Source organism: Actinoplanes sp. KI2 (assembly GCF_025630775.1).
GTDB lineage: Bacteria > Actinomycetota > Actinomycetes > Mycobacteriales > Micromonosporaceae > Actinoplanes.
This window is the reverse complement of sequence record NZ_JAOSZE010000067.1, coordinates 1-47,006: the sequence shown is the minus strand read 5'-3', so window position 1 is coordinate 47,006 and position 47,006 is coordinate 1. Positions and strand designations below refer to the sequence as shown.

Genomic DNA, 47,006 nt, shown 5'->3' with positions numbered 1-47,006 from the left:
CTAATAGCGGAGATGATTGCCGACGACGTGGCGCGCGCTACCCGGCTTGCCCTCGAGACCCTTGCGGCAGCGACCCACCTCGACTGGCAGCAGCCGGCCGGCAGCCTGGAATGGAGTTGCTGGGAGACGGTCGAACACATGAGTGACGACCTCTTCGCGTACGCGGCGCAGCTCGGTCCCGCGAACCCGTCGACGAGCACCCATGTCCCATTCGGCTGGCAGCGACGTCGAGCCGGTGGGCCGGCCCTGACCATCTTCGTGAACCCGGCCGAGGGGCCGTCGGCACTGCTGGAAGTCTTCGAAGCCTGCGGGGCGATGCTGGTGGCCATGATCGATGCCGCACCGGCGGACCGGCTGTCATTTCACGCGTACGGTCCGTCCGATCCCTCCGGCTTCGCCGCGATGGGTGTCGTCGAGATCTTGGTTCACATGCATGACGTGGCTGCGGGATTGGACCTGGCCTGGACCCCACCACCTGACCTGTGTTCCGGCGCGCTGCGCCGGTTGTTCCGCTCCGCGCCGTCGGGCAATGAACCGTGGCGGACGCTCCTGTGGGCGACCGGCCGCGCGGACCTTCCCGGTCTGTCAGCGCAGACGTCTTGGACATGGGACGGTGCTCCGCGCCCGTGACGCGGACCGGCCCAAGGTCAGGCGGGTGGCGCCAAGACTCGGTTCTGGCACACGAAGCGTGGAGGGCAGCATTCCGGTATCAACGGTCAAGTCATCGACCCAGGCCGAGCGGTCCAGTGAGCTGCCGAGGTCAGTGAGTTCGACCAGCTTGATCACGTCGATACGGAGCGTCATGCTGGCGAGGTGAGTGATGACTACATTCGGCTGATCCCCAGCGACAAGCAGTGGCAGCCGAAGCCCGAGGCAGCGGAAGCAGCAACAAGCTACGTGGCCCAACTGTTCTCTGGGCCCCAAGATGACGTCGAAGAGGTCGAGGCGGAGTTTTACGACCAGGTCACGCTGATCGACGCCGGCGAGAACACCACCAAGATCTCCTGCTTGAACTGCGGCGGTGACATCGCCGTGGACTGGTTCTTTGACCTGATCGAAGAGAAGGGCGAAGCCTTCGGCAACCTTGATTTTGAGGTGCCGTGCTGTGGAGCCGTCGTTGCTCTGGATTCGCTGCGATACGACTGGCCCGTCGGGTTTGCCCGCTTCGAGATATGCGCCATGAATCCGACCCGAGCGAAGTACGAACTCGACTCTGCCGAACTCGCCGAGGTGGCCAGACTTCTTCAACACCCCGTCACTCAGATTCTCGCGCACTACTGATCGGCAGAGGTCCTCGCCTGTTCAACGGGCAAGCAGCACTCGCTTGCGGAGCAGGTCGAAGCTGGCTCTGCCGTACATCTGCAGCATCTTGATCCGGTTGACGTTGCCTCCACCGGCCCCGAACTACGCGGCAGGGTCAGGCCCGCGGTGACAGCGTCCAAGTCGCTGGTCAGGCCGTTGGTGAAGCTGGCGATGCCGGGCAATCCAGCCTGTTGGGCCGCGGCGATCCATTCGCCGAGCCGGCCGCCGTGCAGGCCGGTCAGCATCTCGGCGAACGAGCGCACCAGGTCAGCAGCGGTGGCCAGGAGCCCGCTCACGCTGCGCACAGGCGATCAAGAAGCCACGCTGAGCGTGGATGCGCGCATCTGCCGAGGTGCGGGCCTGGGCATGGCGCGTTCCCCTCTCGGGTCAAGATGGGAGTATGGCTGAGACAGGCGGGGTCGCGAGGCCGCAACCGATGTATGTCGTCCTCCGCGAGGTCACCGACGGGTCGTGGCGTCTGGTCGGCGAGGTCGCTCGACGCCCGGGCTTGCCGGCTCGACGTGGCCGTGCGCGGGCCGCGGAAGACGCGTTGGGGCGTCCGCCGTTGGCAGGCGAACGACTTGCTGTCATTCCGCGGAGCGAGTGGCACGTCGGCCTCGATTGGTGAGCGGCGAGCCAGAACAAGAGGCGTCCGCATCCGCTGCGGACAAGGCGTGCCCGGTCTCAGGCGCCCGTCACCGTGCGTGAACGGCGGGACCACCCGGCGATGCGTGAGCGGGTCTCGCCGGGGTGGGGCCAACACTCGCGAATATCGAGGACGTCGCTCTGAACGGGAAGATCGCGTCTTTCGGGTCACCTTGTTAAGAGTTCTGAAACATTGACGACATTCGTTGCAGGACTTACCGTTCCAAGCACGAGAGAGCGCTCTCACAGTTGCGGGAGGCGTGATGGGACCGGTCGTTCGACGTACGGGATTGGCGGTTGTCGTGGTTGTCGCGGCCGGACTGGGAATGACGGCGCTCGGCGGCACGGCCGGCGCCGCCACCCTCGGTGCGGGCAGTTACACCGAGGCCCTGCCGGCCGGCGCGAGCCTGCCGACCGGCTGCGGAGACCTGTCCACGAACCCCCGCCAGTTCATGACCGCCGACGCGCCGGCCGGTCCGGTCCCGACCAACGACTGGTGGTCGTCGCTGGTCTACAAGAAGTACGACTGCGCCTACAGCGAGAACCTGCACGCGCACCCGACGAGCTACGACACCACCTCCGGTGGGCTGGGCTTCTCCTACAACACCACGCCGCAGATCAGTGGTTCGGCCACCGGGGTGGGCGAGTACCACTACATCTACCGGGAGGACTTCACCGCCGGGGTGGCCGGGCTGAACGCGCCGCGGACCCTGGTCGACTCCTGGACCGACTGGACCGTCACGCCGTACTGGAATGACGGCACCCGGACCATGAAGGCGACCATCGGCCACGGCCTGCCGTTCGCGTACTTCCAGATCACCGGCGGCAACGCCCAGATCACCGCGACGAGCACCCCGACCGTCTGGTCCAACAGCGGAGCGTGGATCGGCTACTCGGTCGCCGGCAAGGACTACGTCGCGTACGCACCGACCGGAGCCACCTGGTCGGTGAGCAACACCGTCATCACCTCCACGCTGAGCGGCAAGGACTACTTCTCCATCGCCGTGCTGCCCACCACGCCGGCCACCGGCACCGCCGACAAGATCGCCCTGGCCACCAGCTACGGCAGGTACGCGCACAACCATGTCACCGGCACCCGCGTGTCGTACGCGTACGACCAGCACACCAGCCGCGTCACCACCACGTACACGGTCACGACCACCGCGCGCGAGGGCTCCGGCGCCGGGACCGTCATCGGTCTCTATCCGCACCAGTGGCGGGCACTGACCGGTGCGACGCCCATCGCGCAGACCTACGTCACCGCCCGGGGAACGATGAAGAACCTCGTCGGCGCCTCGTCGTTCACCACGTCGGCGGTGTTCAACGGGGTGCTGCCCGAGGTGCCCGCGGTGGCCGACAGCACCGGGGCCGACCTGGCCACCCTCGACGGCTACCTCGACCAGGTCAAGAACAACCCGGTCAACGTGCTGGGGAACGACACCTACTGGACCGGCAAGGCCCTCGGTGCCGGTGCGCGGATCGCGGAGATCGCCGACCAGATCGGTCGCACCGACGTCCGCGACACCGCGCTGTCGGCGATCCGTGCCCAGCTGACCGAGTGGTTCACCGCGACGCCGGGCAAGACGGCGAAGCTGTTCTACTACGACCGGAACTGGGGCACGCTGATCGGCTACCCTGCGTCGTACGGTTCCGATACCGAGCTCAACGACCACCACTTCCACTACGGCTACTTCATCGCCGCCGCCGCGACGCTGGCCAAGTTCGACCCGTCCTGGGCGGCCGACTCCCGCTACGGCGGCATGGTGGACCTGCTGATCCGCGATGCCGACAACTACGACCGTGGCGACACCCGGTTCCCGTACCTGCGAGATTTCGACATCTACGCCGGGCACGACTGGGCGTCCGGGCACGGCGCGTTCTTCGCCGGCAACAACCAGGAGTCGTCGTCGGAGGGGATCAATTTCGCGAACGGGCTCATCCAGTGGGGACAGGCGACCGGCAACGCCGCGATCCGCGACGCCGGCATCTACCTGTGGACGACGCAGTCGGCCGCGATCAACGAGTACTGGTTCGACATCCACGACGAGAACTTCCCGTCGGCGTTCGGCCACGGCACGGTCGGCATGGTCTGGGGCGACGGCGGCGCGTACGCCACCTGGTTCGCCTCCGCACCGGAGCAGATCCACGGCATCAACACGCTGCCCATCACCGGCGGCCACTTCTACCTGGGCAACGACCCGGCGTACGTGCGGCGCAACTACGCCGAGATGGTCGCCAACGCCGGGCACGAGCCGGCGCTCTGGCAGGACATCGCCTGGCAGTACCTGGCGCTCGGCGACGGCGACGCGGCGCTGGCGAAGTTCCGGGCCAGCAGCGGCTACCCCCCTGAGGAAGGCGAGACCAGGGCGCACACGTTCCACTGGATCCGGAACCTGGCCGCGCTCGGGACGACCGACCTCACCGTCACCGCCGACCATCCGCTCTACCGCGTCTTCAGCAAGAACGGCGCCAAGACGTACGTCGCGTCCAACATCACGAATACGGCGCTCACCGTGACCTTCTCGGACGGCACCGTGCTGGACGTGCCGGCCGGCCGTACGGTCGCCGCCGGCGCGACGAGCTTCTCCGGTGGCAACGCCACCGGCGGCGGGATCACCCCGACGCCCACGTCCACCCCGACCCCCACCGCCTCCCCGACCCCGACCGCCTCCCCGACCGCGACACCGACCGCCTCCCCGACCGCGACACCGACGCCGACGACCTCCGGTCCGCCGGTCGGTGGTGGAGCGGTCCGGTATCTGCAGGCCGGCGGCGTACTGGCCGATGCGGCAGGTACGGCCGGCACCGCGACCGTGGCGGCGGCGTCGGGCGGCAACGACAACCAGCCGCACGCACCGATCACCTTCCTCGCGACCGGGCTGAACCTCGCGTACCGATCCGGCGCCGCGACCGCTTTCAGCATCTCGGTGGATGCGGGCACCTCGGTCGGCAACGCCACCCAGATCCGCGTCTCGTACGACCTGACCGGCGACGGCAGCTTCGACCGGGTCGAGACGTACCGCTACTTCGCCACCGACCCGATCCCCGGCTGGGAGCGATACACCGACGCTGTCGGCCAGGTCACCTCCACCGGAACCTTCGGCGACCTGGCGAACGGCACGGTCAAGGTGGAGATGTGGAGCGCCATCGGCTCCGCGTCGAGCACGGTGTCGCTGGGCACGCTGTCCACGGTGACGCTGCCGTACCAGTGAGTTCTCACGTTTTCATCGGGACCTGGGGCAGCACGGTCAGCGGCAGTGAGGTGCGGAACTGTCCCGGGGTCACCGGCTCGGCACGTTCCTTCCACGGGTCCCGATAGGCGCCGACCGCCGCGTCCATCCGAGCGTCCAGGTCGGCGGCGATGCCCTCGGCGTCCTCAACCACCACCGCCCGGATCTTCTCGATCCCGACCCGCGGCACCCACGCATAAGTACGCTCCAGCCAGTTCCCGTTCTCCCGGTAGTACTGCAGGAACCGCCCGGTCAGCGTGATCACTTCCTCAGGCGAGGACACGGTGGCCAGCAGATCACCCTTGCGGACATGCGCACCGGCCGCACCACCGACATAGATCTCCCATTTACCGCCGTCAACAGCAACAACACCCAGATCCTTGACGTACGCCTCGGCACAGTTCCGCGGGCAGCCAGTGACCGCAAGCTTCATCTTCCCCGGCCCCTCAATACCCTGGAACCGCTCCTCGATCGCAATCCCCAGAGCCGTCGAATCACCCACCCCGAACCGGCAGAAATCCGACCCCACACACGTCTTCACCGTGCGGAAACTCTTCGCGTACGCATACCCCGACGGCATATCCAACTCAGCCCAGATCTGCGGCAACTTCTCCTTCGGAATACCCAGCAGATCGATCCGCTGACCACCGGTCAACTTCACCATCGGCACCCCATGCCGCTCGGCCACCTCAGCAATCCGCCTCAGATCAGCCGGAGTGGTGACACCACCCTTCATCTGCGGCACCACCGAAAACGTGCCATCACGCTGAATGTTCGCGTGCACCCGATCATTGATGAACCGGGCATCCCGCTCGTCGACGTACTCCGCGCCCCACATCATCTTCAGCAGCGACGCCAAACCCATCTTGCTCTTCGCGTCCTCCTCACCACCCAGCTTCGCGAACACCGACGACACCGACTTCAGCTGATAGAGCCGGATCGCGTCCATCAACTCCGGCTTCGGCATCGGCACACCCGGCACGTAATACGACGCAGCCGGATCCTCCTCGACCTCACCACCCGCCGCCCACTCCACAATCCGCCGCACCAACGGCTTACAGGTGCCACAACCCTTCCCCGCCCGGGTCTTGTCCATGACACCGCCGACGGTCCTGCAGCCACTGTCCACACAGGCCTTGATTACGCCCTTCGCCACCCCATTGCAGTTACACACCTGCTCGTCGTCGGCCATCTCGGCCGGGCTCACCTCGCCGACCGGACCACCCAGGTCGAACAACAACCCGGCCCGCTCCTCCGGCAACGGCAACCCGCGATCGAACGCCTGCATCAGAAACGCGACCTTGCGGACATCGCCGACCAGCGTGGCGCCCACCAACCGGCCACCCCGGATGATCACGTTCTGGTAGACGCCCTTCGACGGCTCGGCGTACGTGACCTCCTCGTCGCCGGCGCGCTCGGGCCCGGTCAGGCCCATCGCGGCCACGTCGACGCCGGCCACCTTCAGCTTCGTGGCCACCTGCGAGCCGTGGTACTCGGCGTCCGGGTTCGTCCCGGTGAGATGGTCGGCGAGCACCTTGGCCTGCTCCCACAGCGGGGCGACCAGCCCGTACACCTCGCCGCGGTGCTGCGCGCACTCGCCCACCGCGTAGATGTCGTCCTCATCCAGCGCCCGCATCCGATCGTCGACGACGATGCCGCGCTCCACCACCAGACCGCTCGCCGCGGCCATCTCGGCGTTGGCGCGGATGCCGGTGGCTACCACCACGACATCGCACTCGATGGTGCGGCCGTCGGCGAGCTTGACCCCGGTGACCGCGTGCTTGCCGAGGATTTCGGTGGTCGACGCGCCGACCACCACGTCGAGGCCGAGCCGCGCTTCGAGGGTGGTCCGCAGCATCTCGCCGGCAACCCCGTTGAGCTGGGCATTCATCAGGTGGCCGGCGGAGTGGACGACGGTGACGCGCGGGAGGTGGGTCTGCAGGCCGCGGGCCGCCTCCAGGCCCAGCAGACCACCGCCGATGACCACGGCGTGCTGGTGTTCCCGCGCGTACCGGATCATCGCGCGGGTGTCGTCGAGCGTGCGGAACACGAAGACGCCCTGGTGGTAGCCGCGGCCCGGACGGCGGATGCCGGCGATCGGGGGTACGAACGCCCGGCTCCCGGTCGCGATGATCAGCTTGTCGTACGGCGTGACGGTGCCGTCGGCGGCATGGACGGTCCTGGCGAACCGGTCGATCCGATCGATCCGTGTCCCGACGCGCAGCGTGATGCCGTTCTCGGCGTACCAGGAAAGGTCGTTCAGGAAGATGCCGGACTCGTCCTCCACGCCCGCAAGCACATTGGACAGCATGATCCGGTTGTAGTTGCCGTAGGGTTCGTCGCCGAACATCGTGATGTCGAAGTCGCCGCCCCGGGCGAGGATCTCCTCCACCGTCCGGGCGCCGGCCATCCCGTTGCCGACGACCACCAGTCGTTGTCGCATCAGACCTCCACCAGGCCGAGGTCGACGATGACGGTGCCGGCCAGCCCCGCGGGCGCGGCGATCCACAGCTCCACCGTCGTGCCGGACAGCAGGTCCTCCACCACCCGGAGCGGCACGTGGACCTCGCCCTTCGCGCCGATCGGGAAGTAGCGCATCGGCTGGCCGTCCCGCACCAGCACGACGCAGACCAGTTCGGCGGTGGCGTTGCCGCCCCGGAAGTAGACCGCCTGAGCGGCCACCCCGCCGGGCACCACGTAGGACGGTCCGGCATCCAACGGCGCCGGCCGGTCCAGGCCCTTGCCCTCGAACGAGAAGACTCCTTGCAGGAAACGTGGGGTCGACTGCACGGCTAATCGGTTCCTTTCTCGTGTCGGGTGATCGCCACCGCGCACACCTTGAACGCGGGCATCCGGGAATGGGGATCGAGGGCCGGGTTGGTGAGCGCGTTCGCGCCCGGCCAGTGGAACGGGGCGAAGACGGTGTCCGGGCGGATCCCGTCGGACAGCCGGGCTCGCATCACCGCGGCCCCACGCCGGCTGCGCAGCTCGACCAGGTCACCGTCGGCGATGCCGTGCCGACGCGCGAGGTCCGGGTGAATCTCCGCGCGCGGCTCGGGGAGGGCCACGGTCAGCGCCTTCACCCGGCGGGTCTGGGTGCCGCTCTGGTAATGCTGCATGTTGCGGCCGGTGGTCAGGACGTACGGGAACTGCCGGTCGGGCAGCTCGGCCGGATCGCGATGCTCGACCCGGACGAACCTGGCCTTGCCCGACGGCGTGGGGAAGCCGTCGGCGAACAACCGCGGGGTGCCGGGATGATCCTCGGAGGGGCAGGGCCAGAAGACGCCGTTCTCGGCCTCGATGCGCTGCCAGGTGATCCCGGCGTAATCCGCGATCCCGCCGGCGCTGGCCCGGCGCAACTCGTCGAAGACGGCACGCGGGTCGCTCGAGAAGAACTCGCCCCGGCCCAGCCTGGCGGCCAGCTCCGCGAGCACCTCGAGATCGGTCCTGACGTCCGGCGGCGGGGGCAGCGCGCGCTTGCGTCGCAGCACCCGGCCCTCCAGGTTGGTCATCGTGCCCTCCTCCTCGGCCCATTGGGCGGTAGGAAGGACAACGTCGGCGAGCTCCGCGGTCTCCGAGCGGAAAATGTCCGAGACGACGAGAAAATCGAGGTCGCCCAGCCGATCGGCGACCCGGTTGCTGTGCGGTGCGCTGACCGCGATGTTGCTGGCCAGCACCAGCAGGACACGTACCCCGTCGGGGGTGCCGAGGCGATCGAGCATCTCGTACGCGGATCGGCCCGGCCCGGGCAGCTCGTCGGGGTCGATCCCCCACACCGCGGCGACGTGTGCCCGTGCGGCGGGGTCGTCGATCCTTCGATAGCCGGGTAGCTGGTCGGCCTTCTGGCCATGCTCCCGGCCGCCCTGTCCGTTGCCCTGGCCGGTGATCGTGCCGTATCCGGAGAACGGCCTGCCGACCAGCCCGAGGGCCAACGCCAGGTTCAGGTACGCCTGCGCCGTGTCCGTGCCGTTGCTGTGCTGTTCGGCGCCGCGCGCGGTAAGGATCATCGCCGGGCGCTCGGTGGCCAGCAGGCGCACGGTCTCCCGCATCTGTGCCTCCGGCACACCGGTGATCCGCTCGACCCGCTCCGGCCAGTAGGCATTGGTGGCCGCACGGACCGCCCCGAACCCGGTGGTCCGCTCCGCGACGTAGACCTCGTCGACGTAGCCCTCCCGGATGGCGATGTGCAGCAGGCCGTTGGCCAGCGCCAGATCGGTGCCGGGGAGCGGTTGCAGGTGGAGGTGCGCGCCGGCCGCGGTGGCCGTGCGGCGCGGGTCGACCACGATGTGCCGCGCCCCGGCCGCCCGGCCCGCGTCGAGATACTGCATCGACGGCGGCATCGCGTCCGCCGGGTTCGCTCCGACGATCAGCACGGAACGGGCGCGTGCCACGTCCTCGAGCGGGAACGGCAACCCGCGGTCCACGCCGAGCGATCGGTTCGCCGCGGTCGCCGCCGCCGACATGCAGAACCGGCCGTTGTAGTCGATCGAGGACGACCGCAGCGCCACCCGGACGAACTTGCCCAGCGCGTACGCCTTCTCGTTGGTCAGCCCGCCGCCGCCGAACGCTCCGACGCTGTCCGGCCCGTACGACTGCTGTGCCGCCTGGATCGCCTTGGTGGTCAGCGACAAGGCCTCGTCCCAGCCGGCTTCGCGCAGCGGGCTCCGCCGGTCGCCGGGCTCCTTGCGTACCAGCGGAGTGAGCAACCGATCCGGATGATCCAGCAGATCCGCCGCGGTGTAGCCCTTGGCGCACAGGCCGCCCCGGTTCACCGGGAAGTCGCGCGGCTCCAACCGCACCCGTGGCAAGCCCGGGGTCAGCGTCATGCCGCACTGCAGCGCGCAGTACGGGCAGTGAGTCTCGGTCGTCTTCACAACCCCGATGCTCGGCCGCGATTGTTTGATGTGTGCGCCGTCGCTGTTGCGGGGGTGTTCGGAACGGGTTAAGTCCGCACGCGGAAGGGGGCGAGGGTGGCGCGGACCAGCTCGCCCGCGCCCAGTCGTGGTCGAACTGGGCCAGCACCGCGAGGTGTTGTCGCAGCTGGATGATCGGCATGCGAGCCTGCCAGCCGCTGTCGAGCGAGGTCAGCTCCGCGTAGAGCGCGAAGAACCCCCGGGCCTCGGGCGGGGGCGAGGTGGTCCACAGTCGATGCTCGGCGAAGAACGCGAAGCCGTCGTCGTTCCAGGTGTTGATCTGCCGGCGGCGACCCAGCCAGTTGTCGCGGTGCCATCCGAAGCGGGGGTGGACCGTGCTCGTGTGCAGGTGGGCGAGCGCGTGCGCAAACTGCTCCCAGAAGGCCTCGGTCCGCGGTCGCGCCTGCAGTGCCGACAACACCAGAAGCTCCCGGTTTGCCAGGATCACGTCGGGTGTCGCCAGGCCGCCCTCGCGCAGGGCGGCCAGCCCGTCGGCCTCCGCGACGAAGACGTCATCATCGAGGGCGCCGGCGAACGCTTTGACGAAACACCAGTGGCGCGCCGTCCCGGCGGGTTGCGATGCCCGCGAGCGCGGCGAGCCCACCGGTCACCGGTTCCACCGCGACGACATCCCGCATCCCGGACCGATGGAGGCGCTCGAGCAGGACCGGCACGCCCATCATCGTCCTCCGTAGCGATCGCTCCCCGACCCGGCGTGGCGAGCCTAACGGAGAGGCGGGCACCGAGAATGGCGGCCGGACGATTCAGCGGGCGGCGGACCTCTGCGGCTCGGAGCCTGAACACTTTGCGGGTCGATCGGCAATGTCAGGTTGGAAGCGCGGAGTTTGCCGAGGAGGGCCATGGCTTCGGATGCGGACTTGATAGGCCGGTCGCTGGATGGCGATGTCGACGCCTTCGTGGAGGTGGTCGAGCGTCATGAGGTCGCGGTCGGTTCGTACCTCGCTCGTCGGGTGGGGCGCGATGCGGCCGAGGACCTGCTGGGCGAGGTTTGGGTTGCGGCGTTCGAGTCGCGGCGATCGTACGACCGGTCGTACGACGATGCGCGGCCGTGGCTGTACGGGGTGGCGTTGAACCGGCTGCGTCGCTACTGGCGGTCCCGGCCGGCCGAGGACCTGGTCGCGGACGTGGCGGACCTGGCAACCGGTTGGGATCCGTGGTCGGCGGTGGACCTCGGCGTGGACGCCCGGGCGGTACTCCGGTCGGCCCTGATGCGGCTCAAACCCGAGGAGCGGGAGGTCCTGAGGCTCGTCGCCTGGGAGGACCTGACGGCGGCCGACGCCGCGCGGGCGCTCGGTATGCCGGCCGGCACCGCCCGGCGGTTGTTGAGCCAGGCCAGGACGGCATTGCGGGACGCGCCGGGGGTGTCCGCGCTTCTGAGGGATCGCAACAGCGCGAAGGAGAGACACCGATGACCGACGAGCTGGATCTGATCGGTGAGTTGGGCAGCGCAGAACCACTGCGCCCGGAGGCGTACCAGCGGGCGCGGGCGGTGCTGCGGGCAGCGATGGCCGACCCCGCAACCGTGCGGTTGCTGGGCGCGATTTCAGCGGAGGACACCACTATGGAGACCACTTCCACCAGGGAAACGACAACCACGCCGGACCACCGATCGAGCCCGGCGATCCACCACCGTCGCGGGATCGGTGTCGCGGGCCGGTTCGGCATCGGTGCCGGGGTGGGGGTTGCCGCCGCAGCTGCGGTCGTCGCTCTGGTGCTCAACTCGTCGGCGACCGGGGGTGCGGTGGCCGGCAAGGATCCGTCGGCGCCGGTAGCGTCGGCCACCGTTGACGGGTCCGCCGACCGTGCGCCGCTGCTGACTCTGGCCGGATACATCAAGACGACCACGCCGTCGGCGGGCGACGCGTGGCTGGTGAAAGCGACCCAGGTCCACGGCACCAAGACGATGCAGGTCGTCTACACCCTGTACACCGACGGTCACGCGATCTACACGGGCAACAGCGTGCCGGACATCAAGCGTGCGATCACCCGCCACCAGGACCAGATGAAGGCCGGCGGCTACGCACCGCTCCTCCAGGCAGCCATCGCCGCGGCGGACAACAGCCCGGCCGACGGCCGGACCCGGATGCTCAAGGCAGCCAAGGACCCGCTGGTCGGCCTCGCCCCCGCGGCGCAGCAGGCGGAGTGGGACAAGCAGCAGGCGGCCGCCCAGGCGATCATCAAGCAGAAGGGCGGCAACGCCAAGCCGAAGCCGTACAGCCCGCAAGCCGTCCAGCGGCACTTCGACAACGCCCTGTGGACCTACAGCACCGAAGCGCTGTCCGCCGGCGACGGCAACACGCAGGTCCGGGTGGGCGTGCTGCGTCTGCTGTCCACCATCTCCGCGGTCAGCGTCAAGAACTCGACCACCAACGGCAAGGCCACCCTGACGATCACCGCGGGCCCCGCGGTCTTCGGCGGCCAGGGCACCGAGGTGCTGACCGTCGACGCCAAGACCGGCATGCTGGTCAAGGACGTGTCGACCGTGCCGGACCTGCCCGACGCCTACACGACGTACGAATCGTCCCGGGTGACGGCGGCCCGCCTCTAGGCCGGCAACTCCCGCCCTCCTGCGTCATCCGCAGACGGGGGCAACCGCCCGGCCACCGGTAACGGTGCGGGCCGCCCCGCCAGGCGGCCCGCACCGTCGTTTGTCGTCGGCCGGCTGGGCCGCGTGTGGAACGCCGTCACAGGTCCGATGGGGCGACCTGGTGAATTTGGTCTGACGTCAATGGAACTTGGGCGATCGTGCGGCCGCTTCCATCGGTGAACTCCACCTCGTAGGCCCGGTGCGGCTCCTCGAAAACATGCACGACCGCACCAATCGCTCCCGCGGCCAGGCCCTCCTCGGGTAGGTCGACAAGAAGTCGGACAGTGTCGTAAAGCTCCATGTTCCCCCCGCTACGGGAATGAGATGGTCACCAATCGTGGGGTCGTAGATCCGACGTCGAGTATCCAGGCCGTGCGCACAGTGATAGTGCCTCGGGGACCGGTCAGCGGCACGTCGACCGCCCACCGCTGACCGTACTGGTCAACTTTGCCCTTGATCGGCGTGCCGTTGAGTACGCCGTCCCGGATTTGCTGGTCGATCCGCACGGCGTCACCGGCGTCCAAACCCGTGGCGCTGTTGATGACGCGATATTTGTTGCCACCCACCGGATGGTCCGGGTTCATGGCGTAGGACGTGATCTTCCCGGAGTCGATCTCGACATCGGCGAAGTCGGGTGCGTTCGCCGGTGCTGAGGATTCGCCGACAGGTTCCCGGGACTGACCGCTACCCTCGCTCGGCCGCCCTGCTCGTGCGACCTTGGCGAGAGCGTCATGCGCCCGCGCCACGCTTCCGGGTTGCGGTATCGGGGTTCCGCCGCCGTCGTCTCCGTGACGGCCTGGCGGTTCTCCATCGTCACCGGCTCCGCCGCCGCGCGGCATCCTCGGCCGCCCGGTCATGGCGTCGACCGTTCAGCAACTCGCCCACACTCGCCGAAGCTAACATGCAACGTCCATCGATGCGTCCGGCGCTCGCCTCCACACCAGCACGACTACCCCAGCGGCAGGTCACGCGCCCCAGGCGCTCACGGTGCCGGCCGGGTGGTGGCAGAAAGGCGCCGCTGCGAATTCCACGGGGGAAGAACTCGCAACGGCGACAATCTATACGTTAATCGACCGTCGGCCACCTGTCCAATGCGCCCTTCGCGGAGTCGTGCCGGGCAGGCATGACCCGGCGGCGCAGGTAGCGTCTGCTGCCGGGGCGCCGCACCGGTAGCGCTGCGCCGGGTACTGCACGGGAGGAATCTGATGACCAAGGCTCTCGTGATCGGCGGCGGCGTCGCCGGTTGCGCCACCGCCATCGCGTTGCGGGCGGCGGGGTTCGAGCCCGTCGTGTACGAGGCGTATCCGGCCGGCGGGGACGATGCGGGCGCGTTCCTCACCGTGATGGGCAACGGCATGGCGGCACTGCGCTCCCTCGACGCGCACCGGCCGGTGATCGCCGGGTCGTACCCGGCCGCCGGCGTGCGGATCCACGATGCCGAGGGGCGGCTGCTGGAGACCCGCGGGATCGGCGATGCGGACGACGCGGGGCCGCGCACCCTGCTGCGGTCCACGCTGTACCGGGCGCTGCAGGGCGAGGCGGTGGCGCGCGGCGTGCGCATCGAGCACGGACGCCGGCTGGTCCGGGCCGGGATGATCGCCGGTGGTGGGGTGCGGGCGACCTTCGCCGACGGCGGTTCCGTGGCCGGCGACATCCTCGTCGGCGCGGACGGGATCCATTCGGCGACCCGCAGCCTGATCGACCCGGACGCCCCGCGCCCGCGCTACACCGGCCAGGCGGTGATCTACGGCTACGCGTCCGGCGCGCCGGCACCCACCGCCCCGGACGCGTACCACATGATCTTCGGAAGCCGGGGGTTCTTCGGCTACACGGCGGCACCCGACGGGCGTACCTGGTGGTTCGCGCGGATTCCCGGGCCGCAGGCGGGGCCGGAACAGTCCACGATCACGGCCGCGCAGTGGCGCGAGCGGGCGTTGCTGGCGTTCGGGGACGACGCGTCGCCGGCCGCCGCGGTGATCGGTGCGACCGGCGGCGATGTCACCGGGGGCGACTCGTACGACGTGCCGACCACGCCGGTCTGGCATCGCGGAGCCATGGTGCTCGCCGGTGATGCCGCGCACGCCGCATCGCCGGCGGCGGCCCAGGGCGCGTCGATGGCGTTGGAGGACGCGGTGACGCTGGCGCGCTGCCTCCGGGAGCAGGCGGACGCCGCCCGGGCCTTCGCCGCGTACGAGGCGATCCGCCGGGAGCCCACCGAACAGACCGTTGCGGCAAGCGCGCAGATGAGCCGGCGCACCCGCCCCGGGGACGAGGCCCCCGCGGGCTAGCTTTCGGCCGTTGATCAGAGCGTAGCGCCGGCATGGGCTGGACCAGATCGACGCACGTCTCCGTAGGTATTTGCAACATCGGCGAAAACTCTTCCAATCGATGCAAGTCGTTGCTAGCGTCTCGACCAATATGAACGCGGGATTACACCCGTGTCACGGGCTTTGCCGCACATCGTCCTGCGACGCATCGCCACCGAAGGTCGATGGAGGAGTCTTCCGTGTCCAGAAAGTGGCTTTCCGCCGTCCTCGCGGCCCTGGCCGCCATCCCCCTCGTCGTCACGCCGGCGTCGGCGGCGACCACGAACAGCGTCACCGTGTTCTACAAGCCGTCCTCGAGCTGGAGCACGGTGAACATCCACTACGCCCCGACCGGCGGCTCGTGGACCACCGTCCCGGGTGTCCCGATGACCGCGGTCACCGACTGCGCCGGCTGGTACCGCAAGGACATCGACCTGGGCAGCGCGACCGGGATGCAGACCACCTTCACCAACGGGTCGGGCACCTGGGACAACAACTCGGGCCGCAACTACAGCGTCGGCACCGGCGTCGTCACGATCACCGGCGGGGTGGTGACCTCGGCCGACCCGTGCACCGTCACGACGCCGCCGGCCGGGGACAACACGGCGACCGTCTTCTACGCCCAGGGCAGCCGGAACTGGGCGACGGTCTACCTGCACTACGCGCCGACCGGCGGGGCGTGGACGACCGTGCCGGGCGTGGCGATGAACGAGACGGCGTGCACCGGATGGGTGAAGAAGACCGTCGAGCTCGGGGCGGCCACGACCCTCGCGGCCACCTTCAACAACGGGTCCGGGAGCTGGGACAACAACAACGGCAAGAACTACGCGCTGAACGCGGGCACCTCGACGGTGAAGGACGGCGTGGTCACCGGCGACGCCACCGATCCGTGCAGCGCGGTGCCGGCCGACACCACCGCGCCGAGCACGCCGACCGGATTGACCGCGAGCGTCGACCACGTGACCGTCACGCTGGGTTGGACCGCGTCGACCGATGACCGGGGAGTGACCGGCTACCAGATCACCCGCAGTGGCGGCAGCGGCGGGACGGTCGTGCTGACCAGCGGGTACAACTCGTACATCGACGGCAGCCTGGCGGCGCAGACCTCGTACGGCTACACGGTGCGGGCGGTCGACGCGGCCGGAAACCTCTCCGCGGCGAGCGCCACCCGGACGGTGACGACCGGCGACGCTCCGCCCGCGGCGGCCGGCGGCGAGATGCTCGGCGGCGACCCCCGCAAGGAGAGCATCTATTTCGTGCTGACCGCGCGGTTCTACGACGGGGACACCTCGAACGACCGCGGCGGGAGCCAGGACATCTCGTCCGGGAACGCGGCGAACCACGACCCGATGTTCCGCGGCGATTTCAAGGGGCTGATCGACAAGCTCGACTACATCAAGGGGCTCGGATTCTCGGCCATCTGGATCACGCCGGTCGTGCTCAACCGGTCCGACTACGACTACCACGGCTACCACGGCTGGGATTTCTTCCGGGTGGACCCGCGGCTCGAATCGCCCGGCTCAACGTACCAGGATCTGATCGACAAGGCGCACGCCAAGGGCCTGAAGATCTTCCAGGACGTGGTCTACAACCATTCCTCGCGGTGGGGCGCGAACGGCCTCTTCGTGCCCAAGGTGTGGGGCGCCAAGGACGGCCAGTGGGACTGGATGTACAGCACGAAGGTCGACGGGCAGCAATACGACCCGCTGGCCGAGTTCCACGGCACCGACCCGACATTGACCGCCGCCCAGAACCAGCTCGCCCAGGGCCGCGCCTACAACGGCGACCTGTGGAGCACCACCGAGCCGACCGGCAACACCTGCCGGAACTGGGGCGTCGCGAACGGGACCTACAGCCCGCAGGGGTACGCCAATCACAACTGCCAATGGCCGTCGCCGACCTCGGGCATGTTCCCGTCGACGCTCTATCACCAGTGCTGGATCGGCAACTGGGAGGGCGAGGACTCCCGCTCCTGCTGGCTTGCGGACGACCTCGCCGACTTCAACACCGAGAATCCGGTCGTCCAGAAGTACCTGATCGACGCGTACAACAAATACATCGACATGGGCGTGGACGGGTTCCGGGTCGACACCGCCGTACACATTCCCCGGGTGACCTGGAACCGCCGGTTCCTGCCGGCGTTGCAACAACACCTGATTCAGAAGTACGGCGCGAGCAAGGCGCAGGACTTCTACGTCTTCGGTGAGGTCGGCGCCTTCGTCAACGACAAATGGAACCGCGGCTCGGTCAACCACTCGGCCCAGTTCTTCACCTGGAAGGAGCGCCGGACGTACGTCGACGACGACGTGCAGGCCGCCCTCGACCAGTACAACTACGAGGAGCAGCTGGGCACCGGGAACCAGCCGGTCAGCACCAACGCGTTCCTCAACGGCAACGCGTATCACGCGCCGGACCACAGCCAGTTCTCCGGCATGAACATCATCGACATGCGGATGCACATGAACTTCTCGGACGCCGGGAACGCGTTCCGCAACGGCAAGGACTCGGACGACTCGGTCAACGACGCCACCTACAACGCGGTCTATGTCGACTCGCACGACTACGGCCCGAACAAGTCGTCCACCCGCTACACCGGCGGCACCGACGCCTGGGCCGAGAACATGTCGCTGATGTGGACGTTCCGCGGCATCCCGACGCTCTACTACGGCTCGGAGATCGAGTTCCAGGCCGGCAAGCAGATCGACTGCGGCCCGTCCTGCCCCCTCGCAACCACGGGCCGTGCCTACTACGGCGACCACGTCGACGGCTCGGTGACGGCGTCCGACTACTCGGTGGTGAGCAGCGCGACCGGCGCGGTCGCCGGCACGCTCACCCAGCCGCTGGTCAAGCACGTGCAGCGGCTCAACCAGATCCGCCGGGCGATCCCCGCCCTGCAGATGGGCCAGTACTCGACCGACGGGGTCAGCGGCGACATCGCCTACAAGCGGCGCTACACGTCCGGGTCGGTGGACAGCTTCGCGCTGGTGACCGTCTCGACCGGTGCCACGTTCACCGGGATTCCGAACGGTACGTACACCGACGCCGTCACCGGTGACGTCAAGACCGTTACCAATGGCACGCTGACCGCCTCGGTCAGCGCGAAGGGCGACCTGCGGGTGTACGTGCTCGCGCTGCCCGGCAACCCCGCGCCCGGAAAGGTCGGGGCCGATGGGCCGTACCTTCGCTGACCTGCCGGAAGGGTCGGCGCCGCGGCCAGCGGCGCCGGCGTTCCTCCTCCCCCGCCCGCAGCCACGACCGTTCACCGTCGCACCGTCCATATCAGCGAGAAAAGTGGCCCCGCCGCACCCCGGCCAGGGCCCGTCCGGAGGTACCCGATGAGAACCCGCCGCTGGGCGATCCCCGGCGCCCTGGTCCTGCTCACCGCCGCGGTCACCGTGGCGATCGGCCGCCCGCACCAGGCCGACGCCAAGACCGACGCGAGCCCCGGGGCGCGCGATGTCATCGTCCACCTCTTCGAATGGCCCTGGGCGTCGGTGGCGTCCGAGTGCACGAACGTGCTGGGCCCCAAGGGCTTCGGCGCCGTGCAGGTGTCGCCGCCGCAGGAGCACGTGGTGCTGCCCGGCTCCGGCTACCCGTGGTGGCAGGACTACCAGCCGGTCAGCTACCAGCTGGTGTCCCGGCGCGGCGACCGGGCCGCGTTCGCGTCGATGGTCAAGACCTGCCACACGGCGGGCGTGAAGATCTACGTAGACGCGGTGATCAACCACATGGCCGGCGGCGCGTCCACCGGCACCGGCAGCGCCGGGTCGACCTACAGCCACTACTCGTACCCGGCGGTCCCGTACGGCACCAACGACTTCCACCACTGCGGGCGCAACGGCAACGACGACATCGTCAACTGGGCCGACCGCTGGGAGGTGCAGAACTGCGAGCTGGTCGACCTGTCCGACCTGGCGACCGAGTCGTCGTACGTCCGCGGCAAGATCGACGGGTACCTGAACGACCTGATCTCGCTGGGCGTCGACGGGTTCCGGGTGGACGCGGCCAAGCACATCCCGGCCGGTGACCTGCAGGCGATCTACGGCAAGCTCAGCGGCACGCCGTACATCTTCCAGGAGACGATCGAGGGCGGCGCCGGGGAGATCAGCCCGACCGAGTACACCGGGATCGGCGACGTGACCGAGTTCCGGTACGGCGACGTGGTCGGCAACGCGTTCCACGACGCCAACCTGTCCGGCCTGCAGAACCTGCCGAGCCAGATGCTGGTGGCGAGCGGGGACGCGGTCGCCTTCATCGACAACCATGACACCCAGCGCAACGGGCGAGCGAAACTGACCTACAAGGACGGGACCACGTACGCGCTTGCCGAGGCGTTCATGCTGGCCTATCCGTACGGGACGCCGTCGGTGATGAGCAGCTTCACGTTCAGCAACGCCGACGCCGGCCCGCCCGCCGCCTCCAACGGCACCACCACCGCGGTGAACTGCTCGTCCGGCTGGGCCTGCGAGCATCGCTGGCGCACCACCGAGAACATGGTCGGCTTCCACAACGCGGCGGCCGGCACGGCGGTGACGAACTGGTGGTCCAACGGCGGCGATCAAATTGCGTTCGGGCGCGGCTCCGCGGCGTACGCAATCTTCAACCGGGACGGCGCAACGCTCAGCCGGACCTTCACGACCGGCCTGCCCGCCGGCACCTACTGCGACGTCGCGCACGGCGACTACAGCGGCGGTACGTGCAGCGGACCGACCTACACGGTCAGCTCGTCGGGCACGCTGACCGCATCGGTGCCGGCGAACTCGATGCTGGCCCTGCACGTGAACGCCCGCACCTCGACGACCTCCTGCTCGACGGTCGCCGTGACGTTCGCCGTGAACGCCACCACGGTGTGGGGCGAGAACATCTACGTGCTCGGCAACCGCGCCGAGCTGAGCAACTGGAACACCAGCGGCGGCGTGGCCCTGTCCTCGGCGGCGTACCCGGTCTGGCAGGGCACGGTGAGCCTGCCGGCGAACACCACGGTCGAATACAAGTACGTGAAGAAGAACGGCTCCGCGGTGACCTGGGAATCGGGCGCGAACCGGGTCCTCACCACCGGCAGCGCCTGCACCCAGTCGACCGGCGACACCTGGCACTGAGCCGGTCACCGGCCCGCGATCCCCGGTCAGGATCGCGGGTCGGTGACCGCGCCGAGGAAGAGGATCGCGCCGGTCTCGGTGTCGGAGATGGTGAACGCGAACGGCCGGTCCACCCGGAACTCGAGCGGGTTCGCGCGGGCCGACATGGCCATGTTCCCGCCGGTGACCGCGGCGGCCTCGGTGCCCTGCTCGTCGACCTTGACATAGGTCTTGTGCACGACCGTGGTCAGCGCCGGATCGGCCGCCGACATGCTGCTGAAGCCGGTCGTCGGCAGGCCGAGCCGCTGCAGCGGTTTCAGCAGGCCGCCCGACCAGCGCAGCTCGAACTTCGGCAGCGTCACCTGCTCGATCTCCGTCTCGCCGAGGCGCCCGACCGCGGATCGCCACTTGGCCTCGTCGAGCCCCGCGAGCAGGCCGGAGAGGGAGCGGCCCCGGTCCGGCAGCATGATCTCCATGCCGTAGCGACCATGCTTGCCGTACGGCAGGCGCAGCATCCGGTAGCCGTCGAGCTGGGCGTAGCCGAGGGTCGTGTGGCCGAGCCACATCGTCGGCACGTCCACGGGCGCGCCGCCGCCGACCGCGAACGGCGCGGGCCGGGTGTTGCCGGCGTCGAACGGCGTCTGCCACCGGCCGAGGAAGTACACCGCGTTGAGCAGCACCACGGCCGACTGCGGGTCGGGCAGCCCCAGGTCGGAGGCGATGTGGTCGATCCGGCCGCCGGTGTTCTTCGAGGCCCAGTCGTCGATCGTCCGGACGATCTGCGGCGACGCCAGATCGTCCTGCTCGACCGTGGCGCCGAAGGTCCGGCGTACGAAATCTTGAAAGTCCTTCTGCAGCGGCGTACGAGGGCTCGCCCAGAGCGCGTCGGCGACCGACAGCTTCACCTCGTCGGTGTCGGCGAGCTCGCGCAGCAGGGCGCCCACGCGCACGTCGCGGCGCTCGCCGAGGTGCAGCACCTCGGCCATCCGGGTGGCCGTGTCACCGTCCGCGCCGGCCAGGACCATCGCGAGCAGCACGGCCACCGACAGCGGGGACGTGATCGTGTTCTGCTTCCCGTCGGCCAGCTGGCGGAACAGGTCGAACCCGAACGCGTCCACCGACCGCGCGACGGCCTGCGCATCGCCGGGTTGGAGGTCGCTGACCAGCTTCGCGTCGATCCGCCCGGCATCGCCCGGAACCGTCGACCCGCAGGCGCCGACCAACAGGGCGACCGCGAGGAGGGCTATCAGCTTTCTGTTCACGCCCCTTCGACGGGCCCGGAGCCCGCTTCGGTTCCGCTCGGTCTACGGCGAAGGTTTCCCTCGGTCGGCGGCGAAGGTTTCCCTCGGTCAGCGGCTCACCGTGTACGTGCTCGACCCGTCCTGGCCGCTCGCCGCCCGGTAGGCCGCGAGCCCCTGCCGCTCGACGCCGTTCCAGTAGTAGAGCTCGTGGCCGGCGGCGGCCCGCCCCTGATACGTGTTGTGGTCGAGGACCAGCCGGGCGTTCTTCGCGGCGCCCCCGGCCGGGGCGTCGCGGTAGAGCAGAACGGTCTGGCCCGGGTTGGTCGAGATGACCGTGTTGTGGGCGATCGTGGTGTCGTGCACGTAGTACTGCAGCAGCATCTCGGGCGAACCGTCGCGCAGGGTGTTGTTGCCGCGCAGCCAGTTCCCGGTCACCGTGACGTCGTACGCCTCGCCGCGGTCCTGGTCGTACCCGCCGACCGCCAGCCCGGTGTAGCGGCTGCCGGTCACCGCGTTACCGGTGACCCGGATGTCGTTCGTGCGGCCCTGCTTCCATTCCGAGGCGACCTCGATGCCGATGTCGGAGGCGTCCACCCGGTTGCCGGCAATGACGATCGAGCCGCCGCCGTCGACGTAGATGCCGTCCGCGCAATTGCACCAGGAGCCGTCCTCCCAGTACGCCGGATTGCCCTCGCTGATGATCCGGGACACCCAATTGCCGGCGATCAGCCCGTGCCGCGCCCGGTTGACGTCGGTGAATCGGGCCGGACCGGAAATGGTGTGCTCGAACCCGATCGCGTCGATGCCGATGTTGTTGTCGTCGTGAATGACGTTGCGCGTCACCGACCAGCCGTCGACGTTCCCGTTGAGCACCAACGACTCGCTCGCCCCGAGCACCAGATGGTCGAGCTCGTTGCCGCTGATCCGGACGTCCGAGATCGACCGCTGGGCGTTCGTGCCGTAGACCGCGATGCCGTGCGCGTTCATGTCGAAGCTGCCCAGCGTCCCGTTGTCGTTGCCGAGATGGTGGACGTGGTTGCCGAGCAGCCGGATTCCGTGTCCCGCGCCGGTCACGAAGATCCCGATCGGCACGGCGTCCAGCGAGGTCGTCCGGTACCCGGTGATGCCGAGCCCCGACACGGTGACATCGGAGCTGTTGCGGATCTCGACCATGCCGTTCTGCCCGTCCGGCACCGTCAGCCCCGTGCCGTCGAGCACGGCCCCCGGCGAGCCCACGATCGCGACATGGTCACGGCCGTTCAGCACGATCCGCTGTTTCGGGTACGCGCCGCGGGCGAGCCGCACGGTGCCGCCCGCCCGTCCGAGCCGATCGACCGCGGCCTGCGGCGTCCGCATCGGGGCGCGGGCCGTCCCGGCCGCGGAATCGGACCCGTGCGGCGAGACGAACAATGTCGTGTGACGATGCGCCTGAGCCCCGGACGCGGACAGGCCAAGAATGACGGTCGCGGCAATGGCGACGGCGGCGACGCGACGAACGGTCGACATGACGCGTACTATCGCGCGGCTTTCCCACCAGCGCAAACGCGCAAAACAGAATGCACATTTCGGCGGCCGGACCGCGCACTTCGCCAGTGCGCATTTCGGCGACCCGAACGCGCACTGTGGAGTGCACATTTCAGCGGCGCCCGGCCACGATCATCGCGCCCGGCCCGGGCGACGCGGGGTCGAGCGGCGCGGGGTCGAGCGGCGACCTCCGGGCATCGATGAGCCACGAAGTGTCGGCCACCCGCCCTATGATCCCGGAACGACCCGTCGCCACCTCCGAGGGGCTCCGATGATCAGAAGAGCATGGTCGCGCCGGGTGGGCTTCGGCGTGGTGACGATGGCGTACGCCGCGGCCGGGCTCGTCGCCTGGGCCGTGGCGGCCACCGCCCCCGGTGCCCGGCCCCTGCTGCACACGTTCGAGGCCGACCTCGCGGCGACCGTCGTCGTGTTCCTGGTCAGCACCGCGGTCGGCAACGCCAGCCTCTACGACCCCTATTGGAGTGTCGCCCCGGCGGTCATCGTCGTGGCCTGGGTGCTCTGGCGGCACGACGGAAGCGCCCGGCAGATCCTCGTACTCACCCTGGTGTTGATCTGGGCGGTCCGGCTGACCGCGAACTGGGCCGTGGGCTGGCGCGGCCTCGGCCACGAGGACTGGCGGTACGTCCAGCTGCGCGAGCAACGACCCCGGTGGATGCCGTTCTGGGTGGTCAACCTGACCGGCATCCAGCTGATGCCGACGCTCGTCGTCTTCGCCGGCCTGCTCCCGGTCTGGCCCGCGACGACGATCCTCGACCGGCCGTTCGGCCCGCTCGACGTGGTGGCCGCCGCCGTGACGGCCGGCGCGATCCTGACCGAGGCGGTCGCCGACCGTCAGCTGCGGCGGTTCACGCGCGAGCCGGCCCACCGCGGGCAGATCATCGACACCGGGCTGTGGCGGTACTCGCGGCACCCCAACTACCTCGGCGAGATCACCTTCTGGTGGGGGCTGTGGCTGTTCGGGCTCGCCGCGGCGCCGGGCTGGTGGTGGACGGTCGCCGGGCCGCTGGTCATGGTGCTGTTGTTCGCCTTCGTCAGCGTGCCGCTGATGGACCGCCGATCGGTGGCGCGCCGTCCGGCGTACGCAAAACACATGAGCGACGTCCCCGCCCTGCTTCCCCGCCCGCGACGGGGGTAGGTCGGCAAACTCTCAGCATTCTTACCAGGTGGTTCACAGGTCCGCCGGGCAGAGTCGGGTTTGGACAGTGCGCGGATTCCGCCCGGAGGCTCGATGCCATGGGAGTCGAAGCCGCACGCTCTCTCGATCGGCCGGGCGCCGCACCTGCGACGCCTCGAACGGCTGGTCGCCGGGCTACGAGCCGGACGGGGCGGCGCGGTAGCGGTCACCGGCGAGCCGGGCGCCGGGAAGTCGGCGCTGCTGGCTCGCCTGGTCAGTCACGCCCCGGGCACGACCGCCGCCGCGGGGTCGGCACCGCCGCCGCGCGTGCTCGCCACCTCGGGCGTGGCCGACGAGGCAACCCTGCCGTACGCAGCGCTGGGTGATCTCGTGCGGCCGCTGCTCGCGGGGCTGCCGACGCTGCCGCCGCCGCAGGCACGGGCGCTCGGGGCGGCGCTGGCCCTGCGGGACGCACCGGCGGGCGGCCCCGACGCGTACGCGATCTGCATGGCGACCTTGACCTTGCTGACCACCGCGGCGCGGGCCCGCCCGCTGCTGGTCGTGGTCGACGACGCCGACCTGATCGACGAGCCGTCCGCGGCCGCGCTGCTGTTCGCCGCGCGCCGCGTGCGGGAACACCCGGTCGCCCTGGTGCTCGCCGCCCGCGAGCCGATCCCGGGGGTGCCGGACCTGCCGCTGCGGACCGACGAGACGGTCCTCGAGGGGCTGACCCGGCGGGAGTCCGAAGTGGTGCGCGCGGTCGCGGGCGGGCTGAGCAACCCGCAGGCGGCGACCGCGCTGCGGCTGTCCCGCAAGACCGTCGAGACGCATCTGACCAGCGCGTACCGGAAGCTCGGGGTCAGCTCCCGCACGCAACTCGTGCGCTACGTGGTGGATTTGTCGCCCATCCGCCAACCGAGGGAGTTCCCCGAGGCAGCCCGGCGACCGGCGAGTCAGGCTGGCGACAGACGAGAAACGGGGGACCTCTCATGAAACGCAACGGCCAACTCAGCACGATCATCACCCACCTCGGACACGGCGGGCACGCGATCGCCGACACCGCGCCGGACGCCGGCGAGCTCGCCGAGGAGGGCTGGACCAGGCTCAGCGAGGTGGTGCAGGCGCCGGCGGACGCCGCGGTGGCGACCACCGACTTCGACTACCTCTTCCCGGATCTGGTCGGCAAGCCGGATGCGCACCTGCCGGCCGGCAGCGACGACGAGGTCGCCACCACGGTGGCGGCGCTCAACGAGCTCGGCGCCGCGATGATCGACCAGGAGCCGCCGGCCGACGACCGCGGCTCGCCGATCCCGCCGATCTACACGTACTGGGGCCAGTTCGTCGACCACGACCTCACCGCCGCCACCGACAACGACAAGGTGATCAGCATCCGGGACACGCCGCTGCCGCCGCTCGACCCCGACCAGGTGCGCACGCTGCTCAAGAACGCCCGCAACCCCGCGCTCAACCTCGATTCGGTGTACGGCGACGGGCCGTTCGCGCCGGCGCCGGCCGACCCGGCCGAGATCGCCGTGCCCTACCAGGCCGAGGACCGGGCCAAGCTGCGGCTCGGCACGCTGACCCCGGTCAACGTCGGCGTCCGCATCCCGCCGGTCGACGACCTCGCCCGTGACCTGCCGCGCCGGGCCGACAAGGTGCCGCTGGTCGGCGACGCGCGCAACGACGAAAACCTCGTGGTGGCCCAGCTGCACGTGGCGTTCCTGCGCTTCCACAACGCCGCCGTCGACTGGGTCCGGGCCAACGAGCCGCAGCGGACCGGTGCGAGCGACGTCTTCCTGCGCGCCCGCGACCTGACCCGCTGGACGTATCAGTGGCTGGTCGTGCACGACTTCCTGCGCACCGTGACGGTGCCCGACGTGGTGGACTTCGTGCTCGGCAACGACGCCGACACGCTCTACGACGGCACGTTCATGCCGCTCGAGTTCTCGGTCGCGGCGTACCGGTTCGGGCGCAGCATGGTCCGCGGCGCGTACGACTGGAACCGCAACTTCGGCCGCCCCGGCAACAACACACTGCCCAACGCGTCGCTGGGCCTGCTGTTCGTCTTCACCGGGGTCGGCGGGCTGGGAAACAACCCGACGCTGCCGAGCAACTGGCCGGTCGAGTGGAACCGGTTCGTCGACTCCGACAGCCTGTTGCCGGACAGGTTCGCCCGCCGGATCGACACCCACCTGTCCGCGCCGCTGGCCGCCATGGTCAACCAGACGGCCGGCGAGACCGGCACGCCCGACCTGCTCGCCCTGCTCAAGCACCTGGCCCGGCGCAACCTGCTGCGCGGCTACCGGCTCGGGCTGCCGACCGGCCAGGCGGTCGCCGACCTGCTGGGTCTCCCCCGGCTGACCGCCGAGGAGGTCGCCGGGACGGGCCCGGTGGCCGCCGCGATCGCCGACGGCAACTTCGCGACCCGGACGCCGTTGTGGTTCTACGTGCTGCGCGAGTCGGAGGTGAAGGCGCAGGGCAACTCGCTGGGTCCGGTGGGCAGCCGGATCGTCGCCGAGACGATCATCGGTCAGATCCGCCACGACCCGGCGTCGTACCTGCACCGGACGAGCTGGTCGCCGAGCCAGGGCGTGCGCCTGCCGGACGGCTCCCCGGTCGACGACATCCCCTCGTTCCTGCGCTTTGCCGGCGTGCTCTGAGGGTTGGCCGGAGGGGTTGACCGGCCCGCCCCACGATGGCGCATAGTCTTCCCCATGGATTTCCGGGTGATCGTGGTGCCGGGGCGTGGCGCCGAGGATGTTGTCGTGGGGCCGGGCGGTGAGGTCTATACGGGAACCGAGGACGGGGTCATACACCGGATCGATCCGGCGAGCGGCCGGGTCTCGCCCGTGGCCGACACGGGTGGCCGGCCGCTCGGGATCGAACTCCTCGGTTCCGACAGGTTGCTGGTCTGTGACGCCCGGCGCGGCCTGATCACCGTCGAGCTGGCCACCGGCGCGATCGAGGACCTGGTCGGCGACATGAAGTTCTGCAACAACGCCGCGGTCGCCGCCGACGGGACGATCTACTTCTCCGACTCGTCGGCGATCCACCCCATCGACGAGTGGCGGGCCGAGACGGTCGAGGTGACGCGCACCGGCCGGCTCCGCAGGCGCGACCCGGACGGCAAGGTCAGCACGATCGAGAAGGATCTCGCCTTCGCCAACGGTGTCGCGCTCGCCTCGGACGAGTCCTTCGTCGCGGTCGCCGAGACGGCCGTCCGGACCATTGTGCGGCACTGGCTGACCGGCCCCCGGGCGGGCACCCGGGACTTCCTCGCCGAGGATCTCCCCGGCTACCCGGACAACATCTCCCGCGGCAGCGACGGCCTGATCTGGGTCGCCCTGGCCAGCCCGAAGGACGCGCTGGTCGAACGGATCCAGCAGGGCCCGCTCTGGGTGCGCCGCGGGGTCACCCGCATCCCCGAGGTGTTGCAGCCGGGCCCGAAGCGGACCGTCCGGGTGCAGGCGTACGACAACCTCGGCGGCCTGGTGCACGACCTGACCGGCGACCCGAAGCGGTTCCACATGGTCACCGGAGTCCGCGAGCACGGCGGCGACGTCTGGATGGGCAGCCTGCACGAGCCGGCGGTGGCCGTCCTCAGGAACAGTGGTGAGTGACCGGCGACAGCCACTGTTTCAGCGACGGCCCGAGTACCGTGTCGACGTCGTGGGTCGTCTTGATCGTGCCGAAGAACTTCGCGTCCGCCGATCGGGCCTGCAGCTGGTCGGCGGCCTGCTTGCCGTCCGAGCGCAGCCGCGCGTCCCCGCTGCTCTGGGTCGCACCGCGCAGCGAGTCGGCGAGCGCCCGGAGCTTGCGCTGGGCGGTGGCGCGGCTCGCCGCGGTCGCGTTCGGCTGCACCATCGCGGTCAGCGCCTCGGCGAACGGCCCGATGTTCTTCGTGTACGCCTCGCCGACCGCCTCGCAGGTCGCCTTGGTCTCCGGCGCGGCGGTGGGAGCCGCCGGGCTGACCGGCCCGGGGCTGGGAGCGCTCCCACAACCGGCAGCAAAAAGAGCGGCCACGCCACCGGCGACGACCACCCGAACGGCACGACGCATCGAAAACCTCCAATAGAAAGGGAGCTGGATGCACGATACGTGCCGGCGGGATGATTGGGTAGGGCCGTGAGCGACTCCCCGGCCACCACCACCATGCGCGGCAGCACCGCCTGGTCGGCCCGGGTGGCCACCCCGGTCCGGCAGCTCCTGCGCACCGAGGCCGGCAGCGCCGCGGTGCTGGTCACCGCGATCGTGCTGGCGATGATCTGGGCGAACGTCGCCGACGGCTCCTACGAGCGGTTCTGGCACACGGTCCTGTCCGTCCAACTCGGCGGCACGGGCATCTCGCTGACCCTGCGGGAGTGGGTCAACAGCGGACTGATGACCCTGTTCTTCCTGGTCGTCGGCCTGGAGGCGCGCCGCGAGTTCGACCTGGGTGACCTGCGCGACCGGCGGCGGTTCGTCCTGCCCGCGGCGGCCGGCGTGGCCGGGATGATCGTCCCGATCGGCATCTTCCTGGCGATCACCCACGGCGGCCCCGGCTCCGGTGGCTGGGGCGTGGCGATGTCCACCGACACCGCCCTGGCCCTGGGCCTGCTCGCCCTGGTCGGCCGCCGGGTGCCCGACCAGGCGCGGCTGTTCCTGGTGACCGTCTCGGTGGTCGACGACTTCGTCGCCCTGCTGATCATCGCGGTCGCCTACACCGACAAGATCGAGCTGATCCCGCTGCTGATCGCGGTCGTGCTGTACCTGGCGACGTTCCTGCTGGCCCGGCTGCAGGTGCGCAGCGGCTACGCGTACGTCCCGCTCGGCGTCGCCATCTGGGGCGCGATGATGGCCAGCGGCATCGACCCGGTCGTCTCGGGCCTCGCGCTGGGGCTCGCCGCCGCCGCGTACACCCCGGCCCGCGACGCCCTCGAGCAGGCCAGCGACCTGTTCCGGGAGTTCCGCGAGCAGCCGACCCCCGAGCTGGCCCGCTTCGCCCAGCGGGGCGTGGTCCGGTCGTTCTCCTGGAACGACCGCCTCCAGCGCACCTACCAGGGCTGGAGCAGCTACCTGATCGTCCCGCTGTTCGGCCTGGCCAACGCCGGCATCGCCATCGACGGCCCGTTCCTGCGGGAGGCGATCACCTCCCCGATCACGATCGGCATCTTCGTCGCGTACGTGTGCGGCAAGCCGATCGCGATCACCGGCGTCTCCGCCCTGGTCGCCCGCCTCAGCGGCGGCCGCATCCGCCCCGGCGTCGGCTGGGCGTCGGTGCTGGGCACCGGCACCATCGCCGGCATCGGCTTCACCGTGTCGTTCCTGATCGCTGCGCTGGCCTTCACCGGCCCGGCGCTGGCCGAGGCCAAGCTGGGCGTCCTCGCCGCCGGCCTGACCGCCTCGGTGCTGACCTGGGCCGAGTTCCGCCTCACGTTCATGCTGCCCAAGCCGAGGCGGGCGGTGGCCCTGCTCGGCGACGCCGACCAGCTGACCGACCTGATCCCCGACGTCGACGAGGAGCGGGACCACGTCCGCGGCCCCGCCGACGCGTCGGTCACGCTCGTCGAGTACGGGGATTTCCAGTGCCCGTACTGCGGGCGGGCCGAGCCGGTGGTGCGCGAGCTGCTGGCCGACGCCGACCTGCGCTACGTGTGGCGCAACCTGCCGTTGAGCGACGTGCACCCGCAGGCCCAGCTGGCGGCCGAGGCGGCCGAGTCGGCCGGGCTGCAGGGCAAGTTCTGGGAGATGCACGACCTGCTCTTCCAGCACCAGGAGCACCTACGGATCACCGACCTGCTCGGCTACGCCCGGAAGATCGAGCTGGACGAGGAGCGCTTCCACCGCGACATGATGCGCCGGGCGGCCGCCGAGCGCATCGCCGACGACCTCCAGTCGGCCGACCTGAGCGGCGTCTCCGGCACGCCGACCTTCTTCATCAACGGCCGGCGCCACTACGGCGCGTACGACGTGCAGACGCTCAAGGAGGCGATCCGGCTGGCCCGGGTCCGCGCCAAGATCGCCGCCCGCCGCAGATAGGCGCGCCCCGGCCGCGCCCGCCGGGGACGGTCCGGCCGCGCCCGCTGGGGGCGACCCGGCCGCGCCCACTGAGGGCGACCCGGCCGCGCCCACCGAGGGCGACCCGGCCGCGCCCACTGAGGGCGACCCGGCCGCGCCCGCCGGGGGCGACCCCGTCGCGCGCCCCGGGCCGGCGCCGCTACTTCACGGTGACCTGCGCGAAGCCGACGACGTCGCTCGCCGCCGGCCGCTTGATCTCGGCGAACGTCGCGCCGAACTCGCTGAACTTCAGCGTCGACTTGTCCTTGCCGTCGATGTCGACCGGGAGCGGCTCGCCGGTACTTCGGAAGGGCTGGACGTCGGCTCGGCGCCGGCCCGCCTCCGGCGCCGGCGGTACCAGACGTACCCGATCAGGGCGACCACCGCGACGGCCGCGGCCAGCACGATGTACTTGCTGATCACCGAGGCGATCGCCTCGATGTGGTCACCGGCCAGATAGCCGCCGGCCGACCAGATGCCCACCCAGAGCGCCGCACCCAGTGCGTTCCACGCCAGGAACCGGTGGAACGGCATCCCGGAGATTCCGGCCACGATCCCGTTGAACTGCCGCAGGCCCTCGACGAACCGGGCGATCACCACGACCTTCGGCCCCTGCCGGGACATGAATCCCTCGACCTTGTCGAACCGTTCCGGGGTGAGCCGCACGTACTTCCCGTACCGGTGCACCAGCGGCCGCCCGCCCCGGCGGCCGATCAGGTATCCGACGCTGTCCCCGACCACCGCCGCGAAGAACGCGGTGAGCGCGACGCCGACGATGTTGAAGTGGCCGCTGCCGGCGTACGCGGAACCGGCGATGATGGCCGTCTCGCCGGGCGCCGGAACGCCGAAGCTCTCCACGAAGACGATCAGGGCGACCCCGAAGTAGCCGAACTGGTCGATGAGCCCTAGCACTGAGCCACCTCCCTACTTCGCATGGTTACCACGCGGGAGCCCGGTTGCACCCCCCGGCGCGACCTTCGTCACCCTCCCATCTCGATGATCACCTTGCCGCTGGCGTGGCCGGCCTGGACGTACCCGATCGCCTCGGGCACCTTCTCGAGCGGGTAGGTCCGCCCGATCACGGGCGTGACCTGGCCGGACTCCATGAGGGACGCCAGCTCGATCAGGTCGGACCGCCGGTTGCGGGTGAGGAACGGCGTCAGCGTCTGGCTGGTGAACATCGACGAAACGATCAGCGATAGGGGCCCGAGCAGCGGTCGCACCCACTTGCCGCGGATCGGGCCGCCCACCGCGACCAGCACGCCGCGCGGGGCGAGCACCCGGCGGCACTCGGCCACCGTGCGGCTGCCGGCCAGGTCGATCAGCAGGTCGTAGCGCAGGTCGGTGGCGAGGAAGTCGGCCGACGTGTAGTCGATCACGTGGTCGGCGCCCAGCTCGCGTACCATCGCGACATTTCGCCCGCTGCACACCGCGGTGACCTCCGCGCCCTGCGCCTTGGCGATCTGCACGGCGAACGTCCCGATCCCGCCGCCGGCGCCGTTGATCAGCACTCGCTGCCCCGGCCGGAGCCGGCCCTTGTCACGCAGGGCCTGCAGCGCGCTGAGCCCGGCGATCGGCGCGGCCGCCGCCTGCGCGAAGCTCAGCCGCGAGGGCTTGAGCAGCAGCGACCCGTCCTGGCGAAGGATCGCGTACTCGGCGAACGCCCGGCTGCGCACCCCGGCGCCGAGGTCGCACGAGCCGAAGACCGCGTCGCCGACCCGGAACGCCGCCACGCCGGGCCCGATCGCGGTGACCTCGCCGGCCAGGTCGACCCCGAGTCCGGTGTTCCGAGGGGCGAAAAACCCCGATTGCGTACGGACGACCTGGGGCACCCCGCCGACCAGGTGGCAGTCGAGCGGGTTCACGGCGGCCGCCCGCACCGGATCAGGACCTCGTCCTCCGTCGGCACGGGCATCTCGACCTCGCGCACACCGAGCACGTCGGGAGCGCCGTACCGCTGGTAGCGAATCGCCCTCACCGCGCCATCATCGCAGCCCGCGTCCACTGTGGTATGTGGCGTGGCCCGGCATGCGTCACGCTCGGCGAGATGGTCCCGGTCAGTGCTGCTCGAGGCCGGCGGCGCGCCGGGGCAGCAGGGGCACCGCGGTGAGGCAGAGCAGCGACAGGCCCAGCACGGTGAGCAGGCTGGTGACCATCGCGTGGGGCTGGCCGCCGCCGAGGGTGTGGAAGTAGACGGTGGTGACGACCGCGGATCCGATGCCGGCCGCGAGTTGCTGGACGGCGCTGAGCGATCCGCTTGCGGCGCCCGCTTCGTCGTGGTCGATGTCGCCGAGGGCGGTGTCGAAGATCGAGCCGAAGCAGGTGCCGGCGCCGATCCCGATGACGAGGGTGACCAGGGCCAGGATCCAGCCGTTGGGGCCGAGGCCGTAGTGGTCGACGACGGCGAGGAAGAGGCCGGCGCCCAGGGCCGTGACGAGCAGGCCGGCCAGCACGAGCACGCGGCCCAGCTTGGTGATCAGCGCCATGCAGGCTCCGGAGCCGATGATGATGCCGATCGTCAGCGGGAGCAGACTCACCGAGGTGTGCGTGGGCGTGTAGTGCAGGCCGTTCTGGAAGAACAGGGAGATCACGTACATCAGGCCGTTGAAGGCGGCGAACACCAGCAGCCCCAGGGTCAGGCCGGAGACGAACCCGCGGTTGCCCAGCAGGCTCGGCTTGATCAGGGGGTTGGCCGAGGTGTGCTGGCGGCGCGCGAACGCGGCGAACAGCACCAGGGCGGCGGCGAGACACCCGAGCGGGACCGCGGTCCAGCCGGCGCTCGAGCCCTCGATCAGGCCGTAGAGCAGGGCGAACATGGTGACGCTCAGCAGCGCGGCCGCCACCCAGTCGATGCGCGTGCGGGGCTCGGGCTCGACGTACGGAAGCGTCTTGATCGCAAGCAGCAGTCCCAGGCCGCCGACGACGACGTTGATCAGGAAGACCGGCCGCCAGCCGAGGCCGAACAGGTTCGCGTCGATGAGGAAGCCGGCCAGGATCGGGCCGCCCACGCCGAAGATGCCCAGCATCGGGCCGAACGCGCCGAACGCCTTGGTGAGGGCTTCGCGCGGGAAGGTCCGCGTCATGATGGCCATGCCCTGCGGGATCAGCAGCGCCCCGAAGGCGCCCTGCAGGAGCCGGGCGGCGACCAGGACGGCCGGGCCGGGGGCGAGTCCGGCCAGCGCCGAGGCGGCGACAAATCCGGTCATGCCGATCAGGAAGGTACGGCGCTGGCCGAACCGGTCGCCGATCCGGCCGCCGAGCACCAGCAGTGAGCCCAGGGCCAGGGCATAGGCGGCGCCCAGCCATTTGACCAGCGCTTCGCCGCCGCCGATGCTGCGCACGATGCTGGGCGCCGCGACGGTGGTGATGGTGGCGTCGATCAGGTCGAGGGCGTCGGCGACGAGGACGACGATCAGCGTCAGCCAGATGGCCCTTGTCGACGCCGTGGGGACGGGAGCAGCGGTGGTGGTCATGTCTCCATGCTGACGAACGCGTTCGTTACGAACAAGTTCTCGGACGAACATGTTCGTCAGATCGCAGAAGCCGGAGGAACTACCGGGCCGCGGGCCGGACGCCGGAGCCGGCGTGCAGGAAGGTGACCTCGACGCCGCTCAGGTACTGCTCACGTTCGGCCAGGAAGTGCCGGGTGTGCGGTTGCCGTTCGTGGGCGTCGAAGGCGGCGCGGTCGGCGTACAGCTCGTAGAAGACGCGTACCAACGGCTCCGTCGGCACGGTGTGCACCACGTACGCGAGGGTGCCCGGCTCATGCCGCTCGATCTCCGGGACCGTCCGCGCGACCAGGGCGTCGAAGCCCGCCGCGGCCGCCTCGTCGCGCACCAGGAAACGCACGACCAGCCCGAATCCGTCAGCCACCGTCCGTCCGCTCACCGGCCGCACTGTACCCCGGCGATCCACCCGCACGGCCGATCACCAAGAATTTCGTCGATCGTGCCGTGACAATCACCCGCCCACCGCCGTCTGTACGGCATGGAAGATTCACTCGAGCCGCCGGGAGCAGGCCATCGCGACGATGACGGAGCTGTTCCGTGCGCATTGGCCGACCGTCGTGGGCTACCTGTGCCGGCGTACCGGCGACCCGGTCCTGGCCGAGGAGTTGGCGCAGGAGACGTTCGTCAAGGCGACCGCCGCGTTCCTCGGGTGGCGGGGCGGCCCGGCCGCCGGGTGGCTGCTGGCCATCGCCCGCAACGTCCTGGCCGATCATCACCGGCGCGGGCGCAGGATCGTGCCGCTGGAGGAGACGCTGCTGCCCGCGCAGGCCTTCCCCGACACCGGGGTGGAGGTCCGCGACCTGCTCGGCCGGCTGCCGCCGACCGCGCGGCGGCTGCTGGAGCTGGCCTATCTGGACGGGTTCACGCACGCCGAGATCGGCGCGATGACCGGGCAGACCCCGGCCGCCGTGCGATCCGCGGTCTGGCGGGCCCGGGATGCGCTGCGCGCGATCGCCGCCGAGGGGCGAGGCCATGACCACTGACTTCGACGAGATCGTGCTGCCGGAACCGCCCTCGCTGCGGCGGGCGGTGTTTCTCGGCGTGCTCCGGACCGGCCTCGCCGCGGTCGCGTGGCTGCTGGTCGGCGCGCTGCTGGTGGTGCTCACCGGGGTCGTCCTGGGTGGCCTGCGGGGCGAGCACTTCGCCGACGTCGCACGCGGCGGTGCGCTGGTCGGCCGGCCCGAGTACGCCTCGGTCGACAGCACCTGCTGCCCTGGGCTGGGCTATTCGCTGCGGATGAGCCTGGACCTGACCACCCGCGGCACCGTCGGCGGTACCAGCACGCTGACCGGTGTCGTCCGGGAGAACGTGCTCGGTGAGATCAGCGCCGACCTGCCACCGGCCGCCGGCACCCCGGTCGGCGAGGCGCTCGACCGCGGTCGCCCGGCCAAGGACGCGACCAAGGCGTTCCTGGCGACGCTGCCGGACTCGGTGGCGGCCTCCGCGGTCGTGGAGTTCGGCACGCCCCTGAGCGCCGACGAGTTCCTCGGCCTGGTCCCGGTGTCCTCGCGCTCGCTGGCGTTCCTGTCCGCGCCGTACGACGAGCCGGTCGCGAGCTGGCCGGCGACCGACCTGCGCGGCTTCCAGGACTGGGTGGGCCAGCTGTCCGGCGGTGACGACGACGCCCTGCGGGCGTTGCAGGCACCCCCGTACGCGCAGCTGCGGTCGCTCGCGGCCGACCCGCACGTGCACGGCGCCGTCCTGGACAACCTCACCGTCACCCAGGTACGCGCGCTGCTGGCCGACCCCCGGGTGACGAGCGTCAACATCGCGGCGGTCGGCTTCGACCCCGCCCGGCAGTTTCCCCACTCCTGAAGACTTCGACCCCGCCCGGCAGTTTCTACACTCCTGAAGACGAGGTATCCGACCATGAAGCACTGGCTCGTTCGATCCACCATCCCGACCGCGCTGCTGATCGCGCTCGGCCTGCTCGCGCTGATCGGCACGATGGTCATCCCGACTTCCACCGTGGAGACCCGCTACAGCGACAGCGCCGTCGCCGGCGCCCCGCAGCCGCCGCCGGTCGTCACGGTCGACCATCAGGGCACCACGCTCGCGGTCGCCCTGCTGATCGTCGCGCTCGCCGCGTTCGCCACGGCGATCGCGCTGGTCGTGCTGCGCCGCCGCAGCCGGGTGGCGTGACGGCGGGTCCGATCAGGTTTGGTCTCGGTGACGGCGGGCTTCGATGTCGCGCATGACGTCGGGGTCCCATTGGCCGGCGTTCCAGTCGTCGCTGGTCGGCGTGGGATTCAGCGCCCACGCCGGGTCTCCCCCGGCGACCGGCGGGTGGGCTCCGTGGCCGACCTGGTGAGCCTGGGCGATCAGGCGCAGGATCCGCGCCCGGCTGTGCAACACGCCCCCGATCAACGCGGCGGCGCCGAGGGCACGGAGGGTCGCCTGGGTGAACAGGACGGCCGGGGCGGTGCGGTCGGCGGCCAGCCAGCTCACACCGAAGCTGAAGACGAGGCAGAAGGAGTAGATGCGGGTGCCCCAATGGCGGGTGTACGAGCGGCCGGAGGAGCCGTACGCCTCGGCGATCTGGCGGGTGCCGCGTGACCAGATCAACCCACTGACCACCACGCCGATGACGGCGCCCAACAGGACCAGACTGGCCAGGACGAAGCCGATCGCCGCGACGGTGTCGGTCCGGACTTCAAAGATGCCACCGAGCACGGCCGCGGCGACCCCGGCCAGGGCGAAGAGGCCGGCGAAACCGACGACGAACCAGGTCGAGACCTCCCAGCCGGTCGTCCGGAGCACGGGCGGAGGCGCCGAGGACCGGCAGGTGTGGCCCTGGCCGGCGTGTTCGAGTGCGGTTCCGCATTTCGTACAGTGCAAAGTGTTCTCCTGAAGGTGCACGGCGGCGACGCCGCCCGGCCGGTTGAGCCGGGCGGCGAGAATCCGCCGGGTTCGATGCGCAGAAATCATGCCCCGGCAGGCGCCGGCCCGCGACCCCGGTAGGCGCCGGCGCCCCGGACGTTCATCACACCGGCGGCGAGGGAGAGCCCCTGCGCATCAGGTAGAGGGCCCGCCAGGTATTGACCTCCATTCCGGAATGATGTGTCATTCATTCATGGCTCGTACCGCGGAACCCGGTCGCCGGGACGCCATCCTGGACGCCGCCCACGCCGTCTTCGCCCGCAAGGGCTACACCGCGGCGGGCATCGCCGACCTCGCCGGCGAGCTGGGCATCGGCCATGGCACGGTCTATCGGTACTTCGACAACAAGCGCGACGTGGCCGCGGCCGTCCTGGACCGGGCGCTGACCCGGATCGCCGAGGTGGTCGCCGCCGAGTCGCCGGACGCCAGCGGCAGCCTGTCGCAATACCGGGCCCAGGTGTGGCGCATCGGCCGCCGGCTGTACGAGCTGTTCGCCGCCGACCCGGCCATGGGCCGGCTGGTCTTCTTCGACCTGGCCTGCGTCGACGAGGAGCTGCGCGAGCGGCACCGGCAGGCGCTCGACCGTTTCGCCGACTACACCGCCGCGTACCTGCGCAACGGTGTTGATCGCGGCTTTCTCCGCGCCGACCTCGACATCGAGATCACCGCCCGGGTGATCAACGGGATGGTCTTCGCCGGCGCCGCCCAGGTCGCCCGCGACCCCGCCGCGGGCGACCTGCGCGACGCCTGGATCGCGGCCGTCGTGACCCTGATGTTCGACGGCCTGGCGCGCTGAGCGGGACACCCAAGGGAGCGAGTCGATGGTCCAGGTCGATGTCTTCTGGTCGTACGCCATCGGCGCCGGCTGCGGCGCCGCCGCCGCGCGGGCGTCGCTGCGGGAGCCGGATCCCGCGCGGCCGGCCGAACGGCGCCTGACCCTGACCGTGCTGTTCCTCGGCTGCGTGTTCGCGCCCAGCGGGATCTGGCTGCTCTGGCAGTTCCCCGGCTGGGAGACGATGCACGCGGCGGCCGGCCCCACGGACCTGCCCGGCTGGCTGGTCTGCACGTTCGCGATCACCAACATCAGCCAGGGGGTGCTCGGCTACCTCGCCGCGCAGGCGCTGTGGCGGCGCGGGCACCGGTACCTGTCCTGGCTGCAGATGCCGCTGGGCTACCTCGCGATGTTCTTCGTGCTCGCCTACGGCTGGGACGGCACCGGGTACCGCCGCTTCTTCGCACCCACCACCGCCGACTGGCGGACCGGCGGGTTCCACCCGGCCGGCTTCCTCACCAGCGACGTCGCCCTCACCCTGTACGCCATGGGCGCGGTGCTGGTGCCGCTGCTGCTGTGGATGCAGGCGAGCTGGTGGTCCGATACCGCCGGGCCGGGCCGGGTCCGGCTCGCCGGCCTGGTGCTCGTGACGGTCTTCGGCCTCGGCCTGGGCACGGCGGCCGCCGCCGCGGTGCTGCTCACCGAGCTGGGGCCGATCGCCGGGCCGACCGCCGTGACGGTGCTGCTGGTGGCGGTGCTGCATCCCCGGAGTGTGGGCGGGCGGCTGGCCCGTCCGTTCCTCGCCGGCGCGTCCGTGCCTGCGCACTGAGGGGGGCGCCTCAGGCGGCCACCAGGTCTACGGTGACCCGCATGACCGACGACTACCCGTGGGAGCCGCCCCTCGCGGGCACCGAGGCGGAGCAGCTGCTCGGCGCCCTCGACCGGCTCCGCACCACCTTCCGCTACAAGGCCGACGGCCTCGGCGCCGACGGTCTGACCGCCCGCCTGGGCGTGTCCACCCTGACCCTCGGCGGCCTGCTGAAACACCTGGCCGCGGTGGAGGACTACTACTCCACCACCAAGCTGCGCGGCGCCCCGATCGGCGAGCCGTGGGAGTCCCTCGGCTGGACCGGCGACAACGACTGGGAGTTCGCCTCCGCGGCCGGCGACTCCCCCGAGACCCTGTACGCGTTGTGGGACGGCGCCGTCGACCGCGCCCGCGAGCGCATGGCCGCCGCGCTGGCCGGCGGGGACCTGGGCCGGCCGGTGCATGCCGCCACCGGCGACGGCACCCACGCGAGCCTGCGCCGCCTGCTCTGCGACCTGCTGGAGGAGTACGGCCGGCACACCGGCCACGCCGATTTGCTGCGGGAGGCGGTCGACGGGCGTACCGGCGAGGACCCGCCGGCCGGCTGGCGCGCGAGGTCGGGCAGCTACCGGTTCCCCTGAGTGCCGGTGACGATCATCGCGTGGCCGAGCACCTTCGGATGGCGCAGCGGAAACGGCAGCGGCATCAGCTCGGTGAGCGGCCGCGGCTGCGCGCCGAGGAGAGCGCAGAGCTTGCCCGGGTCGGGATAGATCGATCGGTCGCCGAAGAGGTCGAGAAACACGAACGTGCCGCCGGGCCGCAGCACGCGCAGTGCCTCGAGAACGCCGTCGGTCTTGTCGGCGTTCTCCTTGATCTCGTGGAAGGTCATGCAGCTGACCACCGCGTCGAACGAGGCGTCCGGAAAGGACAGCGCGCTGCCGCACTGCTGCTGGAACGACACCCGATCGGCCACGCCCTCGATGCGGGCGTTACGGGCACACTCCGCCGAGGAGTACTCCCAGTCGTCCCCCCACGAGTCGACCCCGGTGACGGTCAGCGCCGGATGGGCCTGCGCCAGCTTGACCGCGAGACTGCCGCTGCCACACCCGACGTCCAGCGCGCTGCCGCCCGGCGCCGGAAGCGACGTGGCGACCAGCAGGTGGATCCGGCGCTGGAAGTCCCCGCCACGCGGCCCGAGGCGGTAGGCGGTCAGCGCCAGGATCAGCGTGATGTACCCGAAGATCCCGAGCGGCGCCAGGAACAGCAGGAACCACGGGCTGACCACCGCGAACAGGCAGCCGGCCAGGGCGAGCAGGCACAGGCCGGCGAACACGCGCAGCCGGGACGACCGGATCCACGTACCGTATCGGGGTTGTTCCCCTGCCGACATCCACGGATGTTATCGAGCGGCGGCACCCTGCGGGAACAGGGCGTCGAAGACGGCGTACCGGTCGAACTCCATCGCCTTCTCCCGGGCCCGCAGCTCGTAGTCCGCCCGCTGGGCGGTGGACATGTCGAGCACCACCCGGTCGAGCGCCTCGGCCAGCCCGGTGATGTCCCCCGGCTCGATGATGACGGCGGCCTTGCCGACCGCCTCGCCGGTGCCGCCGGTCAGCGTGGTCACGATCGGGCCGCCACCGGCCAGCATCTTCTCGGCCAGGGCGATGCCGAACGTCTCGACGAAGTCCGGCTCCGGCTTGGTCGGCAGCGCGTACGCGGCGCACCCGGCCATCAGCAGCGGCTTCTCCTCGTCGTCGACGTCGGTGAGGAAGACGATCCGGTCGTCCTCCTTGGCCATCGCCCGGACGTGCTCGAGGGCCGGGCCGGTGCCGGCGACCACCAGCTTGACGTTCTCCCGGCACCGCATCTGCCCGTACGCGATGACCAGGTCGTAAATGCCTTTGGCGCGGGCCACCCGGGACAGGAACAGGATGTAGCCGTCGCGTTCGAGCCCGCGACGGGCCAGCGCCTCATCGACGGAGATATCCGGTTTATCGACAAACGCCGACGAGTCGATCGGCGGGTAACTGACCCGCACACGTGACCGGCACTGGGCGGCGAACGACGTGCCGCAGTGCGCGTCCACCTCGGCGGCGGACGCGATGATCTCGTCACGGGTGTACTCGGAGACCGCCACCACCTCGTCGTTGGCGAGGAACGTCGTGAACAGCACCGTCGCCGCGCCGAACCGGCCCTCGCGCAGACAGGACCGGATCACGTTGGTGACGTCCGAGCCGACCGCCTTGGCGATCGTGCGGACCTGCGGGTGGAAGCCCGCGGCCCGGGCCGCGTTCACCGCTTCGACCACCACCGAGGTGTGCGGGACCAGGTACATCGACAGGCACACGGTCGGCACCGGCTCGGCCAGCAGCTCGACCAGCCGGCCGGTGAGCCCGGCCAGGTGGCGGCCGTCCGGCACCCGGTAGTCGCCGACCGCCTCGGGCCGTTCCACGGTGATCCCCGGGCTGTACGGCAGCAGCCGATCGAGAGGCTTCAGCGGCAGACCGGCCGCCTCCAGCGTCGGAATGGTCCAGGTGAGCAGCCGGACGTCGTCGAAGCCGCGGGTCAGCGCGACCTCGGCGAGATTGCGGGCCTCACCGGAGTGGCCGCAGATCACCGGGTCGGCCCGGACGATGATCACGAGGCGGCGGCTGGGGTGGCTCATGGCTGGTTCCTCGGGGGGTGCAGGGACTCAGGACAGGGACGGGGGACGTATCCCGCTTCCCCAGGTGGAGGGCTCGTGGCCCAGCCTCAGATGCAGCCGCCCGCCGCGGTGCAGGGCGGCGGCGGACAGATGGGCGGCGTGCAGCGGCTCGCCGTTGAGCGTCGCCGACTGCACGTACTGCGGCGGCGGGTCGCGGTCGAGGCCGTCCACGCCGATCGGGGTCTCCACGAAACCGCTGGTCTCGATCACGAACTCGCTGTCGCCGGCCTGGATCGCGGCCCGTTCGAAGGCCGGCGCGTTGATCAGGAAAAGGTGCTGGCCGGCCACCGGGAACAGGCCCAGCGACGCCCAGACGTACCAGGAGCTGAGGCCGCCGGAGTCGTCGTTGCCGGGCAGGCCGCCCGGGCCGGTGCCGAACTGCCAGGTCAGCGCCGAGTGGACCACCTCGGCCGTACGGTCGGGGCGGCCCGCGTAGTGGTACGCCCAGGGCGCCTCCATGTCGGGCTCGTTGTTCAGGCCCTCGAACCGGTTGAGCGCGTAGCCGGCCGCCATCTCGGTCGGCGACGGGCAGCGACCGGGCTGTTTCACCGGGTCCGCCCCGTACCCGAAGAAGCGGTCGAGGATCCCGATGAACGTGTCGTCGCCGCCGGCCAGGGCGATCCGGCCGGCCATGTCGTGGATCAGGCGGAACGAGTAGTTCCACTTGCCACCCTCGTAGAACTCGCTGTCCCGCAGCAGGCCGGTGGCCGGGTCGAAGGCGTTGACCCACTGGCGCCCGCGCCGCTCGAGGTCGTCGGCGAGGCGGCGGTCGTTCAGGGCGCGAGCCACCTGGGCGGTGCAGTGGTGGGCGTACGCGAGATCGAGGGTGTGGGTGATCGGATGGACCAGGCCGTGCTCGAAGAAGTCCTCGCCGTACATCCGGCGCAGGTCGTCCACCATGTGCACCAGAGCCCAGCTCCAGTCCAGGCCGGGCCGGGCCAGCGCGTGCGCGTCCGCGATTGCGGTGTGCGCGAGCGCGCTGGCCTGCCGGAAGAACCGGTCGGCGCCGCGCGCCATCCGGTAGCCGATCGGGAAGTTGCCCTCCTCCTCGCACACCCGGATCAGCGACTCGAGCAGGTCGGTGAAGCGGTCCGGGGCGACCGCGGCGAGCAGCGGCAGCTGGGTCTTGTAGATGTCCCACATCGTGCAGACGTCGTACGCGTACGGGCCGGCGTCGGGCCAGAACGGGCTCTCGTCCTCGGCGATGCACGGCTTGATCAGCGAGTGGTACAGCGCGGTGCCGAACACCCGGCGCCGGGCTCGGGTGCCGCCCTCGACCTGCACCTTGTCGACGTGCTCCCGCCACCGGGCGCGGGTCCGCGAGCGTACGACGTTGAACGCCGGCGCCTCCGGACCGCACTCGCGTTCCAGGTTCTGCCGGGCCTGATCGCAGCCGCGCAGCGAGAACCCCATCCGCAGCTCGATCACCTGCCCGGCCCGGGCCGAGCCCATGAACAGCAACCCGAACGGCCGCAGCGTGGTGTGCCGGATGCTGTCGAAGTCGAGCCGGGTGCCGCCCTCGATGAGCCGCCGGTCGTACCAGAGCATCTGCCGCCAGCCCGGGGTGTCCGCCTCGAGGTGGACCGACAGCGGCACGCCCTCCATCACCACGGTGCCCTGCGCGCGGCCGCGGCCCATGCTCTCCACCTGCGCGCGCAGCGGCACGGTACGGCCGAGGTCGATGGCCAGCCCGCCGCACGACAGGTCGACGACGACCCGGGCCGAGCGGTGCTCCGGGAACGTGTACCGGTGTACCGCCACCTTGGCGCCGACGGTGATCTCGCAGCGCACCCCGGTGGCCAGGGTCGCCGAGTAGTAGCCGGCCTCGGCGACCTCGTTCTGCAGCGCCCACGACTCCCCCAGTGCGTCGAGCGGCTGCACCATCGGGGTCACGCGCACGTAGTTGTAGTACTTGCGGATCGCCCCGGTGCCGGACTGCTGGAAGTGGGTGAACCCGGACGCCTCGAGCCGGTCGAACATCTCCTCCGGAATGCCCTCGGTGTTCTTGGCGTGCCGGCCGTACCCGGTCGGATAGGCCCCCGAGTAGGCGCAGGCGCTCACCATCCCCAGCGGGGAGGTGGCACCGGGATGCGTGTTGCCGACTTGCGGTTTCGGCCACCACCAACTGGCGGCCAGACCGTGTGCGCGCGGCAGGTCGGTCGCTGCGGTGCCGATGAACGGATCGATGTCGTCAAGGATGGCGGCACTCTACCTACGATTGACCCCGTCGCGGTTTCCGTCAGATGAACTCATATTTGATCTTGACCTGAGCCACCCCGGGGCCGGCGACCACACAGACCAAACCCCCATTTTGCGTACGCGACGAACCGGAGCCCGCATCGCCACGTCAGGTGACACCCTCCGGCGTGACATCCGCACCGAGGAACGCCGCGACGGCGGTCATCACCTCGGCGGTCCGCTCGTCGTGCGGGTTGTGCCCGGCGCGCTCGACGATCTCCAGGCGCGCGCCCGGGATGCCGGCGGCGAGCTGAGCCTGGTGCTCCGGCGGGAAGATGAAGTCGTCCCGCCCGGCCAGCACCAGCGTCGGCGCGGTGATGCCGCCGAGCCGGTCCATCACCGACCAGCCGGGCATGAGCGTGCCGAAGCCGAAGATCTGCGCCTCCGGGCGGGCCCTGAGCCGGCGTTTCGCGAACGCGTCGCGCAGCACCGCCGGCCAGCTCGTGTACGGGTCGTAGGCGCTGCCCAGCCGGATCAGCGTGGACAGGAACTCCGCCGGTGCGGTCCCCCCGGTGAACCAGCGCCGGGCGAGCTCGACCTTCTTCGCCGGGAACCCGCGCCGGGCCAGCACCGCGGGCGCGTTGACCCGCTCCCACCAGCTGTCGCCGCCGGTGTCGAGCAGGATCAGGCGGGTGAGCCGGTCGGGGTGGCGCAGCGCGTACTCCAGGGCGACCTTGCCGCCGAACGAATGGCCGAGCACCGCCCACCGCTCGTATCCGAGACGCGCCCGCAGCGCGTCCGCGTCGGCCGTCAGGTTCTCCCAGGTCATCGAGCTGACCGGAGCGCCCGTCGACCGGCCGTTGCACCGGTGGTCGTAGAAGATCAGGGTGAATCGGTCGGCCAGCCGGCGGAACGGCAGCAGCGTCCAGTGGTCGGCACCCGGGCCGCCGTGCATCAGCACGAGCGGCGGGCCGTGCCCGATCACCTCGACGTGCAGCCGTATGCCCCGTACCGCGATCGTCGTCATGCCGGTGCCCTCCTCGCCGACGAGCCGAGCCGGTCCAGCTGCGCGCTGGCCCCGGCGACGAACACCTCCAGATCGGGGTACGCGTCCCGGTCGGCGACAACGCCGATCGTGAACCGGCCGGCGTACGACAGGCCGCCCACGGCGAGCGGCTCGTTCGCGATCAGCGGCAGCATCGGGACCGCGTCGAGCACCGGCGCGCCGCACAGGCACAGCGGCGTCGCCGGCCCCCGGATGCAGGCCGTCGCGACATTGACCCGCTGCCGCATCACCGCGGCGAGAATGAGGCGGCCCAGCGGTCCGCCGCGCACCAGCGTGTCGAGCGAGGTGTGTGGCCGTGCCTTCCGCTCCGCGGTGGCGGCCGCGATCCGCCGCAGGGCCACGCCCGGGTCCGGCTCGCCGACCGGGAGCGGCACGACCATCTGGGCGATCGCGTTGCCCTGGGGTGGGCCACCGCCGGGCGGTCGCAACGAGATCGGCACGTACGCCGGGACCACGGCGGCGCCGGCCAGTTCCCCGCGTTCGCGCAGCACCGCCCGCAGGCCGCCGGCGGTCACCGCCAGCAGCACGTCGTTGACGGTCGCGCCGGCCGCGTGGGCGATGGCCCGGATCTCGTCGAGCGAGTGCCGGATGACGGCGAGCCGCCGGCCGTCGCCGACGGTCCGGTCGAGGCTGGTCCGGGGCCCGGGCCGGGCAGCGATGAGCTCCCGGATCGCGGGCCACGCCCGCCCGTTCCGACCGGCATGTCGTTGTCCGGGATCGTCGTGGGCGCGCGGGTCGCGGTCGGCCGGCAGCGGCCCGCCGAGCAGGGCCGTGACCGTCATCATCGCGGCTACACCGTCGGCGATCACGTGATGCAACCGGACGATCATCGCGACCCGGCGGTCCGGCAGGCCGGGCAGCAGCCAGATCCGCCAGAGCGGGCGGGCGGGGTCGAGCCGCTCCCCGTACAGCCGCTCGGCCACCGCCGGCAGGCCCGCCTCGACCGTCCCGTACGGCAGCGGGCGGACCACGACGTGCTCGGCGAGGTCGAAGCGCGGCGCGTCCGTCCACCGCGGCCCGCCTCGCGAGGTTTGCACCACCTGCCGGAGCCGGGGAACCAGGTCCAGGCGCGATGCCATCGCCTCGCGGATGGCGTCCACCCGAAGCTCCCCGGCCGGGTCGAAGAGGCTCGTCCCGTCCAGCAGCGCGAGCGCGCCGATCTCCTGCGGCCATCGCCGGCCGGCCGACAGCATCAGCCGGTCCAGCGCGGTGAGCCGATCGACCGGCGGGCCGGTCATGGCGTCCGCCGCCGGGTCAGCGTCGCCGGCTGTCCACTCAGGTCGGGGTCCGCCCCGACCTCGCTCCGCTCACGTGTCACCACCATGGCTCCACGCTCCCCGCCGGCACCCACCCGGGTCAGAGTCGCCGGTACTCGCTCCGGGGGACCTCCGGCCGGGGCGCTCGGCGGTCACGCCGGGGGTAGCGCGACGGACCCGGGCGCGGCGCGGGCCCGCCGCCGGGCCGTCACCGCCCTACCGATCAGCACGATCGCGGCGATCAGGCCGATGAACAACGGGCCCACGTAGGGGTCGATCGCCTCGGCCCGGTTCTGCTCCAGCTGAGCCTGCGGGGTCAGCGGCCCGGGGCCGGCGTACGGCATCCACGAGTCGGGCCCGTAGTAGTAGAGGACGGCGGCGGCGAGGAACACCGCCTGGCAGGCCACGACGATCCCGAAGAGCGCGGCAATGGCGCGGGTCTCCTCCGTCCCCATCCGCGCCGCGGCCGCGCCGGCGGCCGCCGCGCGGCCCTCGTCCGGCCGCGCGGCCGCGGCGCGACCCTCGTCCGGCCGCGCGGCCGCGGCGCGACCCTCGTCCGGCCGGGCCCGCCATGCGGCGCCGCCGGCGGCCGCCGCGATCAGCAGGAACGCCAGCAGGGCGGCCACCGGCGGCAGGACCGGCACCGCGGCGGCGAACAGGCCACCGGCCAGCAGTCCGAAGCCCACGCTCGTCAGCGCCGCCCGGGGCGGGAGCCCGCTGTCGCGCCGGGTCACGACCAGGAAGGCACCCAGATACGCGGCGAGCACGGCGGCGTACAGCGGCAGGCCGCTCGCGGACCGCACGAACGTGTCGCCGCCCTGCACCAGGCCGACGCCCGCGATCGCCGCACAGCCTCCGGCCAGCACCGCCCCCGCCAGCCGCACGAGCCAGGCAGCCGCGGACTCGGCGAACCTCCGGGCAGATCTCATGGCGCGCACCCTAGCCCTCACGGCCACCCACCGACAGCACGCACGCTCCCGTCAGAGGGGTAGATCGGCGGCCAGCAGGTCGACCAACCGGAACAGGGGCCCCGCGACCGAGCGGATCAGCCAGGCGGCGATGGCCGCACCGACCACCAGGACGACGAGGAGCCCGACCGCCAGGATCCACACCGACCGCAGCGACGCCGCGGCCACCGCGCTGCTGCCGGAGCGGACCGAGCTGTCCCCCAGCGTTTGCGCACCGGCCAGCGCCTGCTCGTAGGTCTTCCGCAACTCCCGATCCGGGCCCGCCGAGGCGGCGATGGCACGCTCGTGGTCACCGGCCCGGAACGCCGCGAACTCTTCGTGCACCGCACCGATCCAGCGCTCGAACCCGGCCTGCGCCGCGCCGACCGCCTGCCGCTGACCGTCGTTGATCGCCGCCCGCTCTGCCGCCGCGAAGCTGAGGCGTGCGGCGTCGGCGCGGCGATCGGCCTCGTCGACGAACGTCGGATCGCCGGTCAGCAGAAAACCACGCTGATCGTTGGCGATGCCCTTCGCGTTGAGCGCGGCGTCGGCAACCGCACTCGCGTACGGCACCTCGTGATCGTTGAGGCGCGTCTCCCCCTGGCGCAGACCGATCACCAGAAAGATCGCTACCAGCATCGCCACCGCGAACACGGCCAGCAGCCCGCCCAGCCCCAGCATCACCTGGTGCCCCATCGGCAGCCTGCGCCGGCCGGTCAGCTCGGAGTCGTTGTCGGGCACGTCCGTCACCGCCACTCTCGCAAGGAGTCCGCGACGCATCGACCGCCATCGGTCGCCGGCGGATGACCCGATGGTAAACCTCGAACGGCCTTGACCCGGCGGCTCCCGGCTCCGGCGGGGAACGCGG

General features: G+C 70.8%; 39 protein-coding genes and 2 pseudogenes. 19 read left to right on the top strand and 22 right to left on the bottom strand.

The window, feature by feature from the left end; all coding sequences use genetic code 11:
* Together ODJ79_RS43040 and ODJ79_RS43035 are read left to right on the top strand one after the other, a co-directional pair.
* Nucleotides 1-630 (top strand): maleylpyruvate isomerase N-terminal domain-containing protein (locus tag ODJ79_RS43040; RefSeq protein WP_263029508.1); only part of this gene is annotated, 630 nt, incomplete at its 5' end.
* A gap of 183 nt (nt 631-813) precedes the next feature.
* Nucleotides 814-1,281: a hypothetical protein gene (locus tag ODJ79_RS43035; RefSeq protein WP_263029507.1), complete on the top strand. Its 468-nt coding sequence runs from the start codon at nt 814-816 to the stop codon at nt 1,279-1,281.
* On the opposite strand, the gene ODJ79_RS43030 is transcribed toward ODJ79_RS43035, so the two are convergent.
* A complete protein-coding gene (locus ODJ79_RS43030) occupies nt 1,275-1,598 on the bottom strand; it encodes a hypothetical protein (RefSeq protein WP_263029506.1) in 324 nt (107 codons plus the stop codon). The two genes, ODJ79_RS43035 and ODJ79_RS43030, sit on opposite strands and share 7 nt — an antisense overlap.
* A gap of 612 nt (nt 1,599-2,210) precedes the next feature.
* Between ODJ79_RS43030 and ODJ79_RS43025 the strand changes: the two genes are divergently transcribed.
* Nucleotides 2,211-5,159, top strand: a complete 2,949-nt coding sequence (locus ODJ79_RS43025) for a glycosyl hydrolase (RefSeq protein ID WP_263029505.1) — start codon at nt 2,211-2,213, stop codon at nt 5,157-5,159.
* A gap of 4 nt (nt 5,160-5,163) precedes the next feature.
* Here ODJ79_RS43025 and nirB read toward each other — a convergent pair whose 3' ends face one another.
* The 4 genes and pseudogenes from nirB to ODJ79_RS43005 all read right to left on the bottom strand — a co-directional run.
* A complete protein-coding gene (nirB, locus tag ODJ79_RS43020; protein ID WP_263029504.1) occupies nt 5,164-7,620 on the bottom strand; it encodes a nitrite reductase large subunit NirB in 2,457 nt (818 codons plus the stop codon).
* Nucleotides 7,620-7,967 carry a molybdopterin oxidoreductase gene (locus ODJ79_RS43015; protein WP_263029503.1) on the bottom strand — a complete coding sequence of 116 codons (348 nt, stop codon included), beginning with the start codon at nt 7,965-7,967 and terminating at the stop codon, nt 7,620-7,622. Before ODJ79_RS43015 ends, nirB begins: the two co-directional genes overlap by 1 nt.
* Before the next feature lie 2 nt (nt 7,968-7,969).
* Nucleotides 7,970-10,051, bottom strand: coding sequence for a molybdopterin oxidoreductase family protein (locus ODJ79_RS43010; RefSeq protein ID WP_263029502.1), 2,082 nt, complete (start codon nt 10,049-10,051; stop codon nt 7,970-7,972).
* Nucleotides 10,052-10,379: 328 nt separating this feature from the next.
* A pseudogene (locus ODJ79_RS43005) lies at nt 10,380-10,694 on the bottom strand (fructosamine kinase family protein); the annotation flags it as partial.
* A gap of 256 nt (nt 10,695-10,950) precedes the next feature.
* Here ODJ79_RS43005 and ODJ79_RS43000 point away from each other — a divergent pair.
* On the top strand, nt 10,951-11,523 hold the full coding sequence (locus ODJ79_RS43000; RefSeq protein ID WP_263029501.1) for an RNA polymerase sigma factor: 573 nt from the start codon (nt 10,951-10,953) through the stop codon (nt 11,521-11,523).
* Nucleotides 11,520-12,659, top strand: coding sequence for a hypothetical protein (locus ODJ79_RS42995; RefSeq protein WP_263029500.1), 1,140 nt, complete (start codon nt 11,520-11,522; stop codon nt 12,657-12,659). Before ODJ79_RS43000 ends, ODJ79_RS42995 begins: the two co-directional genes overlap by 4 nt.
* Nucleotides 12,660-12,795: 136 nt before the next feature.
* Here ODJ79_RS42995 and ODJ79_RS42990 read toward each other — a convergent pair whose 3' ends face one another.
* Together ODJ79_RS42990 and ODJ79_RS42985 are read right to left on the bottom strand one after the other, a co-directional pair.
* The gene (locus ODJ79_RS42990) at nt 12,796-12,999 is read right to left on the bottom strand and encodes a DUF4926 domain-containing protein (protein WP_263029499.1); all 204 of its coding nucleotides are present in this window, start codon (nt 12,997-12,999) and stop codon (nt 12,796-12,798) included.
* Nucleotides 13,000-13,009: 10 nt separating this feature from the next.
* On the bottom strand, nt 13,010-13,444 hold the full coding sequence (locus ODJ79_RS42985) for a DUF6883 domain-containing protein (protein ID WP_263029498.1): 435 nt from the start codon (nt 13,442-13,444) through the stop codon (nt 13,010-13,012).
* 459 nt (nt 13,445-13,903) lie between these two features.
* Between ODJ79_RS42985 and ODJ79_RS42980 the strand changes: the two genes are divergently transcribed.
* The 3 genes from ODJ79_RS42980 to ODJ79_RS42970 all read left to right on the top strand — a co-directional run bounded on the left by ODJ79_RS42980 (nt 13,904) and on the right by ODJ79_RS42970 (nt 20,103).
* The gene (locus tag ODJ79_RS42980) at nt 13,904-14,986 is read left to right on the top strand and encodes an FAD-dependent monooxygenase (protein ID WP_263029497.1); all 1,083 of its coding nucleotides are present in this window, start codon (nt 13,904-13,906) and stop codon (nt 14,984-14,986) included.
* A gap of 218 nt (nt 14,987-15,204) precedes the next feature.
* The gene (locus tag ODJ79_RS42975; RefSeq protein WP_263029496.1) at nt 15,205-18,192 is read left to right on the top strand and encodes a carbohydrate binding domain-containing protein; all 2,988 of its coding nucleotides are present in this window, start codon (nt 15,205-15,207) and stop codon (nt 18,190-18,192) included.
* A 147-nt stretch (nt 18,193-18,339) separates the two neighbouring features.
* Nucleotides 18,340-20,103: a carbohydrate-binding module family 20 domain-containing protein gene (locus ODJ79_RS42970; RefSeq protein ID WP_263029495.1), complete on the top strand. Its 1,764-nt coding sequence runs from the start codon at nt 18,340-18,342 to the stop codon at nt 20,101-20,103.
* Nucleotides 20,104-20,129: 26 nt separating this feature from the next.
* Here ODJ79_RS42970 and ODJ79_RS42965 read toward each other — a convergent pair whose 3' ends face one another.
* Both ODJ79_RS42965 and ODJ79_RS42960 read right to left on the bottom strand, forming a co-directional pair.
* Nucleotides 20,130-21,344 carry a serpin family protein gene (locus ODJ79_RS42965; protein ID WP_263029494.1) on the bottom strand — a complete coding sequence of 405 codons (1,215 nt, stop codon included), beginning with the start codon at nt 21,342-21,344 and terminating at the stop codon, nt 20,130-20,132.
* 87 nt (nt 21,345-21,431) lie between these two features.
* Nucleotides 21,432-22,829: a hypothetical protein gene (locus ODJ79_RS42960; protein ID WP_263029493.1), complete on the bottom strand. Its 1,398-nt coding sequence runs from the start codon at nt 22,827-22,829 to the stop codon at nt 21,432-21,434.
* A 289-nt stretch (nt 22,830-23,118) separates the two neighbouring features.
* On the opposite strand from ODJ79_RS42960, the gene ODJ79_RS42955 reads away from it, so the two are divergent.
* From ODJ79_RS42955 to ODJ79_RS42940, 4 genes are all read left to right on the top strand, one after another.
* Nucleotides 23,119-24,003 (top strand): DUF1295 domain-containing protein, encoded by an 885-nt coding sequence (locus tag ODJ79_RS42955; protein ID WP_263029492.1) that lies wholly within the window; start codon nt 23,119-23,121, stop codon nt 24,001-24,003.
* Nucleotides 24,004-24,096: 93 nt separating this feature from the next.
* Entirely contained in the window at nt 24,097-24,975 is an 879-nt protein-coding gene (locus ODJ79_RS42950; RefSeq protein WP_263029491.1) for a helix-turn-helix transcriptional regulator, read from the top strand.
* Nucleotides 24,972-26,642, top strand: coding sequence for a peroxidase family protein (locus tag ODJ79_RS42945; protein WP_263029490.1), 1,671 nt, complete (start codon nt 24,972-24,974; stop codon nt 26,640-26,642). The genes ODJ79_RS42950 and ODJ79_RS42945 overlap by 4 nt, the downstream gene beginning before the upstream one ends.
* 54 nt (nt 26,643-26,696) lie before the next feature.
* On the top strand, nt 26,697-27,602 hold the full coding sequence (locus ODJ79_RS42940; RefSeq protein ID WP_263029489.1) for an SMP-30/gluconolactonase/LRE family protein: 906 nt from the start codon (nt 26,697-26,699) through the stop codon (nt 27,600-27,602).
* On the opposite strand, the gene ODJ79_RS42935 is transcribed toward ODJ79_RS42940, so the two are convergent.
* Nucleotides 27,583-28,041, bottom strand: a complete 459-nt coding sequence (locus tag ODJ79_RS42935; protein WP_263029488.1) for a hypothetical protein — start codon at nt 28,039-28,041, stop codon at nt 27,583-27,585. The genes ODJ79_RS42940 and ODJ79_RS42935 overlap by 20 nt on opposite strands.
* Before the next feature lie 66 nt (nt 28,042-28,107).
* Between ODJ79_RS42935 and ODJ79_RS42930 the strand changes: the two genes are divergently transcribed.
* On the top strand, nt 28,108-30,000 hold the full coding sequence (locus ODJ79_RS42930; RefSeq protein ID WP_263029487.1) for a Na+/H+ antiporter NhaA: 1,893 nt from the start codon (nt 28,108-28,110) through the stop codon (nt 29,998-30,000).
* Nucleotides 30,001-30,267: 267 nt separating this feature from the next.
* Here ODJ79_RS42930 and ODJ79_RS42925 read toward each other — a convergent pair whose 3' ends face one another.
* The 4 genes and pseudogenes from ODJ79_RS42925 to ODJ79_RS42910 form a co-directional block, all read right to left on the bottom strand.
* Nucleotides 30,268-30,930 (bottom strand): DedA family protein, encoded by a 663-nt coding sequence (locus tag ODJ79_RS42925; protein WP_263029486.1) that lies wholly within the window; start codon nt 30,928-30,930, stop codon nt 30,268-30,270.
* Between the two features lie 68 nt (nt 30,931-30,998).
* Nucleotides 30,999-31,996 (bottom strand): annotated as a pseudogene (locus ODJ79_RS42920) (NAD(P)-dependent alcohol dehydrogenase).
* A 79-nt stretch (nt 31,997-32,075) separates the two neighbouring features.
* Entirely contained in the window at nt 32,076-33,491 is a 1,416-nt protein-coding gene (locus tag ODJ79_RS42915; RefSeq protein WP_263029485.1) for an MFS transporter, read from the bottom strand.
* 79 nt (nt 33,492-33,570) lie between these two features.
* A complete protein-coding gene (locus ODJ79_RS42910; RefSeq protein ID WP_263029484.1) occupies nt 33,571-33,906 on the bottom strand; it encodes a putative quinol monooxygenase in 336 nt (111 codons plus the stop codon).
* A 142-nt stretch (nt 33,907-34,048) separates the two neighbouring features.
* On the opposite strand from ODJ79_RS42910, the gene ODJ79_RS42905 reads away from it, so the two are divergent.
* The 3 genes from ODJ79_RS42905 to ODJ79_RS42895 are packed head-to-tail and all read left to right on the top strand — an operon-like array spanning nt 34,049 to nt 35,669.
* Nucleotides 34,049-34,510: an RNA polymerase sigma factor gene (locus ODJ79_RS42905; protein ID WP_263029483.1), complete on the top strand. Its 462-nt coding sequence runs from the start codon at nt 34,049-34,051 to the stop codon at nt 34,508-34,510.
* Nucleotides 34,500-35,342, top strand: a complete 843-nt coding sequence (locus tag ODJ79_RS42900) for a hypothetical protein (RefSeq protein ID WP_263029482.1) — start codon at nt 34,500-34,502, stop codon at nt 35,340-35,342. Before ODJ79_RS42905 ends, ODJ79_RS42900 begins: the two co-directional genes overlap by 11 nt.
* Nucleotides 35,343-35,396: 54 nt before the next feature.
* Nucleotides 35,397-35,669, top strand: a complete 273-nt coding sequence (locus ODJ79_RS42895; RefSeq protein WP_263029481.1) for a hypothetical protein — start codon at nt 35,397-35,399, stop codon at nt 35,667-35,669.
* Between the two features lie 12 nt (nt 35,670-35,681).
* On the opposite strand, the gene ODJ79_RS42890 is transcribed toward ODJ79_RS42895, so the two are convergent.
* A complete protein-coding gene (locus ODJ79_RS42890) occupies nt 35,682-36,287 on the bottom strand; it encodes a hypothetical protein (RefSeq protein ID WP_263029480.1) in 606 nt (201 codons plus the stop codon).
* 313 nt (nt 36,288-36,600) lie between these two features.
* On the opposite strand from ODJ79_RS42890, the gene ODJ79_RS42885 reads away from it, so the two are divergent.
* From ODJ79_RS42885 to ODJ79_RS42875, 3 genes are read left to right on the top strand one after another with little or no spacing between them, the layout of a single operon-like run.
* On the top strand, nt 36,601-37,203 hold the full coding sequence (locus tag ODJ79_RS42885) for a TetR/AcrR family transcriptional regulator (protein ID WP_263029479.1): 603 nt from the start codon (nt 36,601-36,603) through the stop codon (nt 37,201-37,203).
* A 25-nt stretch (nt 37,204-37,228) separates the two neighbouring features.
* On the top strand, nt 37,229-38,008 hold the full coding sequence (locus ODJ79_RS42880; RefSeq protein WP_263029478.1) for a hypothetical protein: 780 nt from the start codon (nt 37,229-37,231) through the stop codon (nt 38,006-38,008).
* A 41-nt stretch (nt 38,009-38,049) separates the two neighbouring features.
* Nucleotides 38,050-38,628 carry a DinB family protein gene (locus tag ODJ79_RS42875; RefSeq protein ID WP_263029477.1) on the top strand — a complete coding sequence of 193 codons (579 nt, stop codon included), beginning with the start codon at nt 38,050-38,052 and terminating at the stop codon, nt 38,626-38,628.
* Here the strand turns inward: ODJ79_RS42875 and ODJ79_RS42870 are convergent.
* The 7 genes from ODJ79_RS42870 to ODJ79_RS42840 all read right to left on the bottom strand — a co-directional run bounded on the left by ODJ79_RS42870 (nt 38,613) and on the right by ODJ79_RS42840 (nt 46,888).
* The gene (locus ODJ79_RS42870) at nt 38,613-39,377 is read right to left on the bottom strand and encodes a class I SAM-dependent methyltransferase (protein ID WP_263029476.1); all 765 of its coding nucleotides are present in this window, start codon (nt 39,375-39,377) and stop codon (nt 38,613-38,615) included. The genes ODJ79_RS42875 and ODJ79_RS42870 overlap by 16 nt on opposite strands.
* 9 nt (nt 39,378-39,386) lie before the next feature.
* Nucleotides 39,387-40,652: a glycosyltransferase gene (locus ODJ79_RS42865; RefSeq protein ID WP_263029475.1), complete on the bottom strand. Its 1,266-nt coding sequence runs from the start codon at nt 40,650-40,652 to the stop codon at nt 39,387-39,389.
* Between the two features lie 27 nt (nt 40,653-40,679).
* Nucleotides 40,680-42,866, bottom strand: a complete 2,187-nt coding sequence (locus tag ODJ79_RS42860) for a GH92 family glycosyl hydrolase (RefSeq protein WP_263029509.1) — start codon at nt 42,864-42,866, stop codon at nt 40,680-40,682.
* Nucleotides 42,867-43,038: 172 nt separating this feature from the next.
* On the bottom strand, nt 43,039-43,896 hold the full coding sequence (locus ODJ79_RS42855) for an alpha/beta fold hydrolase (protein ID WP_263029474.1): 858 nt from the start codon (nt 43,894-43,896) through the stop codon (nt 43,039-43,041).
* On the bottom strand, nt 43,893-45,173 hold the full coding sequence (locus ODJ79_RS42850) for a wax ester/triacylglycerol synthase domain-containing protein (protein WP_263029473.1): 1,281 nt from the start codon (nt 45,171-45,173) through the stop codon (nt 43,893-43,895). Before ODJ79_RS42850 ends, ODJ79_RS42855 begins: the two co-directional genes overlap by 4 nt.
* 170 nt (nt 45,174-45,343) lie before the next feature.
* Nucleotides 45,344-46,120, bottom strand: a complete 777-nt coding sequence (locus tag ODJ79_RS42845; protein ID WP_263029472.1) for a hypothetical protein — start codon at nt 46,118-46,120, stop codon at nt 45,344-45,346.
* 51 nt (nt 46,121-46,171) lie between these two features.
* Nucleotides 46,172-46,888 (bottom strand): CHASE3 domain-containing protein, encoded by a 717-nt coding sequence (locus tag ODJ79_RS42840; RefSeq protein WP_263029471.1) that lies wholly within the window; start codon nt 46,886-46,888, stop codon nt 46,172-46,174.
* Between the last annotated feature and the right edge of the window lie 118 nt (nt 46,889-47,006).

What these genes read in the sequence shown, in the direction of transcription:
- ODJ79_RS43025 (WP_263029505.1), top strand. Translation starts at nt 2,211, where the DNA reads ATGGGACCGGTCGTTCGACGTACGGGATTGGCGGTTGTCGTGGTTGTC.
- nirB (WP_263029504.1), bottom strand. Translation starts at nt 7,620, where the DNA reads ATGCGACAACGACTGGTGGTCGTCGGCAACGGGATGGCCGGCGCCCGG.
- ODJ79_RS43000 (WP_263029501.1), top strand. Translation starts at nt 10,951, where the DNA reads ATGGCTTCGGATGCGGACTTGATAGGCCGGTCGCTGGATGGCGATGTC.
- ODJ79_RS42995 (WP_263029500.1), top strand. Translation starts at nt 11,520, where the DNA reads ATGACCGACGAGCTGGATCTGATCGGTGAGTTGGGCAGCGCAGAACCA.
- ODJ79_RS42990 (WP_263029499.1), bottom strand. Translation starts at nt 12,999, where the DNA reads ATGGAGCTTTACGACACTGTCCGACTTCTTGTCGACCTACCCGAGGAG.
- ODJ79_RS42980 (WP_263029497.1), top strand. Translation starts at nt 13,904, where the DNA reads ATGACCAAGGCTCTCGTGATCGGCGGCGGCGTCGCCGGTTGCGCCACC.
- ODJ79_RS42970 (WP_263029495.1), top strand. Translation starts at nt 18,340, where the DNA reads ATGAGAACCCGCCGCTGGGCGATCCCCGGCGCCCTGGTCCTGCTCACC.
- ODJ79_RS42960 (WP_263029493.1), bottom strand. Translation starts at nt 22,829, where the DNA reads ATGTCGACCGTTCGTCGCGTCGCCGCCGTCGCCATTGCCGCGACCGTC.
- ODJ79_RS42955 (WP_263029492.1), top strand. Translation starts at nt 23,119, where the DNA reads ATGATCAGAAGAGCATGGTCGCGCCGGGTGGGCTTCGGCGTGGTGACG.
- ODJ79_RS42950 (WP_263029491.1), top strand. Translation starts at nt 24,097, where the DNA reads ATGCCATGGGAGTCGAAGCCGCACGCTCTCTCGATCGGCCGGGCGCCG.
- ODJ79_RS42945 (WP_263029490.1), top strand. Translation starts at nt 24,972, where the DNA reads ATGAAACGCAACGGCCAACTCAGCACGATCATCACCCACCTCGGACAC.
- ODJ79_RS42940 (WP_263029489.1), top strand. Translation starts at nt 26,697, where the DNA reads ATGGATTTCCGGGTGATCGTGGTGCCGGGGCGTGGCGCCGAGGATGTT.
- ODJ79_RS42935 (WP_263029488.1), bottom strand. Translation starts at nt 28,041, where the DNA reads ATGCGTCGTGCCGTTCGGGTGGTCGTCGCCGGTGGCGTGGCCGCTCTT.
- ODJ79_RS42915 (WP_263029485.1), bottom strand. Translation starts at nt 33,491, where the DNA reads ATGACCACCACCGCTGCTCCCGTCCCCACGGCGTCGACAAGGGCCATC.
- ODJ79_RS42905 (WP_263029483.1), top strand. Translation starts at nt 34,049, where the DNA reads ATGACGGAGCTGTTCCGTGCGCATTGGCCGACCGTCGTGGGCTACCTG.
- ODJ79_RS42900 (WP_263029482.1), top strand. Translation starts at nt 34,500, where the DNA reads ATGACCACTGACTTCGACGAGATCGTGCTGCCGGAACCGCCCTCGCTG.
- ODJ79_RS42895 (WP_263029481.1), top strand. Translation starts at nt 35,397, where the DNA reads ATGAAGCACTGGCTCGTTCGATCCACCATCCCGACCGCGCTGCTGATC.
- ODJ79_RS42885 (WP_263029479.1), top strand. Translation starts at nt 36,601, where the DNA reads ATGGCTCGTACCGCGGAACCCGGTCGCCGGGACGCCATCCTGGACGCC.
- ODJ79_RS42880 (WP_263029478.1), top strand. Translation starts at nt 37,229, where the DNA reads ATGGTCCAGGTCGATGTCTTCTGGTCGTACGCCATCGGCGCCGGCTGC.
- ODJ79_RS42875 (WP_263029477.1), top strand. Translation starts at nt 38,050, where the DNA reads ATGACCGACGACTACCCGTGGGAGCCGCCCCTCGCGGGCACCGAGGCG.
- ODJ79_RS42870 (WP_263029476.1), bottom strand. Translation starts at nt 39,377, where the DNA reads ATGTCGGCAGGGGAACAACCCCGATACGGTACGTGGATCCGGTCGTCC.
- ODJ79_RS42865 (WP_263029475.1), bottom strand. Translation starts at nt 40,652, where the DNA reads ATGAGCCACCCCAGCCGCCGCCTCGTGATCATCGTCCGGGCCGACCCG.
- ODJ79_RS42855 (WP_263029474.1), bottom strand. Translation starts at nt 43,896, where the DNA reads ATGACGACGATCGCGGTACGGGGCATACGGCTGCACGTCGAGGTGATC.
- ODJ79_RS42850 (WP_263029473.1), bottom strand. Translation starts at nt 45,173, where the DNA reads ATGACCGGCCCGCCGGTCGATCGGCTCACCGCGCTGGACCGGCTGATG.
- ODJ79_RS42845 (WP_263029472.1), bottom strand. Translation starts at nt 46,120, where the DNA reads ATGAGATCTGCCCGGAGGTTCGCCGAGTCCGCGGCTGCCTGGCTCGTG.